47 protein-coding genes and 1 riboswitch (1 of these 48 running past the window's edge) are annotated in these 57,671 nt (G+C 45.6%); of the genes, 43 read left to right on the top strand and 4 right to left on the bottom strand.

The window, feature by feature from the left end; genetic code table 11:
- The 14 genes from ACTCCX_RS06405 to tnpA all read left to right on the top strand — a co-directional run.
- On the top strand, positions 1-374 hold the end of the coding sequence (locus ACTCCX_RS06405; protein ID WP_463275230.1) for a CTP synthase. The gene continues 1,237 nt to the left of window position 1, outside the view; the window shows 374 of its 1,611 coding nt (coding positions 1,238-1,611); its start codon lies off the left edge, out of view; it ends in the stop codon at positions 372-374.
- A gap of 175 nt (positions 375-549) precedes the next feature.
- On the top strand, positions 550-1,407 hold the full coding sequence (gene fba, locus ACTCCX_RS06400; RefSeq protein WP_086943769.1) for a class II fructose-1,6-bisphosphate aldolase: 858 nt from the start codon (positions 550-552) through the stop codon (positions 1,405-1,407).
- 443 nt (positions 1,408-1,850) lie between these two features.
- Entirely contained in the window at positions 1,851-3,122 is a 1,272-nt protein-coding gene (locus ACTCCX_RS06395) for a UDP-N-acetylglucosamine 1-carboxyvinyltransferase (protein ID WP_463275229.1), read from the top strand.
- Positions 3,123-3,254: 132 nt separating this feature from the next.
- Positions 3,255-4,514 carry a transcription termination factor Rho gene (gene rho / locus ACTCCX_RS06390; protein WP_463275228.1) on the top strand — a complete coding sequence of 420 codons (1,260 nt, stop codon included), beginning with the start codon at positions 3,255-3,257 and terminating at the stop codon, positions 4,512-4,514.
- 97 nt (positions 4,515-4,611) lie between these two features.
- The gene (gene traF, locus ACTCCX_RS06385; RefSeq protein ID WP_463275227.1) at positions 4,612-4,974 is read left to right on the top strand and encodes a conjugal transfer protein TraF; all 363 of its coding nucleotides are present in this window, start codon (positions 4,612-4,614) and stop codon (positions 4,972-4,974) included.
- Positions 4,975-5,162: 188 nt separating this feature from the next.
- The gene (locus ACTCCX_RS06380) at positions 5,163-5,426 is read left to right on the top strand and encodes a type B 50S ribosomal protein L31 (protein ID WP_068562339.1); all 264 of its coding nucleotides are present in this window, start codon (positions 5,163-5,165) and stop codon (positions 5,424-5,426) included.
- A gap of 450 nt (positions 5,427-5,876) precedes the next feature.
- Entirely contained in the window at positions 5,877-6,770 is an 894-nt protein-coding gene (locus ACTCCX_RS06375) for an ROK family protein (RefSeq protein ID WP_463275226.1), read from the top strand.
- Between the two features lie 69 nt (positions 6,771-6,839).
- Positions 6,840-8,279, top strand: a complete 1,440-nt coding sequence (locus ACTCCX_RS06370) for a glycoside hydrolase family 1 protein (RefSeq protein WP_463275225.1) — start codon at positions 6,840-6,842, stop codon at positions 8,277-8,279.
- 46 nt (positions 8,280-8,325) lie between these two features.
- Positions 8,326-8,628: a PTS sugar transporter subunit IIB gene (locus ACTCCX_RS06365; RefSeq protein ID WP_463275224.1), complete on the top strand. Its 303-nt coding sequence runs from the start codon at positions 8,326-8,328 to the stop codon at positions 8,626-8,628.
- Between the two features lie 18 nt (positions 8,629-8,646).
- Positions 8,647-10,005, top strand: coding sequence for a PTS sugar transporter subunit IIC (locus tag ACTCCX_RS06360; RefSeq protein ID WP_463275223.1), 1,359 nt, complete (start codon positions 8,647-8,649; stop codon positions 10,003-10,005).
- Positions 10,006-10,070: 65 nt separating this feature from the next.
- Entirely contained in the window at positions 10,071-10,421 is a 351-nt protein-coding gene (locus ACTCCX_RS06355) for a PTS lactose/cellobiose transporter subunit IIA (protein ID WP_463275222.1), read from the top strand.
- Between the two features lie 179 nt (positions 10,422-10,600).
- Positions 10,601-11,644 carry a LacI family DNA-binding transcriptional regulator gene (locus tag ACTCCX_RS06350; protein WP_463275221.1) on the top strand — a complete coding sequence of 348 codons (1,044 nt, stop codon included), beginning with the start codon at positions 10,601-10,603 and terminating at the stop codon, positions 11,642-11,644.
- A gap of 145 nt (positions 11,645-11,789) precedes the next feature.
- The gene (locus ACTCCX_RS06345; RefSeq protein ID WP_463275220.1) at positions 11,790-12,923 is read left to right on the top strand and encodes a YdeI/OmpD-associated family protein; all 1,134 of its coding nucleotides are present in this window, start codon (positions 11,790-11,792) and stop codon (positions 12,921-12,923) included.
- 178 nt (positions 12,924-13,101) lie between these two features.
- Positions 13,102-13,587 carry an IS200/IS605 family transposase gene (gene tnpA / locus ACTCCX_RS06340; protein WP_463275219.1) on the top strand — a complete coding sequence of 162 codons (486 nt, stop codon included), beginning with the start codon at positions 13,102-13,104 and terminating at the stop codon, positions 13,585-13,587.
- A gap of 428 nt (positions 13,588-14,015) precedes the next feature.
- On the opposite strand, the gene ACTCCX_RS06335 is transcribed toward tnpA, so the two are convergent.
- On the bottom strand, positions 14,016-14,795 hold the full coding sequence (locus tag ACTCCX_RS06335; RefSeq protein ID WP_463275218.1) for an SMI1/KNR4 family protein: 780 nt from the start codon (positions 14,793-14,795) through the stop codon (positions 14,016-14,018).
- Between the two features lie 182 nt (positions 14,796-14,977).
- On the opposite strand from ACTCCX_RS06335, the gene ACTCCX_RS06330 reads away from it, so the two are divergent.
- The 10 genes from ACTCCX_RS06330 (at position 14,978) to ACTCCX_RS06285 (ending at position 25,530) form a co-directional block, all read left to right on the top strand.
- Positions 14,978-15,535: a LemA family protein gene (locus tag ACTCCX_RS06330; RefSeq protein ID WP_463275217.1), complete on the top strand. Its 558-nt coding sequence runs from the start codon at positions 14,978-14,980 to the stop codon at positions 15,533-15,535.
- A 36-nt stretch (positions 15,536-15,571) separates the two neighbouring features.
- Positions 15,572-16,480 carry a zinc metalloprotease HtpX gene (gene htpX / locus ACTCCX_RS06325; RefSeq protein ID WP_463275216.1) on the top strand — a complete coding sequence of 303 codons (909 nt, stop codon included), beginning with the start codon at positions 15,572-15,574 and terminating at the stop codon, positions 16,478-16,480.
- 229 nt (positions 16,481-16,709) lie between these two features.
- Positions 16,710-17,459: a hypothetical protein gene (locus tag ACTCCX_RS06320; RefSeq protein WP_463275215.1), complete on the top strand. Its 750-nt coding sequence runs from the start codon at positions 16,710-16,712 to the stop codon at positions 17,457-17,459.
- Between the two features lie 178 nt (positions 17,460-17,637).
- Positions 17,638-18,723 (top strand): D-alanine--D-alanine ligase, encoded by a 1,086-nt coding sequence (locus tag ACTCCX_RS06315; RefSeq protein WP_463275214.1) that lies wholly within the window; start codon positions 17,638-17,640, stop codon positions 18,721-18,723.
- A gap of 137 nt (positions 18,724-18,860) precedes the next feature.
- A complete protein-coding gene (locus tag ACTCCX_RS06310) occupies positions 18,861-20,237 on the top strand; it encodes a UDP-N-acetylmuramoyl-tripeptide--D-alanyl-D-alanine ligase (protein WP_463275213.1) in 1,377 nt (458 codons plus the stop codon).
- Positions 20,238-20,641: 404 nt separating this feature from the next.
- Positions 20,642-22,207 carry a DEAD/DEAH box helicase gene (locus ACTCCX_RS06305; RefSeq protein ID WP_463275212.1) on the top strand — a complete coding sequence of 522 codons (1,566 nt, stop codon included), beginning with the start codon at positions 20,642-20,644 and terminating at the stop codon, positions 22,205-22,207.
- 126 nt (positions 22,208-22,333) lie between these two features.
- On the top strand, positions 22,334-22,684 hold the full coding sequence (acpS, locus tag ACTCCX_RS06300) for a holo-ACP synthase (RefSeq protein WP_463275211.1): 351 nt from the start codon (positions 22,334-22,336) through the stop codon (positions 22,682-22,684).
- Positions 22,685-22,698: 14 nt separating this feature from the next.
- A complete protein-coding gene (gene alr / locus ACTCCX_RS06295) occupies positions 22,699-23,820 on the top strand; it encodes an alanine racemase (protein ID WP_463275210.1) in 1,122 nt (373 codons plus the stop codon).
- Between the two features lie 378 nt (positions 23,821-24,198).
- A riboswitch (PreQ1 riboswitch) is annotated at positions 24,199-24,244 on the top strand.
- A gap of 6 nt (positions 24,245-24,250) precedes the next feature.
- Positions 24,251-24,739 carry a QueT transporter family protein gene (locus ACTCCX_RS06290; protein ID WP_463275209.1) on the top strand — a complete coding sequence of 163 codons (489 nt, stop codon included), beginning with the start codon at positions 24,251-24,253 and terminating at the stop codon, positions 24,737-24,739.
- A gap of 143 nt (positions 24,740-24,882) precedes the next feature.
- Positions 24,883-25,530 carry an MBL fold metallo-hydrolase gene (locus ACTCCX_RS06285; protein WP_463275208.1) on the top strand — a complete coding sequence of 216 codons (648 nt, stop codon included), beginning with the start codon at positions 24,883-24,885 and terminating at the stop codon, positions 25,528-25,530.
- A gap of 162 nt (positions 25,531-25,692) precedes the next feature.
- On the opposite strand, the gene cbpA is transcribed toward ACTCCX_RS06285, so the two are convergent.
- Entirely contained in the window at positions 25,693-26,334 is a 642-nt protein-coding gene (gene cbpA / locus ACTCCX_RS06280) for a cyclic di-AMP binding protein CbpA (protein ID WP_463275207.1), read from the bottom strand.
- A 385-nt stretch (positions 26,335-26,719) separates the two neighbouring features.
- Between cbpA and ACTCCX_RS06275 the strand changes: the two genes are divergently transcribed.
- From ACTCCX_RS06275 to ACTCCX_RS06220, 12 genes are all read left to right on the top strand, one after another.
- The gene (locus ACTCCX_RS06275) at positions 26,720-28,054 is read left to right on the top strand and encodes a hemolysin family protein (RefSeq protein WP_463275206.1); all 1,335 of its coding nucleotides are present in this window, start codon (positions 26,720-26,722) and stop codon (positions 28,052-28,054) included.
- Between the two features lie 70 nt (positions 28,055-28,124).
- Positions 28,125-28,853 carry an O-methyltransferase gene (locus tag ACTCCX_RS06270; protein ID WP_463275205.1) on the top strand — a complete coding sequence of 243 codons (729 nt, stop codon included), beginning with the start codon at positions 28,125-28,127 and terminating at the stop codon, positions 28,851-28,853.
- A gap of 496 nt (positions 28,854-29,349) precedes the next feature.
- On the top strand, positions 29,350-30,726 hold the full coding sequence (locus ACTCCX_RS06265) for a L,D-transpeptidase family protein (RefSeq protein WP_463275204.1): 1,377 nt from the start codon (positions 29,350-29,352) through the stop codon (positions 30,724-30,726).
- Between the two features lie 208 nt (positions 30,727-30,934).
- The gene (gene yycF, locus ACTCCX_RS06260; RefSeq protein WP_463275203.1) at positions 30,935-31,642 is read left to right on the top strand and encodes a response regulator YycF; all 708 of its coding nucleotides are present in this window, start codon (positions 30,935-30,937) and stop codon (positions 31,640-31,642) included.
- A gap of 6 nt (positions 31,643-31,648) precedes the next feature.
- A complete protein-coding gene (gene walK, locus ACTCCX_RS06255; protein ID WP_463275202.1) occupies positions 31,649-33,496 on the top strand; it encodes a cell wall metabolism sensor histidine kinase WalK in 1,848 nt (615 codons plus the stop codon).
- Positions 33,493-34,809, top strand: a complete 1,317-nt coding sequence (locus ACTCCX_RS06250; RefSeq protein ID WP_463275201.1) for a YycH family regulatory protein — start codon at positions 33,493-33,495, stop codon at positions 34,807-34,809. Before walK ends, ACTCCX_RS06250 begins: the two co-directional genes overlap by 4 nt.
- Positions 34,799-35,710, top strand: a complete 912-nt coding sequence (locus ACTCCX_RS06245) for a two-component system regulatory protein YycI (protein ID WP_463275200.1) — start codon at positions 34,799-34,801, stop codon at positions 35,708-35,710. The genes ACTCCX_RS06250 and ACTCCX_RS06245 overlap by 11 nt, the downstream gene beginning before the upstream one ends.
- A 476-nt stretch (positions 35,711-36,186) precedes the next feature.
- On the top strand, positions 36,187-38,052 hold the full coding sequence (locus tag ACTCCX_RS06240) for a DUF2207 domain-containing protein (protein ID WP_463275199.1): 1,866 nt from the start codon (positions 36,187-36,189) through the stop codon (positions 38,050-38,052).
- A 132-nt stretch (positions 38,053-38,184) separates the two neighbouring features.
- A complete protein-coding gene (locus tag ACTCCX_RS06235; protein ID WP_463275198.1) occupies positions 38,185-39,705 on the top strand; it encodes a pyruvate kinase in 1,521 nt (506 codons plus the stop codon).
- Positions 39,706-40,014: 309 nt separating this feature from the next.
- Complete coding sequence (locus ACTCCX_RS06230) at positions 40,015-41,016, top strand: RNA-guided endonuclease InsQ/TnpB family protein (protein ID WP_463275246.1); 1,002 nt, start codon at positions 40,015-40,017, stop codon at positions 41,014-41,016.
- A 182-nt stretch (positions 41,017-41,198) separates the two neighbouring features.
- Positions 41,199-41,987: an MBL fold metallo-hydrolase gene (locus ACTCCX_RS06225; protein WP_463275245.1), complete on the top strand. Its 789-nt coding sequence runs from the start codon at positions 41,199-41,201 to the stop codon at positions 41,985-41,987.
- 375 nt (positions 41,988-42,362) lie between these two features.
- Entirely contained in the window at positions 42,363-43,640 is a 1,278-nt protein-coding gene (locus tag ACTCCX_RS06220) for a S1C family serine protease (protein ID WP_463275244.1), read from the top strand.
- Positions 43,641-44,679: 1,039 nt separating this feature from the next.
- On the opposite strand, the gene ACTCCX_RS06215 is transcribed toward ACTCCX_RS06220, so the two are convergent.
- Positions 44,680-45,348: a potassium channel family protein gene (locus ACTCCX_RS06215; RefSeq protein WP_463275197.1), complete on the bottom strand. Its 669-nt coding sequence runs from the start codon at positions 45,346-45,348 to the stop codon at positions 44,680-44,682.
- Between the two features lie 24 nt (positions 45,349-45,372).
- Positions 45,373-46,752 (bottom strand): TrkH family potassium uptake protein, encoded by a 1,380-nt coding sequence (locus ACTCCX_RS06210; RefSeq protein ID WP_463275196.1) that lies wholly within the window; start codon positions 46,750-46,752, stop codon positions 45,373-45,375.
- A gap of 325 nt (positions 46,753-47,077) precedes the next feature.
- Between ACTCCX_RS06210 and rlmH the strand changes: the two genes are divergently transcribed.
- From rlmH to ACTCCX_RS06175, 7 genes are all read left to right on the top strand, one after another.
- Positions 47,078-47,557, top strand: a complete 480-nt coding sequence (gene rlmH, locus ACTCCX_RS06205) for a 23S rRNA (pseudouridine(1915)-N(3))-methyltransferase RlmH (protein ID WP_463275195.1) — start codon at positions 47,078-47,080, stop codon at positions 47,555-47,557.
- A 202-nt stretch (positions 47,558-47,759) separates the two neighbouring features.
- Positions 47,760-48,452 carry a hypothetical protein gene (locus ACTCCX_RS06200; protein WP_463275194.1) on the top strand — a complete coding sequence of 231 codons (693 nt, stop codon included), beginning with the start codon at positions 47,760-47,762 and terminating at the stop codon, positions 48,450-48,452.
- 395 nt (positions 48,453-48,847) lie between these two features.
- Entirely contained in the window at positions 48,848-49,213 is a 366-nt protein-coding gene (locus tag ACTCCX_RS06195) for a YkvA family protein (RefSeq protein WP_463275193.1), read from the top strand.
- 55 nt (positions 49,214-49,268) lie between these two features.
- Positions 49,269-50,021 (top strand): zinc ribbon domain-containing protein, encoded by a 753-nt coding sequence (locus ACTCCX_RS06190; RefSeq protein ID WP_463275192.1) that lies wholly within the window; start codon positions 49,269-49,271, stop codon positions 50,019-50,021.
- A gap of 1,470 nt (positions 50,022-51,491) precedes the next feature.
- Complete coding sequence (locus ACTCCX_RS06185) at positions 51,492-53,489, top strand: site-specific DNA-methyltransferase (RefSeq protein WP_463275191.1); 1,998 nt, start codon at positions 51,492-51,494, stop codon at positions 53,487-53,489.
- Positions 53,482-56,013: a DEAD/DEAH box helicase gene (locus tag ACTCCX_RS06180; RefSeq protein ID WP_463275190.1), complete on the top strand. Its 2,532-nt coding sequence runs from the start codon at positions 53,482-53,484 to the stop codon at positions 56,011-56,013. Before ACTCCX_RS06185 ends, ACTCCX_RS06180 begins: the two co-directional genes overlap by 8 nt.
- 548 nt (positions 56,014-56,561) lie before the next feature.
- On the top strand, positions 56,562-57,446 hold the full coding sequence (locus ACTCCX_RS06175; protein ID WP_463275189.1) for an AbaSI family restriction endonuclease: 885 nt from the start codon (positions 56,562-56,564) through the stop codon (positions 57,444-57,446).
- Positions 57,447-57,671 lie beyond the last annotated feature (225 nt).

Genomic DNA, 57,671 nt, shown 5'->3' with positions numbered 1-57,671 from the left:
ACAACATCATCGATCTGATGCCGGACCAAGAAAACATCGACGAAATGGGCGGTACGTTGCGCTTAGGCCTGTATCCGTGCGAATTGAAGGAAGGCACGTTGGCTAAGTCACTTTACCACAATGCCGATATGGTTCAAGAACGTCATCGCCATCGTTATGAATTCAATAATGCCTACCGCGAAGCCCTGGCTGAAAAAGGCATGGTCTTCTCAGGCGTATCCCCAGATCAGCGCCTGGTGGAGATTGTGGAATTGAAAAACCATCCTTTCTATATTGCTGCCCAGTTCCATCCGGAGTTCATCTCCCGTCCGAACAGACCGCAACCGATCTTTGACGGTTTTATTGCAGCATCCTTGGAAAAAGCCTCCAAATAAGAGCTCTTCGCAAAAAAAAGAATTATTTTGCGCTTTCATTTTGATGGATTTCTCTAATAAGGTAGTAAAAAATGACATTTTCTGATAAAATGAAAATGTTGTAAAGTGTTCACATTCTAATGTGTGAATTTTCTGCAAACAAAAGACACTAATGGATTCCAAGGAGGCAACAAGAATGAGTCGTTTAGTAAGTATGACAGATATGTTAAACAAAGCGTTAGAAGGAAAGTATGCCGTAGGACAATTCAACATCAACAACCTTGAGTGGACGCAAGCTGTATTGCAAGCTGCACAAGAAGAAAAATCTCCAGTAATTTTGGGTGTTTCTGAAGGCGCAGCAAAATACATGGGTGGACATTTAGTTGTTGCAGCTATGACTAATGCGTTATTGGAAACTATGGACATCACTGTTCCTGTAGCATTGCATCTTGATCACGGAACAAGCTTTGAAAGCTGCAAATCCGCTATCGATGCTGGTTACTCATCTGTAATGATCGACAAATCACACTACCCTATCGATGAAAACATTGCACAAACTAAATTAGTGGTTGAGTACGCACATTCTAAAGGCGCTTCTGTAGAAGCTGAAATCGGAACTGTCGGCGGTACTGAAGACGGAATCACTGGCGGAATCCAATACGCTGATCCAGCTGAATGCCTACGTTTGACTACTGAAACAGCTATCGATGCATTGGCTGCTGCATTAGGTTCTGTACACGGACCTTACTCTGGCGAACCTGTACTCGGTTTCGACGAAATGAAAGAAATCTCTGAATTGACTCACAAACCATTAGTATTGCACGGTGGTTCAGGAATCCCAGAACACCAAATCAAAAAAGCTATCGAGTTCGGACATTCAAAAATCAACGTGAACACTGAATGCCAACAAGTCTTTACAGCTGCTGTAAGAGAAAAATTAGCTACAGACGCTAACGTTTACGATCCTCGTAAAGTTATCGGACCTGGTAAAGAAGCGATCGTTGCAGTCGTTAAAGAAAGAATGCAAGTTTTCGGTTCAAGCAACAAAGCTTAATTTAATCAAACGATCTTCGAGGAGGTCTGGACCTAAGTTCCGGACCTCTTTTTTTGTTCGTATTTTTCCCCAAAAACCGCACGTGCATCGGCTCCTCATTTTCCATATATTTCTGAGTTTATGTTAATATAAGACCATAAGACCAAGTCAGTTATCTTCAATTGGATCGTTATGGAGGCATAATAGTCACCTTTTTGCGCTGTTCGGCCGTATCAAATTGAGAAATATAGCGGAAAGCGGACGTTTGCATAAAAAAACTAGTAATGGACCCTGTATTTTTGTTAAAATTGTATATGATCAACCGACAATCGAATGAAACTAAAAATAATGTTATCCAGGTATTGTGGCACTGTATTACCTGAGACAAGGAAAATGTGCAAGCGATTCCGTTTATTTCCGGGCGATTTGTCGTTCGGCAACTATATATGAAGTGAGGCTTTTTTATGAGAAAATTAGTTATAGAGGGGAATAAACCGTTGAACGGTGAAATCACGATCAGCGGAGCCAAAAACAGTACGGTTGCGCTGATTCCGGCTGCCATTTTGGCGGACTCCCCAGTCATCTTGGAAGGAATTCCTAACATTCAGGATGTGCACTCTCTGATTGATATCCTTGAGGATTTCAATGTCAAAGTGTCATTCGAAGAAGATGCGGGCATCGTCACAATCGATCCAACCAACATGATTTCCATTCCGATGCCTACCGGAAAAATCAAAAGTTTGCGGGCTTCATATTACTTCATGGGAGCTATCCTTTCGAAATTTGGTGAAGGCGTCATCGGGCTGCCAGGAGGCTGTTTCTTAGGTCCGAGACCGATCGATCAGCATATCAAAGGGTTCGAGGCATTGGGCGCGACGGTGCGCAATGAAATGGGCGCCATCTATCTGACTACGCCGGAAGAAGGCCTGAAAGGTGAACGCATCTATCTTGACGTAGTTTCAATCGGAGCGACAATCAACATCATCTTGGCGGCGGTCAAAGCGAAAGGCAAAACCATTATCGAGAATGTGGCTAAAGAGCCGGAAATCATTGATGTTTGTATCTTGCTGAACAACATGGGGGCAAAAATCCGCGGAGCCGGTACGGACATCATCCGTATCGAAGGCGTGGAAAACTTGCATGGCTGCAGACATACCGTGATACCTGACCGCATTGAAGCGGGGACTTATCTGGCAGCTGCTGCGGCAATCGGTGAACGTGTGTTGGTGAAAAATGTGATTGTCGAGCATATCGAAAGCCTCATCGCAAAAATGGAAGAGATGGGCGTGGACATGGAAATCGGTGAGGACAGCATTCTGGTCAAAAAATCCGACAACCTGAAGATGGTTCATATCAAGACCTTGCCTTATCCTGGTTTTGCGACGGACCTGCAGCAACCACTGACTCCGCTACTGTTGAAAGCGAGCGGTGACGGCACCATAATTGATACCATCTATCCGAAACGCGTCAACCATATCCCGGAACTCCGCAGGATGGGTGCACAGGCTAAGGTGGAAAGTGATTTGATTTTCATGCAAGGACCCAACAAATTGACTGGTGCGGAAGTGACAGCCAGCGATCTGCGTGCCGGAGCATGTCTGGTCATCGCCGGATTGATGGCGGAAGGCAAAACCACAATTTCGGGTATTGAGAATATCCTGCGCGGGTATGATCATATCGTCGAAAAGCTGACTGCTTTGGGCGCTGACATCAAAATGATCGAAGACGAAGAATAAATTTCTTCGCGCGATAAGATAATTAAGGAGCACCTTCAAAGCAGCAAACGTCTTTGAAGGTGTTTTATTCCTGTATGCTGCATTGCTAAAAACAAGCATCATAAAAATGATAAGAGAGGAAGGTGGAGCTGTTTGGAAGATATGCTTACCTTGCATGAGTTGGAAAGCAAGACGCTGAAAGAAATATACACCTATGCCAGAGAACTGAAGATCCCGTATTACAGCCAGATGAACAAAAAAGAACTATCTTTGGCGGTCATCCGTGCTCAAGAGGAAAAACAAGGCTTCTTCATGACCGAAGGCATTTTAGATATCGTCTCCCAAGAAGGGTTCGGATTTTTAAGGCCAATCAACTATTCACCGAGCCAAGAAGACATTTACATATCGACGTCGCAAATCAGACGCTTCGATCTGCGCAATGGAGACAAAGTAGCTGGAAAGGCCAGACCTCCGAAAGCATCCGAACGTTATTACGGACTGATGCAAGTCAGCACAGTGAACGGAAAACGGCCTGATCAAGCCAAAGAACGCTCGCATTTCCCGGGGCTGACACCCATTTACCCGAACCAACAGATGAAGTTGGAAAATAGCCGGACAAATGTGACCGCTCGCATGGTCGATTTGTTCTCGCCCATTGGTTTCGGCCAACGTGGGATGATCGTTGCCCCGCCAAAAGCAGGGAAAACGACCCTGCTGAAAGAGATTGCGAACGGCATCACCACCAATCATCCAGATGTCGAGCTGATCATGTTGCTCATTGATGAGCGGCCGGAAGAAGTGACGGATATCGAACGCAGTGTCAAAGGGGATGTCGTCTCTTCGACTTTCGATCAGCAGCCAGCAAACCATGTCCGAGTGACGGAACTTGTCCTGGAAAGAGCCATGCGCCTTGTCGAAGACAAGCGTGATGTGGTCATTCTGATGGACAGCCTGACGCGGTTGGCCCGTGCCTACAACTTGGTCATCCCGCCAAGCGGCCGGACATTAAGCGGCGGGATCGATCCTGCAGCCTTTTATCGCCCGAAACGCTTCTTTGGGGCAGCCCGGAATATTGAGGATGGCGGCAGTTTGACGATCATCGCAACCGCGCTTGTCGACACCGGCAGCCGGATGGATGAAGTCATCTATGAGGAATTCAAGGGGACCGGGAACATGGAACTTGTGCTTTCCCGTGAGTTGTCGGAACGCCGCATCTTCCCTGCCATCGACATCAAAAAATCGGGAACCCGCAGAGAAGACCTCCTGTTGGATGCAAAAACGCTCGAAAATATCTACAAAGTCCGTCGCGGTATGCGCGGAGATGCTTTGGAATACACCGAAAGCTTCCTGAAGCAGATGAATACGACCGAGAACAATGAAGCTTTGCTGAAGCGGATTGAACTGATGAAGTAGGATTTCCGTAGCGGCATCTGAGCAAATCATGAGCATTTTTTTCAGCTTCCCGGTATAGTGGGACTATCAAAACGCAAAAACTGGAGGTTTTTAAAAGATGTTCAATAAAGGAACTTACGAAGAACATACGCAAGAGTTCATAGAAATCACGGCGGAGCAGTTTGAAGAAAAACTGGCTGCCGGCGAAAAAGCGATCGTATATCTAGGGAAAGCGGTCTGTCCGTACTGCCGTAAATTTGTCCCTAAACTGGATAAGGTACGTAAACAAAAAAACCTGACCATCCATTATCTGGACAGCCTGAACACACAGTCAAACCCTGCGATCCAACGTCTTCGAGACAAAATGGGTGTCCGTACGGTGCCTGCCCTCGTAAGAATCGATGGACCGGGTCAATTCACAAATCTGAATGCCGACAGCAGTCTTTCGGAAGAAGAGATTGCGGGAATTTTGGTTAAATAATCAAAGATGCGTTTTTCTCACCGCTGCCTGTGTGGGGAAAACGTGTTTTTTTAAATTGGGCATTGCATTCTGGCTGTCTGCGTGGTATCATTTTAACGTTAAAAAGGATTACCCTGTGGTAGGCCTTTTATTACAAATAGACAACTCTGGCTTAGTAAATAATCCAGGGCAAAAGGAGCGAAAGAGACATGAAACAAGAAATCCATCCAAATTACCAACCAGTTGTATTCATGGATACAACTACAGGATTCAAATTTTTATCAGGTTCAACAAAAGGTTCAAGCGAAAAGGTTGAATGGGAAGATGGCAACACTTACCCAATGATCCGTGTAGAAATTTCTTCAGATTCACACCCATTCTATACTGGACGCCAAAAATTCACGCAAGCCGATGGCCGTGTGGACCGCTTCAACAAAAAATATGGTTTCAAAAACAACGAAGAACAAGCATAATCTTTTTGAAGAGAGCTTTGCAAAATGTTTCATGCACCTAAAATGATGGCCAGCTTCACGGGTTAGCCCTTCGGAAATTAGATAAATCTGACCCATTGCGCTCTACGATGCTCATTTGCATGGGACTCTTAGGGATTCATCCCATAGAGCCCCAGTATAAGGTGACCGCAGGGAACGTTGCGAGGCCAGATTTCCTAAATTTCTTTCAGGGCTGAACGAACCCGTTCAGCTTTTCTTATGCGAAAAAAATAAAAAAAGATGTTGAAATGTAATTGTTTTCAGTGTATGCTATATTCATAAACGCGCGTTCACGAAATGTCCATCACACATGAAGGATTAAAAGGAGCGTGTCGTTATTTTTTGGTCACTCATAAACGCGCGTTTACAAAGTGTGGTCAATTTTTTAAGAATAGGCAATCTTGCAAGGCCTTCATTTTAAGGAGAAGTGTTATGGAAACAAACAGCTTAGGAATAGATATAGGAGGGACGTTCATTAAGTATGCGTTAATGGATAAGCATTACCGCATAAAAGATAAATGGAAAATCGAAACGATCAAGCATGATACAGCAGCAGCGTTTTATGATTACATCTGTTCAAATATAAAATCACTTGATGAAGTAGAAAAAATTGGTATAAGCGCACCTGGTCTCATAGATGCAGATTCAAATGTCAAATCCTACGCTGCACCTAATGTAAGCGTTATGTACGGCACGAACATCAAACACGAGGTCAGCAAAAGGACAAACAAAAAAGTAGCCGCAATCAATGACGCAAAGGCAGCTGGATTATGTGAATTCGAATTAGGAAACGCCAAAGGTTATAAATCTTCAGCTTTTTTGATCATCGGGACAGGGACTGGTGGATGCATCTGCGACGAAAATGGAGTCATTTACGGAAAGGACGCCTTTGCCGGAGAATTTCATAACATGCCCTTTGTAAACGCTACTATAGGCGGTTTGGACAAGATGGGCGACTATGCCTCAATCACAGGTCTTATAAATGTATACAATGCCAAAGCCGCTGGGGATGATCAGGTTCAGTATGGGTATGAAGTAACCCAAAAATACTTAGATGGAGATAGGATAGCGGTGTCATCAGTGGAGGAATGGATAAGAAGTATAGTAGCTCAACTGATAGTGATCACTGTGTTCTACAATCCGGAAGTGATATGCATAGGTGGTGGAATATCAGAAGAGGATTGGTTCATCAAAAAAGTAAGCGAGCAGTACAAAGCAACATGCATTGCCTTTTTTGAAGCTGACTTTATCACTACCGAAATTGACAAGTGTAAGTACAACAATGATGCTAATTTGCTGGGTGCCGTCATCAAGGCTTCCTTTTGAGGCATAAAGCAGTTTTTTAAGCAAAATCGTCAGAAATCAAATTTTTAAGGAACAGGAGGAGAGGCTATAGTGATATACGAAAAATTGGATAAATTCCGCGATGATTTCCTATGGGGATCGGCATCAGCAGCATATCAAGTTGAGGGTGCATGGGATAAAGATGGAAAGGGTGAAAGTGTATGGGATGTGTACACGAAATTACCCGGCACAACTTTTAAAAATACAAATGGGGATATTGCGGTAGATCATTACAACAGATACAAAGAGGACGTTGCTTTGATGGCTGAGATGGGGTTGAAAGCATACAGATTTTCAATTGCATGGACCCGCATTTATCCTGATGGGAAGGGTGAAGTGAATGAGGAAGGCTTGAAATTCTACGAGAATTTGATTGATGAACTCATTGCAAACGGTATCAAGCCAGTCGTCACCTTGTATCACTGGGACTTGCCTCAACATCTGCAGAATCTGTATGGTGGCTGGGAATCAAGAGAAATCATTGAGGATTTTAACAGATATTGCGTAACCCTATTCAAACGTTTCGGAAGCAAAGTCAAGTATTGGGTTTCTTTGAACGAACAAAATATATTTATGACATTAGGTTATGTAACCGCTATGCACCCGCCAGCCGTAAAAGATCAGAAGAGAATGCTGCAGGCGAATCACATTGCAAACTTAGCCAACGCTACGGTAATCGAGTCATTCAAAACCTACGTTCCGGACGGCATGATCGGACCGAGTTTCGCATTTGGACCTGTCTATCCGTTCAGCTGCGATCCGAAAGATGTTTTGTCTGCAGAAAATGCGGAAGACCTCAATTGCAACTGGTGGCTGGATGTCTACTGCAAAGGGAAATACCCAGTGTTCGCCTTCAAATATTATGAAAGACTTGGGCTCGCGCCTGTTATCGAAGAAGGCGATCTCGAACTTTTGGAAAGAGTCAAACCTGACTTTATCGGCATCAACTATTATCAGACAAGCACTGTCGCGTTCAATCCGCTTGATGGAGTAGGACAATCGGAAGGGATCAACAACACAGGCAAAAAAGGGACTGCGCAAGAAAGCGGACTGCCCGGGGTCTACAAAAATGCGAAAAACCCGCATCTGGAAACGACCAACTGGGATTGGGCCATCGATCCTACTGGATTAAGGGTTGGATTAAGAAGATTAACCAGCAAGTATGATCTTCCGATACTCATTACAGAAAATGGTCTAGGGGAATTTGATAAGCTCGAAGAAAACGATGTTGTGGATGATGCGCACAGAATCGATTATCTCAGCGCACATGTCAAAGCTTGTAAAGAAGCGATTACGGATGGTGTCGACCTTCTGGGCTACTGCACTTGGTCATTCACGGATTTATTGAGTTGGCTGAACGGTTATCAGAAACGTTACGGATTCGTCTACATAGACAGGGACGAAACGGATCAAAAGGATTTAAGAAGAATCAAAAAGAACAGCTTCTATTGGTACAAAAATGTCATCACCACCAATGGGGAAGAGTTATAAGTTCCGTTCATAATCAATGAATATAAAAAATAAGGAGTGAGGAATCATGAAGAAAATTTTATTAGTATGTTCAGCAGGGATGTCCACAAGTTTGCTTGTGACAAAAATGAGAGAAGCGGCAAAACAAAAGGGAGTGGAAGTAGAGATAGATGCACTTCCGGTTGCGGAAGCCAGTACAGCTGTTGATCATGTCGACATTGTCCTTTTGGGGCCTCAAGTGCGTTTCCAGAAAGCAACTGTCGAAAAACTCGTCAAAGGCAGAATTCCAGTGGAAGTCATGGACATGCGTCTGTATGGAACTATGAACGGAAAAGCGATTTTAGAAGATGCTTTGCAAAAAATAAACTAGGAAAAGAGGATGAAAAAAATGAGTTTCATGGACAAATTCCAAAGTGTTATTGAAAGATTATTAGTGCCTCTAGCTACAAAATTGAATGCGCAAAGACATATTTGTGCTGTACGAGATGCCTTTATTTTATCATTCCCATTAACGATGGCAGGCTCTTTGATGGTGTTACTGAACAATGTATTTTTGTCAGCGGATGGATTCATGTTCAAAATCCTGCAATTCGATAAGTTGTTCCCTGGAATTGTAAAATTCCAAGCCGTCTTCGCTCCTGTCGTTAAGGGTTCCGCAGATATCTTCTCGATCCTGATTGTCTTTTTGATAGCCAGAAATCTTGCGAAACTGATGGATGGGGATGACCTGTTGACAGGTTTGACGGCAATCTCCGTTTATTTCATCATCTACCCTGATTATTTCAACAACGAAGGCATAAATTATATTACGACACAATATACAGGTGCCCAAGGTTTGTTCGTTGCAATTTTGGTAGGACTTTTGGTAGGGGAATTAATGTCCAGATTATCAAAATCAGATAAGTTGGAAATCAAAATGCCGGAACAAGTGCCACCGGCTGTTGCTAGATCGTTCAAAGTGCTGATACCGATCATCATCACGACAATCTTCTTCTCTGTCCTGAACTACTTTGTCAAAATGGCCGCACCGGGCGGATTGCACGAATTGATTTACAGCATCATCCAAACGCCGTTGACCAGAATGAGCCAAAGTCTCTTCTCTGTGCTTGTATTGGCATTGTTGTCCCAATCACTTTGGGCAATGGGAATCCATGGACCAAACACGATTGCAGCCATCAGAGATACTATGTTTTCTGAAGCTGGAAATGCGAATTTATTGTACTATGCTGATAAAGGGACTACATGGGGAGCGCCTTATCCAATAACATACAGTGGTTTGGCTACTGCTTTCTCTGAATATGGCGGTTCGGGTGCTACGTTGGGTCTGATTATTGCTATGCTGATTTTCTCGAAAAACAAGGAATCAAAGAGTATCGCGAAACTTTCTTTGGCACCAGGATTATTCAATATCAATGAAATGGTTATTTTTGGATTACCGATCGTTTTAAATCCGATTTATATCATTCCATTTATCATAGCGCCGTTGGTCAACATCATGATCGGCTATACCGCCGTTATGGTTCTTAAGATTATGCCGCCGGTAACGATTGCGGTACCTTGGACAACACCAGGACCATTGATGCCTTTCTTGGGTACAGGCGGAAATATCACCGCACTGATTGTTGGATTCATCTGTCTTGGCGTGAGCGTATTGATCTATTCTCCATTTGTGATTGCAGCCAATAAAGCGGCAGTCCTTGAAGAAGAAAGTGAATTTACAGCAGAAGAAGCAGTGGAATCAATCTAAAAAAAACGAATACTGCTGACATATTCTAAAAACAAGCATAAGGATTCAGAACAGGAGATTTACATATGGATGGAATGGAATTGATTGCGTTTAATATAATCAGTAATGTCGGGATGGCAAAATCGCTTGCAGTCGAAGCTTTGAGAGTTGCCCGGGAAGGCAATTACGATGAAGCGGAACGAAAAATGGCTGAAGCATCGGAATGTCTTGTGAACGGACATCACGCACATGCCTCTCTAATACAAAAAGAAGCTGCCGGTGAAAAAGTCGAATTCTCGCTGATCATCATGCATGCAGAAGATCAGATGATGGCGGCTGAGACCACGAAATTACTGGTTGAAGAAATGATCGAAATGTTCAAGCAGTTAAAGGGTACAGAAGGTAACACAGAAAAACAAGCAGCAGACTCACTATAATTTTTGTGTCCCTCAGACACGAATACTTTTTTCGATGGTGAGATAGCTCAAAGCATTCAGGGCATCCGGGGTATTATCATCCTGGGTGTCTTATTTTTTTCAAAAAGATTGAAAAAAGTAGTCAAATGATATAGTGTTGCATTATGAACGCGAGTTTACAAACGGAAGGGGATGAGTTTATGAATAGTAATGAAATTGCAAAACTTGCAGGGGTATCACGCAGTACTGTATCCAGAGTAATCAATAATTATTCAAATGTCCCGGAAGAAACGAGAGAAAAAGTCTTACGGGTAATCAAAGAATATGACTATGTACCGCATGCTTCGGCAAGGATGCTCGCGGGGAGCAAGAATAAAGTGATCGGACTCTTTATTGTGGATCTGATCAACGAAGAAGACGGACTAAAAAACAGAATCACGAAAAGTCCTTATTATTTGGAGTTTACTAGTTCCGTGATAGAAACGGCCAGTGAAATGGACTACTTGGTTCTTGTCCATATCATACATACAGTTGCAGGATATGAGAAAATCAAAGAGTCTTTCTACAATAAAACGATTTCTGGAGGGATTTTTATAGGCCAGAATGACGATGATGAATCAATTAAGACAATAATCGATAGAGGCTACAGAGTTGTCCTGGTCGACCAGTCGATCAGACCAGAAGATGCCACATACAATCAATGCACGATAGTCAATGCCGACAACTACGACGGAGCCTATCGTGCAACAAAATACCTCATTGATAAAAAACATGAACAAATAGCCCACATCACAGGTGGTACGGTCAAGTTTTCGTCCAAAGACAGAATCAGAGGATACAAAAAAGCTTTGGAAGATGCCGGAATAAAAGTGAACAAGAACTTGATCATAGATAGTGAGTTTGTCGAAAATGCCGGATATGAAGCGACCAAAAAATTATTCAAAAGCAAGAGCAAATTCTCGGCCATTTTCGCCAGTAATGACAAAATAGCCTTTGGTGCAATCAAAGCCATCCAGGAAGAGGGGTTAAAAATCCCGGAGGATATTTCTGTGATAGGTTTTGATGATATTGAGTCGTCCAAGTATGTGAATCCGCCGCTTACTTCGATAAAAATGGAGTTAGTAGAGATGGCGGATCTCGCAACAAAATCGATTGTTGCTTCTATCGAAAAGGATGCGAAACCTTCTGTGAATATAGTACCCGTCACATTAGTCGAACGGGAAAGCTGTGGCATGCTGAAATGAAGTGAAAGGAACTGCTTACCTCTGGAATTCTCATCAACCGTAATAGCTCATCTCGGTGAACTATGTGTCGTCAGGGCGTGGATTTTGCGGTGGATTGCAGGGTCTGCTATGATGGTTTCAACAAGACACAAGGGGGTAAGCGAAGATGGCGTACGAACCTAAAACCAAGCCCACGGAAGTGTCCGTGGAGAAGTTCATCGAGGAAATCCAGCAGCCGCAAAAGAAAGAGGATGCTTACGCGCTGTTGGCGTTGTTTGCGGAAGTGACCGGAGAAGAAGCCAAAATGTGGGGGCCTAGCATCATCGGATTCGGGAAATATCATTATCGGTATGCGAGCGGCCATGAAGGCGATGCCCCGCTGGCTGCTTTTTCGCCGCGCAAGACCGCGCTGACGTTCTACTTTATGTTGCCGGATGGAAAACGTGAGGAGTTACTTGCGAAGCTCGGCAAACACAAGACCGGAAAAGGCTGCGTGTACGTGAATAAACTTTCCGATATCGATACAGCTGTGCTGAAGGAGATGATCCGGGAAGACATCGCTCACGCGAACCATCTTTATGGCGAACAAGCCGCAGACAAACCAATTCCGGCAACAACGCCGATCACGAAACGGTTGGGATTCGGAAAATTCCAAAAGCGTGCCGTTCTGGGGAAAGAGCGCGCCACAGCTGACGATTTTGCGGATTTGGAAGCCTATGATACGGATCTGGATTCCGAAAAATACGATCTGATTTTTGCCTACGTGCTGACGCTGGAGGAACTGAAGGCACGCGTCTGGGATACGATCAACGCGGAGCGCCTGAATCCGGAAGGTTACCTTTATATCGCTTATCCGAAAATCGGGAACAAAACCTATGCCACATCCGTGCACCGCGATGCCATCTTCCCGAGTCTCGGGGTGGATGACGGCAACGGCTTTGTCGGCGACAGCACCCTGAAATTTGCGCGGATGGTCAAGTTGGATGATACATTCACGCTCGTCGGGATGAAAAATGATGTCAAAGGAAAAGGCAAACCGGCCAAAACAAGCAGCGGCAATGTGGCCGACTACGAGAAATTCATCCCGGATCTGAAAAAATATCTGGATACCGGGCATCCGGCTGCCGCAAAACTTTATGCGGAACTAACGCCAGGCTATCAGCGGGATTGGGCGCGCTACATTTACAGCGCCAAGCAAGCCGCTACGCAGGAGAAACGCAAAGCGGAAATGCTGGATATCCTCGGCAAAGGCCATAAGACGAAGAATCTGTACCAGCAGTGGCTGAAGGGACAAGGGTAAGCACGCACAAAAAAGGGGATTGCCGCAACGCGGCAATCCCTGTTTTTGTGGAAATGAAAACCATGGGCTAGGCCCATGGTTCCAGAGAGCTTCCAGCGGTGTATTAAAAAATCCTCGCTAAGTGCTAGAATATATTTGGTTCGCCAACCAATATTCATGACTTAGGAGGATTCTTTATATGTCTCAAGACAAAAATAGTTTAGCACATACCACATGGAATTGTAACTATCACATAGTTTTTGCGCCCAAATACCGGAGGCAAGCAATTTACGGAAAGATAAAACAAGATATAGGAGTCATACTAAGGCAGTTATGTGAAAGAAAGGGTGTGGAAATAATCGAAGCCACTGCTTGTGTGGATCATATCCACATGCTGGTAAGCATACCGCCCAAGATAAGCGTATCCTCGTTCGTAGGCTATCTAAAAGGGAAAAGCAGCCTTATGATATTTGATAGGCACTCCAACCTGAAATATCGATATGGCAACCGAAAATTTTGGTGCACGGGATATTATGTCGATACGGTGGGGAGAAACAAGAAGATAATTCAAGAATATATACGCAACCAAATTCAAGATGATATAGTGGCAGAACAATTAAGCCTATTAGAGTACACCGATCCATTTACAGGAGAAGAAGTGCGCAAGAGTAAAAAGAAAAAATAAAGAGCCAGACCTTTAGGTCTAGCCCGTGACAGTAGTACAATTGGCGAACCATTCAGAGCCCCTTTAGGGGTTGGTTAGTAACAAAGGCTTTCAGCCGTAGAGCAAACCACCCGTTCACACGGGTGGTTTTGATTGGCTGTTGTTATGAGGATTCTGTCTCCAGTGAACAGCTGTTTCACCGGAAGGGCATCGCTTCTCCTGTGAACGCAGGCTTCGCCGGAGTTCCGACTGATTTTTCGGTTTCTCCTCCGACGAGCCCTTCCCCATCGGAAGTGACGCCCTTTATGCGGCACCAGCTCCGACGAGCGAACCCTCACCGGAGCTGGCCACTGATTTTGTGGTCCCTACTCCGGCGAACGGCCCCCCACCACTACCCCCACCAATGCTGCCTCGGCTGCTCGCCGTTCTGTTCAGGCGCACTCGCGCTTTCAGTCATCCGCCAGCTCTTTTTCCAGCGTTCCGGCCAGCGCTTGGATTGCAGGGTCAGAATCGGCAAGGAAGCCCGCCAGTACTGCGTGGATGGTATCCGGAAGTTCGTTCCGGAAGTAGAGGATCTGCGTTTCCAGCGCTTCACAGGCGATGCTGCGGCACGCCGCATCCGGATGCTTGGAAAAATACACGATCCAATGGAGATACCACAATTTGTCCGGATCGTCCTCGAAGTGCAAAAACAACTCGGGTAATCCCGCGGCATCGGCCAGCAAAAAGGCGTGCGCGCCTTCTGTGTGCGTGAGCCGGATTTCCTCGAGTACGGCAATGGGCGCGGGAATCAAGAGACGCAAAAATTCAGCGAAATCGGCAGCAATCGTCTGCCAATTGTCCGTTTCGATATCGATGTGACGGATACCAGGCTCGCCGGACGGGGATAGCTTTGAATAATCGAAGGCAAAGAGTTGGCTGCCGTTGATGCTGAAAAGCACGAAATAATCCGGCAGACCCGCAGAGTGGGCAACTTCTTGCTGGGCATACAGGCTGTTGTTCGGCTCGTCATGCAGTCCGAGGATTGCGTGGACCGAAGCGTAGTCGATTCCGTCGGATGTCGGCTCCTGGGTAGGGATCCGCGAGCACAGCAGATAGCCGCCGTTTTGTTCCGCCAGCAAGTCAAGGTAGGCTTGAGGCAGGTCGGCTGCTGTGACATTTTTGTAAAACGGCTCGGTTTTGAAGAGGATTGGCAAATTCTTAAAAGTGTGTTGCGGGATGAAATACATAGGAACACCTCATCTGATTTTCTTTCTTTCATGATAGCACATAAGCCGACACTTTTCGGAAAAGAGAGGGTTGGTCTATTTTTTTACAAAACCGCGAGACTCTTCTATAATGGAAGGTGTAGACGGAAAATGGTCTAGGTCAGCCGCAGAGGCGGCGTAATAGAAAAGGAGCTGTGAACAATATGAATTGGGCAATAGGTATCATTGTAGTGGCAGCGATCATCGGGGTAGTCTGGATTTCGTTGTATAACAGTCTTGTGAAAAATAAATTGTGGGTAACAGAAGCTTGGAGCCAAATCGATGTCCAATTGAAACGCAGGAACGATCTGATCCCGAACATCGTGGAGGCCGTCAAAGGGTATGCGAAGCATGAGCAGGAAACGTTGACCAAAGTCATCAATCTGCGAAATATGATTTCCGATATGGGCACGGAGGATCCGTCCAAGAAGATGGAACTGTCCAATCAACTGTCTAGTCAATTGCGGACTGTTTTTGCTTTGGCGGAAGCGTATCCTGATCTGAAGGCGAACCAGAATTTTCTGGCTTTACAGGAAGAACTGTCCGCAACGGAAAATAAAATCGCTTATGCGCGCCAACTGTATAATTCCAGTGTGACACAATACAACATCAAACTGGGCACATTCCCAAGCAATATTGTGGCGGGAGTCCATGGTTTCCGTCCGGAAGTTGTTTTGGCAACACCGGAAGAAGAAAAAAATGTACCGAAAGTATCGTTCTGAGTGAATTTGATTTAGACGGAAAGTTGGTGAGTACCTTTGCTCCATCAACAAATTGAGCAGAATAAACGGCGTACTGTGCTGATCGTATTCTTATTCTTTCTCCTGTTTGCGGCGTTGGGTGCGGCAATCGGCTACCTGAATTGGGACAATGCCTTGTCCGGCCTTGCGCTTGCATTCATCATCGGAGTGGCCTATGTCGCCATAATGGTGGCGCAATCTACGCAAGTGGTCATGAGCCTGAACAATGCCAGGGAAATAACCGACAAGGCGCAATTCCCGATGCTCTGGAACATCGTGGAGGAAATGACGATCGTGACGCGGTTGCCGTTTCCCAGGATTTTCATCATCGAGGACGAAAGCCCGAATGCTTTTGCGGCCGGAAATTCGCCGGAAAAGGCGTCCGTAGCCGTGACGACGGGCTTGTTGAAGAAATTGAACCGGGAAGAATTGACTGGGGTTTTGGCGCATGAGTTCGCGCATATCCGCAACTATGACATCCGTTTAGCCACTGTCGCTTTGGCGATTGCGGGACTGATCGCTTTTTTGGCCCAATTCAGCACCCGGATGATGTTTTGGGGCGGCGGCGGCCGGCGACGCAAAAGCGATAACAGCGGAGGAGCGGGCATCATCTTGCTGATCCTGTCCTTGCTGATCCTGGTCCTGGCGCCTTTTGTGGCCACGATCATCCGACTGGCGCTTTCCCGCAACCGCGAGTATTTGGCTGATGCGAGTGCGATTGAGTTCACGCGCAATCCGGAAGGGCTGAAATCCGCTTTGATCAAAATAGCAACAAGCGAACCGATGGAAGCGGCAAATGCTGCCAGTGCTTCACTCTATATTGTGAATCCTTTCAAACGCATGAAAGAGGGCGAAACAGAAAACGATGGCCTGTTTTCGACTCACCCCTCAACGGCAAACCGAATCAAACGCCTGGAAGCTATGTAAATAGCTTCTTTTTTTTCGGACGTTTTATCCAAATTGCATAAATAAAGTTCGGTTTTTTAAGTGAAAACCCTTTCAATTTGTTGCTATTAAAAAAAATAGGAGAAAAAGACAAATTATCTTTGTAAAAGATACGGATTTGTAATAATATTAACATGGTACTGATACCTTAATCGGTTTTGCACGTAGTAGAATGATAATCAGGGATATTATGGAAAGGGGGGGATCATTCATGAGCGAAGATATGTTATATGTTCATTATGAAACAGTCAGCAATTATGTTTTGAGCAAAGGGATAGCGGTGAAAGATTACACAAAGTTAGTCCGGAAGCTTCCAGAAAATTTGTTGTTGGTGGACGGAAGAAAAAGTATTGGAACATATGATAATCATACCGGTTTTCAGGTGATCAAAGGCCAGGAAAACGTAAAAGCGTTCTTCCAAAAGGGGACGGACAATCAAGCCGCCATGGGTAAATGGATTGATTTTGTGAATGTGGATATGCTGCATCTCCTCACCCCAATCGAAGTATCCGAGATTCTTTACATCGCACATGCGCATGCGCACCTGCACTCACCGTTCTATTATAAATTACAAAATAACTACATCTACCTCACGTTGCCGAATGGCTTCATAAAAATGTACTATCGATACCTGGAACAATTCCATGAACTGTTCGCTGAAGCCATCACCGTCAAGTTGGAGGAAAAAGTGAATGAGAAGAAGCGCTTTTATCAGAAAAGCAAAGAAATTGCGCCATTCCCGATTGAACGTGTGAAGGAATTCATTCCGATCTTCAAAGAAGGAGCTGTGATCTCCTTCAGGCAGATGAGCATCGAAGAAAACACATACTGCATCCCATTGTTCATCGCAGAAGACCGTTACGCCAGCATCGGCGGCCGTTTCAACGAAAAAGATTCGGTAGGCACCATCTGTTATGACATGGATCGCAATGAATGGAAAATAAATATAGATTTCGAATAAAAGCCTAAGCCGAAACTTAGGCTTTTTGTGTATCACATCGGGACACAGTCCGGATGTTTTGTCCCCGGCTGCAGGGCTGCCAATCCACTTTTCGCAAAAAGCATTTTAGGTGAAAAATAAATGTGGTACAATGTTCCTTGAGTTAAAGCAGTTATCAAAAAATTCGGAGGATTTCTCGATGAAAATTTATTTGATTTATGGCGGAAAGAGCGCTGAGCACGATATTTCGATCCTGACAGCACATTCGATCATAAAAGCGATCTATTTCAACTATTATGAAGTTGTGCCCGTCTATATCACTAAGGCAGGCGCGTGGATTCAAGGGCAATCCCTTTCTGAACCAGTGGCATTCGCTGAGAACCTTTACTTGGAGCCGGGTTCCGAGAAGCGCTTTGCCGATTCGCAGGATGGGAAATCCTACGGCGAGCGTATTTCCCCTGCAGACATCCAATCTGAAGATGCTGTCATTTTCCCAGTGTTGCATGGGCCCAATGGTGAAGACGGTACGGTTCAGGGGCTGTTTGAAGTCCTGAATATGCCGTATGTCGGCTGCGGTGTCCTCGCCAGCGCCAGCGGAATGGACAAAATCGTCAGCAAGCATCTTTTCCAACAGGCAGGTTTGCCGCAAGTGCCTTACGTTGCCGTTACCCGCAATGACTGGAAAAATGACCGCGAGAAAATCTTCATCCAATGCGAAGGCAGCCTGATTTACCCGATGTACGTAAAACCGGCCAACATGGGCTCGAGCGTCGGCATTTCCAAGGCCACGAATGTTGAAGAGTTGACCGCAGCGATTGAAACAGCTTTCCGTTATGACCGTCGCGTGGTCGTCGAACAAGGCATCGAAGCCCGTGAAATCGAAATCGCGGTATTGGGGAATGACGATGTTCATACCTCCGTACCCGGTGAAATCGTTAAAACCAAAGATTTCTATGACTATGAAGAGAAGTACGGCAATGAAGAAGTATTGCTGCAGATCCCTGCTCAGTTACCGGAAGAAATCACCGCTAAGTTGCAGGATTATGCAACAACCGCTTTCCGAGCACTCGACGGCAGCGGGTTGAGCCGTTGCGATTTCTTTGTGACCAAAAACAACGAAATCTACATCAACGAAGTCAACACTTTGCCTGGGTTCACTTCACGCAGCATGTATCCGTTGCTTTGGGAAGAAACGGGATTGAAATACAGTGACTTAGTGGAAGAGTTGATCCAGTTGGCCTTGAAGCGCCACAAAGAAAAATTATCCTATCAATTTGTAGAATGATGAACGAAAGGCCGTGATTTTCCTGATCGCCAGCAGCACTGAAAGCATGGACTGCTTGCTGTGAATCGAGGGAAAGGACGGTCTTTTTTTACAGCAGCCGAGAGAGCTGCCTAAAAAAAGGAAATGAGGAACTCCAAATGAAACCAATACGTATCATCGATGTTGTGAAAGCTGTCGGAGCGATTGACTACACGTCAGCCAACCGCTTCGCTGAAATAACTTCTGTTGTCTTCGACTCCCGTAAAGCAGCGCCCGACAGTTTGTTTGTGCCCTTGCAAGGGGAAACGGATGGCCATGATTATGTCCAATCGGCAATCAAAAACGGCGCAACCGCAACTTTATGGAGCCGTGAAGCGGGGGAAGCACCTGAAGATATTGCCGTCATTCTGGTGGATGACACGCTGGAGGCTTTGCAAAAACTGGCGGAAGCCTACCTGAACATGATCCAACCAAAAGTGGTCGCGATCACCGGCAGTAACGGAAAAACCACAACCAAGGATATGACGGCGGCTGTCCTGTCCGCCCGTTTCCGCGTCCACAAGACGGAAGGCAACTACAATAATGAAATCGGCATGCCGATGACCATTTTGGAGATGCCGGAAGACACCCAAGTGCTGGTGCTTGAAATGGGCATGAGCAATTTCGGCGAAATCAGCTTGCTGAGCCGCTTGGCAAGACCGGATGTCGCCATCATCACCCTGATTGGGGACAGCCATCTGGAGTTCCTCGGAAGCCGCCGCGGCATCGCCAAAGCCAAGTTGGAAATTTTGGAGGGGCTGAAGCCTGAAGGAACGTTCATTTATCCTGGTGACGAGCCGTTGATTGCCGAAGAATTGCCTCAGGAAAACACCTTCCGCCTGCTGACTTTCGGCACGGAACAAACGGATGCGGTCAATGCCTATGACATCGTTCCTGGCAAAACCAGAACAACTTTCCATGTGAATCTGGATCCGAACGTCGATCTGGAAATCCCTGTATTGGGCGTGTACAATGTCCGGAATGCATTGGCTGCGTTGGCAGCTGCACAGGTACTGGGCATGACGATCGCTGAGATGAAGGAAGCACTGGCGACCTTCCAGCTGACCGCCAACCGCACACAGTGGTTGGATGGCGTAAATGGCTCCCAGTTGTTGAACGACGCTTACAATGCCAGTCCGACTTCGATGACGGCTGTACTGCGTTCATTCGCGAATCTTCCGCGTGAGGGCAAGAAAATTGCCGTGCTCGGGGATATCCGTGAATTGGGCGAACGTTCTGCCGAAATGCACGCTGCTTTGGCAACCGAAATTTCCCCTGCAACTTTCGATCAAGTCTATCTTTACGGTACAGAAATGACCGCCCTTTATGAAAACTTAAAGTCTGCCTTTCCGGAAGGGACACTATATCATTATGTTGGAGAGAAGGCGCCGTTGATCGATAAGTTGAAGGCTGAGCTGCAAGAAGCCGATCAAGTGCTGATCAAATCCAGCTTCGGCACTGATTTGTTGGCGGTTGTGGCAGCGTTGCGTGTATAATAGGAAACGTAAGGGGCCAGCATGGTATGTGTCGTCGCAAAAGCAATGGCAACCCTTTTTCAGTCAATCGGAGTGTGGATGTCAAATGTCGGTAAATTGTAGGTTTACTTGTCATTTTCATTAGAAATATCCTTACAGCAAGGTTTTTTTGTAAGAAATTTCATTATTTTAAGGGAAAATGATTTGTAAAACTCTTCGGAACGTGTTATTATTGCTGATGGTAAGAATAGAGAAATAAGAGGGTTTTTTCTGCGAAGTGCAGAATGTTTGATTTATCAAGCTTTCTATTCAAGGGATTAAGTAAAAAAGGTTTATCTTTTATTTATAAGATTATGAACCGCATGAGATATGTGGGTAAAAGAAAAGACTCTCTAAATTTTAGTTTCTCAAAATTAGGAGGAAACATGAAATTTTCAGAATTAGGGTTAAACGCGGAGTTATTGAAGTCGATTGAGCAAATGGGATTTGAGGAAGCAACACCGATCCAAGAACAAACCATTCCTTTGGCATTGCAAGGGTTGGACGTTATTGGGCAAGCACAAACAGGTACTGGTAAAACAGCTGCTTTCGGATTGCCTATGCTGCAAAAAATCGATAACAACAACAAAGTTATTCAAGGTATCGTTATTGCACCTACACGTGAGTTGGCTATCCAAACGCAAGAAGAATTATACCGTTTGAGCCGCGACAAAAAAGTATCCGTGCAGGTTGTCTATGGTGGAGCTGACATCAACCGTCAAATCCGTGCTTTGAAAAACAAACCGCAAATTATTGTCGGAACACCAGGTCGTCTTTTGGACCACATCAAACGCAAAACAATCCGTCTGGATCACATCGAAACATTAGTTCTGGATGAAGCAGATGAAATGCTGAACATGGGCTTCTTGGAAGACATCGAAGCAATCTTGAGCGAAACACCGGCTGAACGTCAAACATTGTTGTTCTCAGCTACAATGCCTGACTCAATCAAAAAAATCGGTGTCAAATTCATGCACGCTCCAGAGCATGTCAAAATCAAAGCGTCACACACTGCAGCTAACTTAATCGATCAGTATTTCGTTAAATGTAAAGACTTTGAAAAATTCGATACAATGACTCGTTTGTTCGATGTGCAAAATCCTGAATTGGCTATCGTATTCGGCCGTACAAAACGTCGTGTTGACGAATTGTCAAAAGGTTTGGAATTACGCGGTTACCGTGCGGAAGGCATCCACGGCGACTTGACGCAACAAAAACGTATGAGCGTATTGAACGCATTCAAAACAGGCAATTTGGATATCTTGGTAGCGACTGACGTTGCTGCTCGTGGATTGGATATTTCAGGTGTTACACACGTATACAACTACGATATCCCGCAAGATCCAGAGAGCTATGTTCACCGTATCGGCCGTACTGGTCGTGCCGGTAAAGAAGGTATGTCAGTGACTTTCGTTACACCAAACGAAATGGACTACTTGCGTACAATCGAAAACCTGACTAAAAAACCGATCACTCCATTACAACCACCGAGTGATGAAGAAGCTTTCCGTGGCCAAGTGAAAACAGCTATGGATGAAGTGGAAACATTGGTTAAAGAAACAGAAACAGACAAATACAAACGTGCAGCTGTTCGCTTGCTTGAAGAACACACTGCGGAAGATTTGGTGGCAGCATTCTTGAAGAGTCTTTCTAAAGATGCTACTGATGTTCCTGTTAAAATCACACCAGAACGTCCATTGCCTTCAAGAAAAGGTAAAGGCGGCGGTGGTTACAAAGGTAAAGGTGGCGGCGGCTACAAAGGTAACCGTAGTTCATCAGACAGACGTGGCGGCGGAGAACGCGGCGGAGATCGCAGTGGCAGCAGAAGTCGTTCAAACGACAGCAAACCACGCTCCGGCGGCAAACGCTATGATGAAAAACGTGGCGGCGGCAACACCGGCGCACCTAAAAAAAGCAGCCATAGCTTCACTATCCGCAACAGCAACGACTAATTCGTGATCAAAAACCTCTTCTCCAATTGGCCTGCGCCAGGAGAAGAGGTTTTTCTTATTTCGTTGGAAAGTGGGTTCGTTTTTGGTAAAATGAGAACAATGCATGCAGAAGAGGCGGTGAGTGGAATGATTTATGGAATAGGATTGGACGTAACCGAGCTGGACCGCATCACGAAAGCCTATGTGCGGCGTGCGAATTTTGCTGAACGGATTCTGACCGAAGCGGAAATGAAACTGTTCTTGTCTCTGAACGGTTCTCGCCAAATGGAATTTCTGGCAGGCCGCTTTGCCGCAAAAGAAGCCTTTTCGAAGGCTTATGGCACAGGCATCGGCAAGCTGTCCTTTCTGGATATCGAAATTTTGCCCGGAGAGAACCGGAAGCCTGAAATAACCAAATCCCCGTTCGAAGGGAAAGGATTCATTTCCATCACCCATTCGGGGAATATCATCGCCGCGCAAGTGGTATTAGAAAAGTAAAGGGGTCTTACAACATGGTAGTAGGGAAGCACCGTCCGACAACAGAAACCATCGATTTGGAAGCTATTTCGTGGAACATCCAACAAATCAGGAAGGGGCTGTCGCCCGGAAAGAAATTTTTCGCGGTCGTCAAAGCGGATGCCTATGGATTGGGAGCCGTTCCGGTCGCGAAAAAGGCGAAGGAAGCCGGCGTGGACGGTTTTTGTGTCGCGCTCTTGGATGAGGCGATGGAGCTGCGTGAGAATGGGCTGTCCGATGATTTCATCATGGTTGTGGGCCCAACGGAAGCAGAAGATGCTGCGCTCATCGCCGATAACGGAATCAGCGTGGCCGTCACGGCAACGGAATGGCTGGAAGCGGCCTTGCCGCATCTGCAGGAACGGAAAACGCAACTGCCGATCCGTGTCCATTTGGCGATCGACACCGGTATGGGCCGCATCGGGCTGCGTACGGTCGAGGAGGTCAAAGTCTTCGAAGCGCGGCTAGCGGAACTGGATGGCTTTGTTTTTGAAGGCATCTTTACGCACTTCGCAACGGCCGATGGCGAGGATCCGACCTTGGTCGAGCGGCAACGCATTTTGTTTGAAGAGATTCTGGCCGGATTGGCGCAAAGGCCGCCGATTGTGCATCTGGCCAATTCCGCGATTTCGCTTTGGCATGAAGCGTTCCGGACGGATGCGGTCCGCGTCGGAATCGCGATGTACGGCTACAACCCTTCCGATACCGTGCTGGAGCTGCCGTATGAACTGAAGCCGTCCGTACAGTTGGATACCCAGATCAGCTACGTCAAACAGATGCATGAAGGCGACACGATCGCATACGGCGCCCGCTATCGGGCTTTTGAGGGCGAATGGATCGCTACGCTTCCGATCGGCTATGCCGACGGATGGAGACGGGATCTTCGCCATCAGACGGTCATCGTCGACGGACAGCGCTGCCCGATCCGGGGAGTCATCTGCATGGACCAGTGCATGATCAGTCTGCCGAAAGAATATCCTGTCGGGACGAAAGTGACGCTCTTGGGGGAAAACGGCGGGCTCGTCAACAATCCTTCCGAGATGGCGGTGGAAATAGATACGATCGGGTATGAAATCCTGACGGGAATCAACGCCCGCGTGCCACGGATCTACAAATAGAAGAATAGCAAAATCGGGAAAGCTGTCGGGTACCTGTGTACAAGGTCTGACAGCTTTTCTTATTGTTTTCAGGAATGAAACGAATGTGGGCGAGGAGCTGCCGGCAGCTCCAACTCCGGCCAAGAGCAAGTTCGCCGGAGGAGGGCCGCCGAATGGTCTCCCAGCTCCGTTCAAGGCTGTCTCACCGGAGGAGAGCTGTCAAATTGGATCCCAACTCCGTTCAAGGGTGTTTTACCGGAGAAGGACACTCGTGCGGGCTCCTCTTCTCCGGTTGGCGCTATCTCCAGTAATGAAAACAGTAATGAAAATCCGATGAAAATACAGCATTTGTCGTTTTCAAAAGCAAACAGATATGGTAAACTGTTTGAGCTCTTGGAGGAGCGCGTGGTTCGTCGACCATCCCACGAAAAAAAACTAGGAGGTTTTCAGGTTGAGTACAAGAAAAATGGTTATCAATACAATTATCGCAGCACTTTATGTTGCCATGACAGGGATTTTTGCTTTTATGTCATTCGGTGCCGTCCAATTCCGTGTTTCAGAAATGCTGAATCATCTGGTCGGTTACCACAAGGATTACAAATACGGAGTTTTGGCGGGAGTCTTCATCGCCAATCTGATTTTTTCAACATTAGGGGCTTGGGACTTGGTGTTCGGATTCGGTCAGACATTGATTTCTTTCCTTATTCTCGAGAAACTTTTCAAACCCAACGATTCTGAAATGAAGCGCATGATGATGACCGCGTTCGTCTTCACGGTGACGATGGTTCTTGTCGCTATCGAGCTCTATATCGTGCTTGGTCTGCCGTTCTGGTTCAGTTTTGTGACGGCGGCATTTGGTGAAGCTGTCGTGTTGGTTGTGTCCGCACCGCTCATGAAGTACATGAACAAACTTATCGGTTTTGCCGAGAAAATGGCTTGATCGATTCAAAATGAAGATGAGAAAAACTGGAGAACGGGGGCTTTTGCTGGATGAACAGCGGAGGCTCCAGTTTTTTTGCTAGGATATTTCTCATCGTTCTCTTATAATAGAGAGGTAATCCAAAATGAGGGGGGAATCAGTATATGGAAATGTACGCAATTACAGTCGGTCCTATCCAGGAAAACTGTTATTTTTTGATCGGAGACCATGAAAATGACACGATCATCTTTGATCCAGGTGAGCAAGCGGAGGACATCATCGCAGCCATCGAAGAGAATGAGTTGCATCCGATCGCGATCGTGCTGACGCATGCGCATTATGATCACATCGGAGCCCTCGAAACGATCCGGGAAAAATATGACGTTCCCGTCTATCAAAATCCAATCGAACGGGAATGGCTGTTGGATCCGGAACTGAATGGATCAGCACGCAATCCTAACGTTCCGGATGTACGACTGGCGAGGGAAGCGGATGTCTTCTTCGAGGAGATGGGATCTTATGAAATCGGTGAATTCCGTTTTGAGATGCAACATATTCCCGGACATTCGCCAGGAAGCACCGTCTTCATTTTCCGCGAGAACGGGTTCGCGATCGTTGGGGATGTCATCTTCAAAGGAAGCGTCGGCCGCAGCGATTTGCCGGGCGGCAGCCATGAAACTTTGATTGAAGGAATCCAGAAATATATCGTACCTCTTCCGGGGGAAACGGTCCTGTTCCCGGGACACGGCGATCCTACGACAGTAAGAGAAGAAATCTATTCGAATCCCTATCTGAACGGCGCTACCCGCTGATCCGGGTTCGCGCGAAAAAAGTCGGACAAGCACAAGGCTTCGTCCGACTTTTTTATTATGAGGTTTTAGATCGGGTAGGCGTCTGGAGCCGGAGCGGAATTCCCGATGAAGGCTTCCTCACCGGGAATTCCGCTCCGGACACTTAATGTGACGGGGTGTACTTCAGAAATCCACTTGTAGGTTTTCAATCTCCGTCACGCGGAAATCTTTGCGTTCCAGCGCTTTTACGATGGCGTCCAGAATTTGTTTTGGCGTGCCGGCGGGTAAGGTGACCAATATTCTGCGCAGAGCGTCCTCGCGGTTGATGTCCAGGGAAATGCAGCTGGCGATGGAGGAATAGCGGTTGATGATCTTTGTGATGTGGTACAGATCGCCTTTTTGGCCGGGCGCGATCACGGTCAGCACATAGCTTCCGACATCGATGCTCCATGACTGGGCCAGCATGTTCAACAAAGCATTGTGGGTCAGGATGCCGTAAAAGGTCATGTCTTTATTCAAAACGGAAATATAGGGCAGTTCTTTGATGGTAAAAAATACCTTAAAGAACGAACTGTCTATCGAAATGAATTTTGTGGCATTCTTCAGCAGATGCGTGACGGGCAGATTCATGTCGCCGCCGTTTGCTTTATGCCGATAGATATGCATTTTGTAGATATTTCCACGGAAAATGGTTTCTGTTTCGTCCAGAATCGGAACACAACGAAAACCGGAATCTTCGAGGATATCCAGCGCATCCCGAAGCGTGGCTGACTCTTTGACGATGGTCAACTCCCGTTTGGGGATGGCAAGTGAGCGGATAAGCATATAGTTTAAATCCTCCTAAAAACAAGGTTGTCTAATGTGATAATAACATTAAAACGAAAAAAAGCAACGGTTATAAACACATAGTTGGAAATTCTTAAACATTTGACAAATCAAGCAGTAAAGCCCTTTCAAGGGAATGTTAGATTTATCTGAACATTAGATTAGGATGAGAACACTTGTCGGCGCAAGTAAGCTCAAGCAAGAAGATCAGGACGCCTCCAGCAGGTGGTCCATGAAAAATTTCTTGATTTTTCGAGTGGAGTTCACTATATTAAGTAGTATATAATTGAACGCAATCTATATTTTTTTATGCAACTGACCAGTGCCTTGTTTCAGGACATGCCCCAGTTGCGTGAGTGACCATAAAAAAGGAGAAAAAAATCATATGAACCCAGACCCCGAAGGCCAGTCGTTACTTTCAAAAATAGCATTGATTCTAACCCTGACTTTACTGAATGCTTACTTTGCCTCAGCAGAATTGGCATTTGTTTCCATCAACCGTTCCAAAATCGAGAAGTTGGCCAAAGACGGTGACAAGAAATCCCAGAAGGTTTTGCGTCTCTTGGAGAATCCGGATGATTTCTTGGCCACTATCCAAGTTGCCATCACATTTGCCGGATTCTTCAGTAGTGCGTCAGCTTCATCCAATTTCGTCGGTTATATCGAACCATTGTTGGGAAGCATCGCAGGCGGTAAAACGATAGCGATGGTCATCATCACCGTTATCCTTTCCTACATCACGCTCGTGTTTGGTGAACTGTATCCGAAACAGATTGCCTTGCAGATGCCCGAAACCATCGCACGCCACACCGCTGGCCCGATCGTTGTCGTCAAGACCCTCTTCAAGCCTTTCGTTTGGCTTTTGTCATTTTCGACAGGCATCCTGAAGAAGCTGACACCGATCGAATTCACGAATGAAGAAGAGAAGCTCACCCGTGATGAAATGAAGGCCATTCTAGCGCAGAGCCGGGGCGAAGGGGTCATCGACCCATCCGAGTTCACGATGATGCAGGGTGTGCTTTCGTTGGACACGAAGCTTGCCCGCGAATTGATGGTGCCGCGGACCGACACGTTGATGATGGATTTGGATGATGACTTGGAATACAATATCGCGCTGGTTCTGAACAGCCAATATTCACGGATTCCGGTTTACGAGGAAGATAAGGACAATGTCATCGGCGTTCTGCATATGAAGAATGTTTTGAAGGCTTCGAAGGAAGTCGGTTTCGAGCGGATAGATTTCCGTGAGTTGGTCAATACGCCTTTGTTTGTCCCTTCCACTATTTATATCGATGATCTTTTGGTCGAGTTCCGCAAAACCCACACGCATATGGCCATCATCAAAGATGAATACGGCGGCGTGGAAGGGATCATCACCCTTGAGGACCTTCTGGAGGAAATCGTCGGGGACATCGAGGATGAATACGATGAAATTTACCGCCTTTCGAAAAAAATCGATGATAATCATTATGTCGTCAATGGGCGCATGCCGCTGGACAAGTTCAATCAATTGTTCAAGACGGCGATCGCTTCCGAAGAAGTGGATACGATCGCCGGATACATGATCGAGGAGCTCGGCTATTTTCCGAAAGATGATGAGCAAGCCACGATCCAGGCTGAAGAGTACCTGCTGACGACTACGCAGGTCGAAAGCGGCCGGATCCGCGGCATCCGTGTCACGAGAGAGCCCGTGCCGGAAGTTATTGTCGAAGATGAATAAGCGCAAGGCTGGGATCCATTCCCAGCCTTGTTGCCATTAAGAACAGAGTACGCGATAAGGAGAAAAAAGTATGGCATTGAACGAAATGATGGACAGACCCGTCGTAAAGAAAGAACTGGTCGCTTTTATGCGCGACAGACTGAAACGTTTCCCGGGAGAATTGGGGGAACTGGAAAAGCGCGCGAATGAAAAAGGCGTGCCGATCATCCCGCACGAAACAGCGGTTTTCCTGAATATGCTGCTTGGCCAGATCAAACCCAAACAGATACTGGAAATCGGTGCGGCAATCGGTTTCTCCGGCAGTCTGATGGCCCAGCACGTAGGAGCGGATGGCCATGTCACGACAATCGACCGCTTTGAGGTCATGATCAATCATGCAAAAGCTAATTTTGAAAAACTCGGCATCACGGACAAAGTGACGCTGCTGGAAGGCGATGCGGCTGAAGTCCTGCCTACCTTGTCAGGACCGTACGATTTCATCTTTATGGACAGTGCAAAAGCCAAATATTATGAATTTCTGCCACACTGCATCCGGCTTCTGAAGAAAGAGGGCATGCTGGTCATCGACGATGTCTTCCAGGGAGGCACCATTTTGGATGACGAAAAGGATGTACCCAAGCGTGTCCGCAAAATCCATCGCCGCCTGAACAAGCTGATGGACACTGTGCTGGACCACCCGGCATTGGAGACTTCGCTCGTGCCGCTTGGCGATGGCCTGCTGCTGATCGTCAAAAAAGAAGACTTTGATTTCGGCTATATTTTGGATGAAATAGAAGCGGAAAAACAGCAACACGCGTAATATCAGGGCTGCCTCGTGAAGAGGGAGCCCTTTTTGAGTGCGCCTGGCTCCGGGGTGCCGGAGCCGGGTTGACTGCAAAAATCGCGCTCTGCTCCGGCGAAGCAGCCGCCTATCGGAGGTGGCCGGTAACAATCGGCTGCAACTTCGGGGAAGCCGGCCTTATCGGAGAACGCAAGCAGAATGAATGCCGAACGCCGGCGAAGCCTGCGTTCACCGGAGCAGAGCGACGCGATTACCTGACCCGAGATGCGCCGCAGCGCTGATCTGCGCCGCCGGCAATGGGGAAAACGGAAATGAAAATGGAGCATGGCCGTTTGCATTTCTTACGTATTGGTATTATGATAAGGTTCCAAGGGAAGCGGACCTATTATAAAAAAAATTAAGCTAAAACAGCTTGCTTTTCGAAGAAAACATGGTAAAGTAATAAAAAGTAAGCTTCGATTATTTGTAACAAAAACGTAATCTGATTGTAATGAAACGAGAAGGTGGTCTGAAAGTGAAAAAGAAACCCATCATCATTGGTGCTACAGCGATTTTATTGGTCGTGGCCGGATACTTTGGTGCAGGTAGCTATTATAAGGATAAATTCTTACCGAATACGATGCTGGATGGCATTGACATATCGAATGATACCGTAGCCCAAGCAAAAGCAGAGACAACAGCAGCAATCGCACAAACACAGATCCAAATCGTCGAAAATGGAGAGACTATCTATGCTTTCACACCCGCTGACCTGGGTGTTTCCATCGATAACACCGAAAAATTGGAAACGATGAAGGCGGAACAAAATGGTTGGGATTGGCCAATCCTTCTTTTCCAAGAAAAACAGGAAGAAACCGATCTTAGCGGAATATCCGTTGATGAAACGTCTTTAGGGAATATTTTGGCGGCGATGCCGTTGGAAAACGACAGTCGTACAGCTCCCGTGAACGCAACAATCGTCAAAGGAACGGAAGGCTATGAAATTTCTCCGGAAACGGCAGGAAACAAGGTCGATCTGGAATTGCTGAAGACGACGATGTTGGAAGCAGTCATTGCCGGAGAAACCGAAATCGATCTGGCGCAAGCCTATCAACAACCGACATTAACGGCAGACGATCCAACTTTGGCGGAAACTTTGCAGAAATTGGACGATTTGACTGATACCGTCATCCAATATACAATCTCCGGACAGACCGAGACCGTGCCGCAAACGGCCATCATTGACTGGTTGGGCGTAGACGAGAACGGCGAAGTGTCCGTCAATCGCGAGGGTGTTACAGCCTATCTGCAGGGGCTCAGCGATACATACAGCACCTATTCCCGTACGCGGGATTTCTTGGCAACGGACGGCGAAACAGTCCAGGTTCCAGCCGGCACGTATGGATGGACATTGGCTGTCGCAGATGAAACGGACAACCTGATCGAATATGTTTTGGCGGGTGAGGATGTGACGGTAACACCGAATTATAACGGCACCGGTTATCATGCGGACGGTGCGGACATCGGCACTACCTATGTCGAAGTAGATCTTTCAAGCCAACATATGTGGTATTACCAAGATGGCGTCGTTGTGCTCGAAACGGATATCGTTTCTGGCCATCCCCTGACGCCGACTCCGACAGGGGTCTTCTATATCTGGAACAAAGAAGAGGATGCCGTTCTGAAAGGCTACAATCCGAAGACCGAAAAAGATTATGAATCGCCTGTCGAATACTGGATGCCCGTCGATTGGACGGGGATCGGCATCCATGATTCATCTTGGCAGCCTGCTTATGGCGGTGACTATTGGCTTACTGCCGGCTCGAATGGTTGTGTCAATACGCCACCAGGTGTCATGGCTGAATTGTTTGGGATGATCGGTATCGGAGTTCCGGTCGTCATCCACAGCTGATGTATCAATGAACAAATGCCACAACGTCCAATAGGGGATGAGCCATCAGTCAGGGAACGATTGATGGTTCGTCCTTTTTTGTACAGTTGTCGGGATCTTGCCGCGGGGTAATTCAGGAACGCTTTGCACTTAACCGGTTGCAATTGTATAATAAAGAGTAGACGTTCCGAAAGGGACAGGGAGTTTCATGAAACAAGGAGGTTTGAAGATGAAAAAGGTACTAGTGGTAGACGATGAGAAACCGATTTCAGATATAATCAAGTTTAATCTGGCCAAAGAAGGTTATGATGTCTTCACCGCATTTGATGGTGAGGAGGCCTTGGCGCAATTTGCGGAAGTGGGCCCGGATATCATCCTGCTGGATCTGATGCTGCCGAAAATGGACGGTTTGGAAGTCTGCCGGGAAATCCGCAAGACGAGCGACGTGCCGATCATCATGTTGACGGCAAAGGACTCTGAGATCGACAAAGTGCTTGGGCTTGAATTGGGTGCGGATGACTATGTCACGAAACCATTTTCGAACCGGGAATTGGTCGCGCGCGTAAAAGCGAATTTGAGGAGACAAGCGGCTCCGGTAGCGGCACCTCCCGAAGAGGATGATACGAATGAAATCAAAATCGGATCCTTGGTCATACACGAAGATGCGTATATCGTGTCGAAGCGCGGGACAGAAATCGAGCTGACCCACCGCGAGTTCGAATTATTACATTATTTGGCGAAGCATATCGGCCAAGTGATGACACGGGAGCATCTGCTGCAGACTGTCTGGGGCTACGATTATTTCGGCGATGTCCGCACTGTCGACGTGACGGTCCGGAGACTGCGCGAAAAAATCGAAGATACACCGAGCCATCCGACTTGGTTGATCACACGAAGAGGAGTAGGCTACTTCTTGAAGAATCCGGATCAGGAGTAACAGTATATGAACAAAAAGATACGTTTGGTCCATTCCATCCATTTCAAGATACCGATGCTGTTCATTCTCCTACTCTTGGTATCCTTGCAACTGATCGGGGCTTACTTTATCCGTGAACTGGAAACGAAAATGATCAGCAACTTCGACAGCCAGATGAGCCTGAATGCGGGCTTTCTGGAGAAAACGCTGCAGCCGATCCTGATGGCCGATGACACGGAAAAGCTTGAGCAGTCGGTACAGACCATCCTCAGCGATTTTACGGGTGCCAACATCCTGGAAACGCAAGTCATGGATGAGCAGGGGTATATTCTCGGAATCAATGATCAAACGCTGCAAGCCTTGATCGGAACGAAGTCGACGGATCGGGATGTCCAACAAGCCATTCTTCTGGATGCATCCTCTTCCTATCAATATGTGAAGGAAGACACGAACAGCCGCGTACTGAAGAACATCAGTCCAATCTATTCGACGGACAATACAGGTACACTTATCGGCGTGTTGGTGATGGAATCGAATATCGAATCGGTCTATTCGCAGATGAGCCAGACGGTCAGCATCTTTCTGAATGCTTCGGTCGTGGCGATCATCATTACGATTGTGCTGGCTGTGATCATCTCCCGCGGCATCACGCGTCCGATCTCCGAAATGCGCCGACAGACGGCGAACATTGCCGATGGGGATTATTCCGGCAAGGTGACCGTCTATGGAGCGGACGAATTAGGCGAATTGGCTGAGACGATCAATGATCTGTCCTACAAAGTCAAGGACGCCCAGGAAACGACGGAGTCGGAGCGCCAAAGGTTGGACAGTGTCCTGCGCCACATGACGGATGGCGTATTGGCCACCGACCGCCGCGGCAAGATCATCATCATCAACAGCCGGGCGATGGATCTGCTCTCGATTTCACAGGACAAAGCAATCGGGCAATCGATCATGAAGGTGCTGAAACTGGGTGAGAAATTCACTTTCCGCCAGCTGTTGGAGACGCAGGATGAGTTGATCCTTAACATCCCTACAGACGATCAGGATACGATTCTGCGCGGGGAATTTTCTGTCATCCAGCGGGAATCCGGCTTCATCAGCGGATTGGTGTGCGTGCTTTCGGATATTACGGAGCAGGAAAAAGTCGAACAGGAGCGCCGCAGCTTCGTTTCCAACGTGTCCCATGAACTGCGGACACCGTTGACGAGCGTGAAAAGTTACACGGAGTCACTAATCGACGGTGCTTGGGAAGATAAAGACATCGCCCCGGAATTCCTGAAGGTCATCTCAACGGAGACAGATCGGATGATCCGGATGATCACCGATTTGCTGAACTTATCCCGGATGGATCAAGGGAAGCAGGATCTGAATCTTGAGTTTGTCAGCATCAACGAATTGATTGCACACACCATCGATCGCTTTGAAATGGTGTTGAAATCAGAACAGTACCGCAACAAAAAATATAAGATCGAACGGGACTTTACGCAGCGTACGCTGTGGGTCGAAATCGATCAGGATAAATTCATCCAGGTCATCGACAACATCATGAACAATGCCATCAAATATTCTCCGGACGGCGGGAAAATCACCTGCAGACTGATGGAGACGCACAACAGTGTCGTCATCAGCATAACCGATGAAGGGTTGGGCATTCCGCGCAAGGATATTAGCCATGTCTTTGACCGGTTCTACCGGGTCGATAAGGCCCGCGCACGTTCGATGGGCGGCACCGGGCTTGGCTTGGCCATCTCCAAAGAGGTCGTCCAATTGCACGGCGGCAAAATCTGGGTGACCAGCGTGGAAAATAAAGGATCGACTTTCTTTATTTCCTTGCCGTACATTCCGATGGATGAGGAGGACGAATGGGGATGAAACATAAAGAATCACCGATGCTGAGCGCGCTGCTGTATACTTTGGTCGCAATCAGCCTGTTCCTTACGGTCAGAATCCTTTCCACTCCGAGTACGGTCGGGTTAGGCCAGAGTTCGACAACGTCCGTCTCCGCCAATCTGACCAACACGAAGAAGATAGAGGATGTCTTTGCGCCGATAAGGATGATCATCCATACGGATAAGCGCATTTACTTGACGCAATCACCTGAAATCATGCAGAGCGTTAATGATCTGTTGAGTGAAAGCGTGTTTGGCGGAATCGAGGGAGTCTCCACCTACTCGCAGGCAGAGTATGATGCGCTCATCCTTTCGCCGACGCAACTGGAGATCCGCTTTGCTGAGGAGGTTCCGCTGGAGCTGCTTTCGCGTTATTTCACGAATCTCCAGGAGAACTATTACGATGAGGGCATCGATCGGATCATCCTCAACTCAAAAGAAGAAGATCCCGTCTATCTGTTGAATGATGAGACGAAGCAAGTATTCGCAGCAACGCGGCCAGATAACCTGCTGCAGCCTTTGGCGGAGCTTTACGAGGGGCAAAAGGAAGCCTATATGGAAGTGGAATCGTATGAGTCCGAATCAGCCATCTCTTATCTTCCGTCTGAGGCCATCACAATGCAAAAGTTGGTCTATCTGGTTGAAAAGCCTTCGAACAGCTATTTCATCGATCTGCTTTTTGATGATACAACCGACCTGAAGGATAATGGGAGCGATGCATTCGTGAGCTACAGCGACAATATCTCCGAATTAAGCATTGATAAGGAAACCGGGCAGTTGAGCTATTACCGCAACATCCTCGATGCTGAAGAGGTGCCTGATTACCGGCTCATCCGCGACAGTTTCCATGAAATCAAGATGTTGGATAATTGGACGAATCCTTTTTACTTCTACGGGTTCGACAAGGGGACCGACAACGTCTATTACCGCAGATACGTGAACGGCTATCCGATCTTCGGGGAAGTCGATTACGGTCTGACGCAGATTCATATGTCCGGATCATCCTTGACGGAACTGCAATTCCTGACGCAAGTCATACAGACGCCGCTGACGGATCGTCGGGAGGACATCACGCTGTTGAGCGGGAAGGATCTTTTGGCCGCATTGGATGCAGGTGGCTACAGCAATCAAGAAATTCAGATGATTGCCTTGGGCTATGACTGGACCTTCAGTGAAGAATCCAACCGTCTCGTCAATCTGACGCCTAAATGGTTCATCCAGATCGATGGCGCATGGAAGGCGCTGGATCAATGGATCGGCGGAACGGAAACGGAGGCGGATGATAGTGGACTTTAGACGCATCAAAATCATTTTTATCCTCACTTTTGCAGCTTTGAACATCTACCTGCTCAGTGTGTTGTTGGAAAAAAATGCGACGACATTGAGCTTCGGAAGCGAAAGCAGCACGCTGAACATCGAAGAGGCAATGAAGGCCGACAACATCAGCTTTCCGACTTTGTCGACCGATCAGGAGAAGATCCCTTTGCTGAAGACGGACAAAGGCCTCACATTGGAGTCCGATCAGTCAAAATTGGTGAGTCAGACGACTGTATTTGAAGATGGTGTGCTGTTCAGCACCTTGTCCGAGCCGATCCCGCTTGAGGTTGATGCGGAAAATTTGGTGGTTGTCGACAGAACGCCGATCACGGATTTTATCCTGCAAGGCAATGTACTCTATGGAGCTGAATATACTTTCCTTACTTATTTGCCGCTCAGGAGACAACTGGTTTATGCGCAAGTCGCAAACAATATCCCGATCGGCGACAGTACAGGCAGCATCACGTTCAACCTGGATCCCGATTATGAGGTCATTTCCTATGAACAGACTTTTGCGGGTGCAGCAGAAGTGCAAGGCAACAGCCGGACTGTGATTTCACAGAAGCGTGCGGTCGAAGCTCTGTACCTCAACAACCAGATTCCGGCGAATGCCACCGTACGGACAGTGCAATTGACGTATTACCGCACATTGAGCTTGTCGGATATGGACATCTACAGCCCGATGTGGTACATCGAACTCGAAATCGAAAATGCGCCTTTGGAAATAAGGCGTGTGGACGCGTTGACCGGCAGCATCATCACGACGCCTACGGTCACGCTTCCGTCAGCCGAAGCGCAAGTCAAGGCGAAGACAGCCTCCAACAGCGCCTTGCTGCTGAAGGAAGCGGACTCTTCAGAGACAGACAACGCGCTGGACTGAAACGGCAAGTGCTTTTTAAAACAACACGAACAAAAGGAAGAATCTCGAAATGAGGCAATGGCATTAACTTAAACAACTTGACGACTGAAAAAAAGCGGGGGTGCAGTATGCATACCCGCTTTTTTTTGATTGCGAGGCCAAATTGTTGAATGTTCCTTGCCTATTCGATAATTTCGGTCCGATATGATGCCAAATTGTTGAATGCTTCTAGACATTCGATAATCTCGGCATAACCGGAAATCAAATTATCGAATCTACCGCTTATATTCGACAGTTTTGACCACTGGGCTGATCATTTCATCTGGACTCTGATCGCCAATCCCCTCTGATTTCAGCTCGCGTCTTATTTGTCAATGCCCTTAAGTTAATGACAATGAAAAATGAGGTTCTTCCTTTTGTTGTGCAGACATGTTTGTTAAAATGGGGGTATCAGAAGCATCAAGCTTGATGGATGGTATCGGAAGGGGAAGGTAACGATGAAACGGATAGGCTCGATTGCGCTGTTCATGTTCTTTTTTTTGATCGGATTTGGACAGAAGGAAGTAAAGGCCCGTTCCTATGAGATTACGAATTACGATGTGCTGGTCGAAATACAGCGGGATGGCAGCGCTTTTTTCACAGAGAGCATCACTTACGATTTCGAAGGGGAGTTCAATGGGGTACTTTATGATTTGGATATTTCGGAGGTGGCGGATCCGACCGATGTGAAGGTTTCGATGCAAGGCTATCTTTCGGAAAATACGTTCCCCTTTGCTTTGAGCGACACGGAGGAAGCGGGGACGTTCAAACTGGACAACACTGGTGATTTCCTGAAATTCACCGTATATAACAGGATGACTGATGAAATCCAGACGGTCATCTACCAATACCGCATTCCCGAAATCGTGACGAATTATAATGATATCGCTGAATTCAATCGCAAGGTCATCGGGTCCGCCTGGGAGGATCCGTTGAACGATGTGGACGTCACCATCCTGTTGCCGGAAGCGACTGGCGAAGAGGAATTGCGCGCTTGGGGCCACGGCGGCGATGAGAACAGTACCGTGACCCTGGAAGACAATCAAAAAGCCTTGCTTTACGTTCCGCAGAATCCGGCCAATCAGTTCGTGGAGGCGCATGTGATTTTCCCGACCCGCATTACGGCAGACAATCCGAACGTAGTGAACGAGGATAAATTCGATGAAATCTTGGCGCAGGAAGCCGCCTTGGCCGAAGAAGAAGAACGCAATGCGCTGCTTTTTGGCATCCTCAGTGCTGTTTTTGCTGTGATCGCGCCGATTTTGCCGATTCTGGTGTTCCTCTGGGTAAGGAGAGCAAGAAAAAAAGAGATTCCGCAGGAAATCCATCTGCCGGACCATATCTATGAATTGCCTGAGGACATGACGCCGGCCGTCATGAACGGTGCTGTCTTCAGCGGCAATGTGCAGGCTGCCGACATTTCAGCGACTATTCTGGATCTGGTGCGAAAAGGCTATCTGACGATTTCACCCGTGCAGATTCCCCAAAAAGGGATCTTCGGGCGGGAAAAAGCGCCGGAAGACTCCTTCTTGCTGACGCAGATCAAGGACACAAAAAATGCTCCGCTCCTGAGCCACGAAAAACAACTTTTGGAGTGGTTCATCAGCGATGTCGGGAACGGGGAAAGCGTCACACTCGATGATATCGAGAACATCGCCGACAATTCGACGGAAGCGAAACGCTTCAATGAGAATCGGGTCAAATGGCAAGAACGCGTAATGGACGTCGCCACGCCGAAACGCAAGAATTACCGTTCAAAGGACAATAAAAAAGGGATTGCCTTCGCAACTTTGGCTTTTGCCGCAAACATATTCCTTTTGTTTGGGGTTTTGTTCTCCGGCATCATGAGCGGAAACTTTATCGCTTGGGCGATCATCCTCGCCGTCTTGGGTGCTGTTCTCAGTTTCATCCAACTGATGGCAGTGGCAATCAAGCCAATCATGACGGCGGAAGGGGAACGGACGAAACAGGAATGGACCGGCTTCCGCAACATGTTGAAAGACGTGGGTGCTTTTCCGATGCGCGAAGTCGGATCAATCGCTTTGTGGGATCATTTCTTGGTCTATGCCGTTTCGCTTGGAGTGGCCGACAAGGTCATGAAGCAGATGCAGGTCGAGTTCCCTGTGAACGAAATCCAAGCCTCCGCTTTTGGCAGCTATTATTACATGAACAATGCCATCTTCCTGTCTTCGCTGAACAACAGCATCAACACAGGCGTAACCAAATCGATGCCGACTTCCTCCAACAGTAGCGGCTTCGGTGGCGGTTTCAGCGGCGGTTCATCCGGTGGTTCGGGTGGCGGTTCCGGCGGCGGTGCTTTCTGACGAATGACGTCGATACTTTCGAAAACATCCTATTCTCAAGCAGAGCAGGGTGTTTTTGTTTCAACTACGAAGCTATTTTTCGGCAGACAGTCCTTCATTTGATGAATGATGAAAGGTAGGGGTGTGAATAAAGTGAAAGAGAAAGAACGGAACGAATTGCAGTCATTGCATGAGGAGATGCGTGCGCTCCGTCAAGCGGTCTATGAAGAAGGCAATGCCCTTTATGCGGAATGGGAGCCGGGTATTTCCCGGACGTCCTTCCGGTTGAGCGGCAAGAATCTTGCCTACTATCTGGCGTTGCGCCGCAGGGATATCCGCCCGCTGCAGGGCCAGCTATCGAAATGGGGGTTATCCTCGCTGGGAAGGACAGAATCGAAAGTCCTTCAACAGCTGGATGCAATCGTACGCAATTTGGCGTTGATGTCAGGGGAAATCAAGCAGCTGGATGACTATCCTAAGACGACCGAGAAATTCCCGGGCCGGAAAAAATTGGCGACCGAGGCGACCGTCTTGTTGGGTGACCCACCGAAGCACCGGACTACCCGGATCATGGTCACCCTTCCGGAACAGGCCGCAGCGGATAAAGACTTCCTCGTCCGCCTGCTCGAGCGCGGCATGGATATCGCCCGGATCAACTGCGCCCATGATGACAGCGCCGTCTGGCTGAAGATGATCGAGAATCTTAAGGATGCCCAAAAAACTGCCGGCAAGAGTTGCCGCATCTATTTTGATATCGCAGGTCCGAAGATCCGGGTGGATGCCGTCAGCAGTGAAAAGGAGAAGCCTCGCCTCAAAGTTGGGGACTTGTTCTTCCTGACGGCGGATGCTTCCTTCAAAGATCTGAAGCACTATCCAGCCATTGTGTTCAGCGAAAGCCTGAATCTCTTTGATGAGCTGAAGCTAGACAGTCCGGTCATTTTGGATGATGGCGTCCTGGAAGGGCGTGTGGTGGAGCAGAAAGCGCAAGGCGTCGTTGTGCAGGTAGGGAAAGCAGCCAAGGCAAAAGGGATCCGGGTGAAACCGCAAAAAGGACTCAATTTCCCGGAATCCACTTTTAAGATGCCAATCCTGACCGAAAAGGATCAGGAAGACCTGCTGGTGGCCGAAAAAGAGGCCGATATTCTGGGCTTCTCCTTTGTCCGCGGTAGCAAGGACATCGTTGCTATCCAAAAAACTTTGGCGGAGCATGTCGGCAGTGCAGCAGCTGCCGCTATCCCGCTTGTGATCAAAATCGAAACGGTGGAAGCTGTGAACCATCTGCCGGAACTGATCGTCGCGGCTGCCAGCAAAAACCCCTTGGCGATCATGATTGCCCGCGGAGACCTGGCTGCCGAGGCCGGTTTCCTGAGGCTGTCGGAACTGCAGGAGGAAATACTCTGGATCTGCGAGGCTGCGCACATTCCGGTCATTTGGAGCACGCAGGTACTCGAGAACATGGTGAAAAACGGTGTGCCGACGCGGGCGGAGATGTCCGATGCGACGATGGCCGGGCAAGCGGAATGCATCATGCTGAACAAAGGGGCCTTCGTGGAAGAGGGAATCACCTTGCTGGATGCGATCCTCGTACAGAGCCAGCAGAACCGATCGAAGAAGACCGCCAAACTGCGCGCGCTCAAAATCGCCAAGAAAGCCTGGCGCAAAACCAAGAAATAAGCAGCTTTCGAAGAGACCTCCCCATGCAGCGCCGGAAGATTAACTTTTCTTAACACTGAGAAAAATTACTGGCATTTTCCAAAAAATAAGTTAAACTTATGGATGTATTGGAGACTTTTAACAGTCAATAAAAATCTCCTCAAATGCACTCAAATCTTTTGTATTTAATTTCATTTACTCTAATACTTTATGTATAAAAAGGAATGATCCGAGATGATGCTGACAAAGAAGGTCCGCTTGATTCTGATTGACGAAACTTCCCAACTCTACCAAGCGGCTGGCGTTGCTCGCTGGGCCTAAAACTACACAATCCGAATGCAGGAAATGAACCACCGCTTCGGTGGAACGTTCATCAGCGACAATGAGTTGCGCAAGCACATTACCAAGATGAAGAAGCGCAAGAAATATGCCTGGCTGAATGACGTTTCCAACAATGTCGTTAAACAGGCGGTCCAGGATGCCTTCAAAGCCTACAAAGCCTTTTTCAAAGGGCAAGCCAAACATCCACGGTTCAAGACTAAGCGCCGCTCCACACCGAGTTTCTACAATGACTGCGTTAAGCTGAAAGTGAAAGGCAACCGCGTTCTGTTGGAAAAAATCGGTTGGGTGAAAACCAACGAACCGTTGCCCGAGGATTGCAAATACTACAATCCGCGCATCAAGTTCGATGGCAAATATTGCTACCTGACGGTCGGCTTCGAGGTGAATCCAATAAAAGTCGAATTGGATGATCGGATTGTCGGGGTGGATGTCGGCATCAAGGAGTTGGCGGTCACCTCGGATGGCATTTTTTACAACAATATAAACAAAACAGCCTCCGTGAGGAAAGCGGAGAAACGCCTCAAGAGATTACAGCGGCGTGCAAGTAAAAAATACAAGAAAGGAATGCCTAAATCTAACCATCTCCTAAAACTAGAAGGTGAAATCCGAAAGCAACACAGACGCTTAGCCAACATCCGAACCAATCATGTCCATCAAGCAACAGCAGAGATCGTGAAATCCAAACCCTCTTGCATTGTGATGGAAACGCTGAACATCCGCGGCATGATGAAGAACAAGTGTTTAGCTAAGGCAATCGCAAATCAGAAACTCTATTTCTTCAAACAATGCCTGCGATACAAGTGCGAACTGCACGGCATTGCTTTTGTGGAAGCGGACCAGTGGTTCCCGAGTTCCAAGTTGTGCAACAACTGCGGAACGCTCAAAAAAGACTTGAAACGCAGCGACAGGGTCTACCACTGCACCTGCGGCCATCATTGCGATAGGGATCTGAACGCAAGCTACAATCTGAGGGATTACCAAGCAGTCTAACGGTAACTCGGGTATGTACGATTCGTTGCATCGGAATTTACGCCCTCGGAGTGCTGCAACAAACGAAAGTAGTCCGTCAGGACCAAATCGGGCACGAAGAACAGGGAAGCAAACATAAACTAGATTTAGTTAGATTTATGGCAACGGGGCTAAGTTTGATTGAGACAATAGAAAAAGAAGGCATGCGCGTCAGCTATCTGGCGAGCGGCAGTTCCGGCAACTGCACCTATATCGAGACACCGAAACGGAAAATATTGGTGGACTGCGGGCTGAGCGGGAAAAAAATCGCCGGACTGATGGCAAAAATCGATCGGGATATCGCTGAGGTGGATTCGATCCTCGTCACGCATGAACACCGCGATCACGTGCACGGCCTGGGCGTCCTGGCGCGCAAGTACCACATGGATCTTTATGCCAACGAAGCGACCTGGAAAGCGATGGACCACATCATCGGCAACGTCAAGACCGAGCAGAAGCACATTTTCGAGATGGGCCAGGTGCTGACTTTGGGCGATGTTGATATCCAAAGCTACGGTGTTTCCCATGATGCCGCAGAGCCGCAGTTCTACTCCTTCCATCATGAAGGCAAACAGATGGTCATGTTGACCGATACCGGCTATGTCAGCGATCGTTTGCGCGGTCTCTTGCGGGATGCGGATGCGTACCTCATCGAAAGCAATCATGATCTTGAATTACTGCGCATGGGCGGATACCCATGGTCACTGAAACAGCGTATTTTGGGGGATGAGGGCCATCTTTCCAATGAGGATGGAGCTGCCGCCATCGCCGAAATGTTGGGCGACCGGACCAAGCGCATCTACCTTGGCCATTTGAGCCGGGACAACAACATCAAGACTTTGGCGCACCATACGGCCGAAAGTATCCTGATGCAAAAAGGCCTGGGCGTCAACGAAGATTTTTTTGTATATGATACCGATCCGGACGAGCCTACCGAACTTTTCAGAGTTTAGGCATTTGGCGGGATTGCAAGCACAGGGGTGGATCGAGTGATTCCGCTCCTTTTTGCGTACGCGGATATGATACAATTAATGTACTGAGGATTCATTTTCCGAAATACCTCTCACTATCTTCATAATTTATTCAAAATAAGGTACTATACTGATCTTGTAGAACGATAAGGAGGAATCATAATGGACAGGGACGAAGAAAACAAAAACAATCCGCTTGATCAAGAAGCATACAATGAAACGGAAACTGAATCGACTGCCGCCGATGCTCCAGCTGCTGATCACAGGCAGGAAGACTTATCCGAAGAAATCGAAGTAGAGGCAGAATACACAGAAATTGAAGAAGAACCGGTCGTGGAGCCAACCACAAGAACAACCATGAACAAAGAGGAACGCGCGCGCGTATACAACAGCGTCAGCGACACGGAAGAATCATCGAAACGCCCAAAAGACCGTAAAAATTCACCAATCAAGAACGGCATTGTCGGTGGGTTAATCGGTGGCGGGATGGTCGCCCTGATCGGCGCTGGCTTGCTGTTCGGTACAGGAATCCTCGGCAACGGATCGGGAACAGACGACAACGGAAACCCATCCGTCAATGAAACCGTGACGGATATCGCCGTCAATGTGACGACCGACACGACTGCAGCTGTCGAAAAAGTACAAGATGCAGTGGTCTCCATCATCAATATGCAGGCAGGCAGCCAAAATATGTTCGGCTTTGATCTGCCGCAGAACTCCTCGGATACGACCAACGATACGCTGGAGACATCAAGCGAGGGCAGCGGCGTCATCTATAAGATTGAAGACGACCTCGCCTATATCGTGACGAACAACCACGTCATCGACGGTGCGGACGAGCTGGAGATCCTGATGAAGGACGGCACGAAAGAAGTAGCGACTGTCGTCGGCAGCGATGTCTGGACCGATTTGGCCGTCTTGACGATACCGGCAACGAATGTTACTGCTGTGGCTTCCTTCGGTGATTCGGACGCTGTCAATGTCGGCGAACCGGCCATCGCAATCGGCTCTCCGCTTGGTACCGAGTTCGCAACTTCGGTCACCCAAGGCATCATCTCAGCCAAAAACCGTTCCGTATCCACAGATGTGGATGGGGACAGCATCGTCGACTGGGATGTGACGGCGCTGCAGACGGATGCGGCAATCAACCCAGGCAATTCCGGCGGCGCTCTCATCAATATCGCCGGCCAAGTCATCGGCATCAACTCAATGAAGATATCCGATTCGAATGTTGAGGGGATGGGCTTCGCGATCCCAAGCAACGATGTCCTGACCATCATCAACGAATTGGAACAGAACGGCGAAATCATCCGTCCGATCTTGGGCGTATCCATGTTGGATCTGTCCCAAATTTCAGCGTCCCAACAAAGCTCTGTACTCAGTCTGCCTGAGGATGTGACGGCAGGCGTCGTCATCGCCGAAGTCCAAGCCTTGTCGGCAGCCGAACTGGGCGGATTGGAACAATACGACGTCATCACGGAAATGAACGGCGAAGCCGTAACGAGCATCGTTGATCTGCGCAAAATCCTGTATGCACTGGAAGTAGGAAGCGATGTGGAAATCGCCTATTACCGTGAAGGCACACTGCAGTCAACAACGGTAACCCTGACTGAAGGACAGACTTCAGCCGAATAAGTTGGAAAGATGAATGAAAGGTTGAACAGGGGCTGTCTCGAAATGAGGCAGCCCCTTATTTGCTTTTTCGGTGGTGGAATTCCCCGCCAAATTGGCTTTTGCGGGGAATCTCATGTTCCCCGCGGACGTTTTACCCCGTCAAATGGGTTTTGACGGGGAATCTCGTGTTGCCCTTGGACATTTTACCCCGCTAAATGGGTTTTGGCGGGGAATCTATGAGCATAAAAATCAATTACCAGATAAAAAGAGAATTATTACAACCAGAAAACCCTGTTCTGGTTCTGATACAGCCCCTATTTTGCGTTTTATACTAAGGTGGATGATGCGGGAAGAGGCAGAAATCCACACGAATGTGGATAATTTCTGTGGAAAAAAAGTTTTTGTGTGCAAAACACGTAAATGGTTATGGGAACACTGCTTTCTGAAAATGGGAGTTATCCACAGAAAATGGATTAACCTGTGGATTAAAAAAGCGTCATGTGAAAAATAGTTATAAAACGTTGTAATAAAGCGGGTTAAATGGAAAAAGATTGCTCAACCTGCCATGTGCATAACTATGTGTGCAGGCGGATAATTCATTTCAGAGATAATCAAGATGATGTGCCCCCAAAAAAGACTACCACTAGATAACGGGGGAACATGTGTACATGTGTATAACTTTTGTGGATAAGGTGTGATTTGAGTGTGTGAAGTGGGTATAACCGAAGCTGTTATCGGACAACCCGGCCGCATTCTGTGTGCAGGTTGTCGGATAACCGGAAAGAATCGGACAACCCGGCCGCATTCTGTGTGCAGGTTGTCGGATAACCGCAAAGAATCGGACAACCCGGCCGCATTCGGTGTAGAGGTTGTCGGATAACCGGAAAGAATCGGACAACCCGGCCGCATTCGGTGTAGAGGTTGTCGGATAACCGGAAAGAATCGGACAACCCGGCCGCATTCGGTGTGTAAGTTGTCGGATAACCGGAAAGAATCCGACAACCAGAGCGCGCATATGCACAAAGAAAGGGCTGTCCCTTTCGAGACAGCCCCCAGTTAATCAAGATAATTGGTTCAAATAATCAAAACGTTCGAATACATCAGACTCGGTGATACCCACAAGCACGATATCCTTGTCCACAACATAATCTGCCGAGAACGACACATCCAGGCGTTCGCCACGGTGTTTGCGCAATCCGATGATGTTTATATCGTATTTGTTGCGCAAGTCTAATTGACCCAATGTTTTACCGACCCATTTTATAGGCGGATAGAATTCAATGATGGAAGTCTGATCATCCAGATTCACCACATCTTCAATGTTGGTGCGCAGGATATTTTTCGCGAGGCGCATGCCGGTTTCTTTCTCAGGCAGGATAACAGTGTCTGCGCCGATCGCTTCCAGAACTTCACGGTAATTCTTGTTTTTTGCTTTGGCGATGATATGCTTGATGCCGAGTTTCTTGCAGTTCATGACAGCCAACACGCTGGCTTCCAACACCGTACCGGTAGCGATCACGACCACATCACAGTCTGAAAGACCGATCGATTCAAGCAAAGCCAGATCGGTTACGTCGCCTATGATCCCTTTTGTGATGAATGGTTCCAGACGATTAACGTTCTCAGGATCCTTGTCGACAGCGATAACATCCGAATCGAATTCGCTCAACGTTTTTGCGATTGTCGAGCCGAAAATACCTAGTCCCAAAATACCAACCAATTTACTCATATTTAGATACGCTCCTCTTTGCTATTATCCGATCAGGATAGTTCCTTTAGAAAACTCTACATCTTGTACTTTTTGCGTGCGTCTGACGAGACTGTCCAACATGGTTATCGGACCGATACGCCCTGCAAACATCAGCACCATAATAACGGCTTGGCTCAACTCTCCCAGAGTTGGAGTAAGGTTGGCGCTGACGCCCACCGTCGCAATCGCAGACACCGCTTCAAACAGAATGTAAATAAAATCCACTTCAGGGTTCAAGATGCTCAATACGCTTGTTCCGAGAATCAAGGTTCCCAGTAGTGTCATAAAGATGACGAACGCCTGACGGACTTGTGGGCGACTGATTGTATGGTTTGCGATATTCACATTGCTTTGTCCGCGCAACTCGTTGTAGAGCGTGAGGAAGATGATTGCGAATGTCGTAGTTTTCAGACCGCCCGCAGTACCGCCTGGCGAACCACCGACAAACATGGTCAACACAAACCAGAAAAGTGTGAAGGGGTAAACGGTTGTATAGTCGATCGTCGCGAATCCTGCAGTACGCATGGTGACGGTCTGAAAATAACCGGCTAAGAGCTTCTGCTGAAAGGTGAATGTTCCGATCGAATTCGGATTGTTGTATTCAACCGCAACAAAGAAGACAAGACCAACAAGGATGAGCACAAGCGATACGCTGACAGCAAGGCGGCTATGCAACGACAGGCCACGGAAAAAGACTTTCAAGCTTGGTCTGCATTTTTTGGCAAAATAGCATTTTACGCTTTTCGATACGTCGAACCAGACCGAAAAGCCGATACCGCCCAAAATGACAAGCGAAGTGATGACATAGTTCACCAATGGGTCATGGACATAATCCACGAGGCTGACATTTCCCATTGGATCGAATCCGGCATTACAAAATGCTGAAATCGCCAAGAACAGGGAAGTAAAAAGACCAAGCGGCCAACCCATTTCCGGCACAAAGCGGATCGAAAGCAAAACGAAACCGGTCAATTCGATGACAGCGGTATATTTCAGGATATCCGAAAGGTATTCCCTGAATCCACGCGCATCACCACGGTTGATCCCTTCCTGTACGGCCAAACGGTTCCGAAGACCAATCCTGCCTTTCAGGCGCGTAATGACGGAAGCGATCAGGGTCATCAATCCCAATCCACCGATCTGCATTAAGGCCATCCCGACGACCTGTCCGAAGATAGTGTACGAGTCGTATACAGATTCGGTGAACAGGCCGGTCACACTAACCATCGATATAGCAGTGAATAGGTTGTCGAAATAGGTTGCATTCGAAGTGGGTAGCTGACTGATCGGCAGCGTAAGTAAAATCGATCCGGTAAAGATGACAAAGGCAAAGCTCGTTGCGATCTTTTGTGAAGCAGTCCAACTCGAAAATTTCTTTAACACAATGGGTCAAATTCTCCTCTCAAATAGCATGCGAATAGGATTTGTTACTTCATTATAATGCTATTGCATGATTAAGCAACTCAAAAGCATAAGGATATCTTAAATCATTTGCAGAAAAAAGCAACTGGTTTTCATGCCTTTTTCAGACGAAAATTGCACTTTTCTTCATATTATAATAAGACTGTACAATCAGTTTGGTTAATAATAAGATAAACAGGAAATCCTAGCTATATTTTCGTCAACAAGCCTTCAAATAAAAAGACGGTTGCGAAATAGCACTTGTTCCCATAGGATAGTAGTTGAGAACAAAAAGGAGCGAAAAGCAATGAACATAAAAATCATCACGGTCGGAAAACTGAAGGAAAAATATCTGAAGGAGGGCATCGCCGAATACACGAAGCGGCTCGGCAGCTACTGTAAGCTGCAGATCATCGAAGTCGCCGACGAAAAAGCGCCCGAAAACCTGAGCGATAAAGAGATGGAAATCATCAAGGACAAGGAAGGCGAAAAAATCCTCGCCAAAATCCCGGAACAGAGCTACGTCTTCGCGATGGCGATCCAGGGCAAACAGTACGATTCGGTGGAATTCGCCAACGAAATCGACAAACTCGGCACCTCCGGCAAAAGCGACATCGTCTTCATCATCGGCGGCTCGCTCGGCCTCAGCCAAGCCGTCCTGTCCCGCGCCAACCAACACATCTCCTTCGGCAAACTGACCTACCCGCACCAACTCATGCGCCTCGTGCTCGTCGAACAGATCTACAGAGCATTCCGGATTATCCATGGGCATGCATATCATAAATGAGGTCATTTTTTTGAGGAGAATGGCGGTGTGACGGCATTCCTGAGCTGGGTACTAAAATGACTGAAAAAAGAGAATAGAACCGAAAAAGCGGAAAGCCTATGATGACGGGCTTTCCGCTTTTTTTTACCTTCCGGATCATCTAAGGCTGTAACAATTGAAATAACACAAAATAAAAGTAAATTAAATGAAATAAAGATAAAGATTGAATGCCGATGATATCATTGAGATAATTAGAGCAAATCAATATGAGGCGGTGGATGTTATCGATAAACGAAAGAAAGAAGACGTTTATGTATCATGGGAGTCTGTCAGAGATCAAAATCCAAGCGAATATATCGAAAAAGGCTATTTAGACGCAGATGAGGATGTACGCTTACGAACCGTAGCAGAGTGCTGCAACTGCTTTGGTGCGGGGTACAAAGGATTCCAAGGTAGCGGAGCAAAGCATAAATTTGAGGAAGATACGGACGTTAAGAGATTGAAGTTTTATCCTAATGGGGAATGGGACAACCGATTAACGCCAGATGGGAATCGGTTCACAGAATTCCACATTAATTCTGCGGAAAATGACAAATACGCCTGGAGTAGATTAACGAAGCTGAATCAAAAGATTACGCTATTTTCCCATGAGAAGACATCTTCAGCGAAATATGAAGCCATTTTTAAAGGATTGTACCGTGTCAATACAGAAGAGACCTTAAAGAACAAGAAAGTCACCTATGACCGCATTTCAAAAATAATGCCGACATACTATCCAAAGACAGTCTTATCACCTAAAGTAATTGCAGAAGCATACGATAAGACAGGATACATGGTTGCTCATTTTTATGATACTGCGGTGTTGGATGCATTTCAGCAGAAATATGCAGCGGATCACATCTACTGTCTGAAATAGTATCCAGACTTTTTCTGATACACAATATGTCGAAAAAAGAATAGAATCGATTGAGCGGGAAGTTTACAGTGACGGGATTTCCATTTCATTTTTGCTTTCCGGAGCATCTAAAGCTGAAGTGTTTGCTGAATAAATAGAATCCCCATAAGGGGAGGATAAGTATCTAAAATCGGCTATCTCGGGAAGTAAGGTTCACTGAAGTGAAGAGAAGTTGAACACAAACACCTGATAGGATAAAATTTTCACAAAAATTCTATGATAATGGCTATTAAATATTTATGGATATTATTATTTCATAGGCCTATAATAAAACTAGATAAACACAGCGCTTACATTTTGTTGCAGTGGAATTTTTCTAATATCCTAATCAGTAGGTATATAAGGAGCTGATAAAAATGAGCAAGTATGAAAAAAAACAAAAAATTCAAGGGAATAAGAAAAATTATCGACAATATGGATATATGGGAAAGACACTCTGGAGTAAAGCGAAAAAGACTTTAGGAAAAGTACCATTTGTTCCGGATGCTATTGCGATGTATTTTTGCTCTATGGATGTTAGTACACCGTTATCAGCGCGTATTTCTGCATTTTCAGCTTTGGCGTATTTTATCTTTCCTGTAGATGTGCTTCCGGATTTTATTCCTGTTGCAGGTTATGTTGATGATGGAGCCGCGATAGTAGCTGTAGTAAAAATAATTTCTCCGTATATTACAGATGAACATAGACGCAAGGCCGAGGATTTTCTGGCTAGTCGAAGTTAAATTGAAAAAATATGAATGAAAAAGTAAGCTTTGATATAAAGAGAGGATGAGCTATATGGGAAAATATTGTATTAGTTGCGGTACAGAACTTCCAACTGCTGCGAAATTTTGTAATCAATGCGGAAAATCTCAAATTGAAGAACTAAATATTAATAAATCTCAAGAAGTACAATCACGAAAAAATGGTCATGATTCAAAATCCCATAAAGATATTTTGCTAACAAAGTTAAATGATGCTCTTTCGTACTTTAGCAAGAAAAAAGATCTTTATGATAGATATGAGTCATTACAAGGTAGCAAAAAATATATGACCAATGGAGAGGCGGCCCTTTGGTATGTATTTGGTATTCTTATAGCTTGTATCATTTGGATATTTATACCAGGAGATGGATTTATTTGGACTTTTTTAAGTTTTATAGATTTTGTGTATGTTGGACTTGTTTATCCTTATAACAGAAATCAAAAGAAGTTCGTAGAACGAACCAGACTTAATAACAAAATTGAAAACGATCTAGTTCAAATAGAAGAAGAATTACAACTCTATTATGATGCATATTCAAATAAAATAGTATCTTTTGAATATGCACATCCTACAATTATAAAAGAGTTAATCCAAAACATTTCTAGCAATAGAGCTGATAATTTGAAAGAAGCAATCAATTGTTTGCTCGAAGATGTCCATAAAGAACAAATGTTGTCAAAACAAATTGAGATAGCTCAAAATTCAAAAGAGGCAGCCATAGCTGCAAAAACAGCGGCTATATTTACGGCTGGAACATTTCTTAACACCCGAAATAAGAGAATGTAGTTTTTCCAAACCAGAGATGTGCTATACATCTTATAACCCAACTTTCGCATCACGAATTAGGCAATAAGACTTGGTGTAGAAGAAATAGAGCATTGATAATATTCAAGTACGATTTCTTAAAATATTCTCATTTGAAAAATATACAATATCTATGAAGTATCAGCCAAATAAAAAGGCCAAGATTTCATCCGAAAACTGATTCACGCAACTGAAACAGAGTCATCACCTAACGAAGGTGATGGCTCTTTTGTTTTGTCAGGAGAAATCTGCTTAGTGTTGTAAATGTTGGAACAGTCGATAATCCCGTGAGTTGCTGAATGGACAGGCTTTCCAGGATAGCCTGTTGAGGGACTTTTTCGTGCCATTTCTAGACCTAAGCAGGTCGCACCTAAATCCGTGTCAGGAAATCCATTCCCTTCAACCTCTCACGGATGATTGAAGCCCGTAGCTTCCCATCCCACCCCAAGGGGCGGGAAGCAAACGGACAGTAAAAAAATAGTAAAATAAGTAATTACAATCAAAAATCCTATAATAATCCCGTTTTTCCGTAAAAAATAATAGATGGACTACCAGAAGCCAAATCAGCACCAGTGAAAACAAATACTAAGGCATCTCTAACTGCTAGAAACTGCGGAATTGCGGGGCAAGCCATGGCAACAAAGGAAAAGTCATGGGGATTCGAAAGGGAATGCATGAGGGAACGTGTCAGTAATATTGGGTACAGTACAATCCAATCAGACAACACAAAAGGGATTGTGTAACAGGAGAAACAGCTAATCAAAATGATGTCCAAGGGATTGATGTAGGTGATAAGCAGAAGCCGCCTAAACATCATTTTGATTTTTTTTTTGCCCGTTTCCTCGTCCAAAAAAATGTCGGATGCCCGTTGTTGAAAAAATATCGGGATATTGAGATAATGGAAAGAAAAGAAAATCGAAACATTTTGCGTACCGCTAGGAATGATTGGATGGCCTATCAGAGTGAAGCAGCACTAGAAAACAAGCTAATCAAGCAATTGGTCTCCAAGGGGTATCAATGGGTACCGGAAGTATAGATGGGGTTTTCGTTGGAGGGGCCGCTGTTTCATCTGATACGGGGGCCGTATTACAAATACAGATAAAAATTCGCATGGTATATGGTTCGGTTCATGAGTTGATAGGTCTTTTGATTTGTAATAAAGGTTTAAGAACAATCGATTTCTGGAAAGACTAGTCTAGAATCAGGGGGACTATGCTATAATTATTTTATGTATATAAAAGGGGCGATTTCAGTAGCTGGAACAATTAATAGCAAATCGTATATAGAGTAAAAAGATAGTAATATATAATAAGAGCGTATAAAGTTATCAACAATATAAATGTATCACTGCGACATTAGTTCTTATAAAGTTGTATGGAGAAAAAAACAGAAAGAATCGTTAAATATAAACAATTTAAAAGACATATATTGAAAACAAAAGAAAGGTGACTAATGATTAAACAAAGACTAGAGCTAACTTGGTATAACAAAGACAAGGCTTTACTCCCTACTGAGAATGGGAAATATGGATATACATGGGTAGAACCGTCTGACCCAAGATATTGTGAAACTCACACCTTAATGTTTGATGAATATGTAGAAGGATTCCAAAGTCCGAAGCTAGACGAAAACGAATATTCTGAGAGAGCGGATTTAGAACCTCAAAGTGATAATCTATTGATTCATGGGGAGTCTGGGGATGTACTTGAAGCGTTGACAAGAGTACCTGAATTAGCTGGAAAATATGTTGGACAAGTAAAATTAATTTACTTGGATCCGCCCTTTAATACCTCGAAAACGTTTGAATCATACGAAGATAATCTAGAACACTCCATTTGGTTAACAATGATGAGAGATAGATTGATTAATCTAAAAAAATTACTCTCAAAAAGTGGGTCAATTTGGGTTCATTTGGACCGTAGTGAAGTGCATCGTATGCGAGTATTAATGGACGAAGTATTTGGATCCAATAATTTTATTTCACAAATAGCTTGGGAAAAAACATTCAAACCAAGAAATGATGCGGAGTTTATTTCGGGGCGACATGACATAATTATTGTTTATAAATCTCATGGCCCGTTCACTATTAATAGATTAGGACGTACGGAAAGCATGAATAGCGGTTATTCAAATCCTGATGATGATGTGAATGGTAGATGGACTAGTGCTCCCGCAACAGCAACCGGATCAAGAACTCATCAGGGTATGGTGTATGCAATACAACATCCAATTACAGGAGAGTACATATATCCTTCAGATGGGCAACATTGGAGGTTTGGACAAGATAATTTGTTGGAAATTATGAAGGGATGGAATCCAAATTATCAGTTAGAAGATATTAACGATGTGGAAAAACGTGCGGAATTATGCAATGTTTCAATCGAAAAAATTCGTAAGGGTGTTTTAGCTCTTATAATTCCAGATTTCGATCCAGAAATTGGTTTAAGTGTGTATGAAAAAGGAAACTGGCCTATGGTGTATATAACAAGCAATGGATATGGGGGATTCAGGAAGAAAACATATTTATCTGAAATGGAAGACCGAACGGTAGAAGATATGTGGTTTCAAAAGGAAGTCGGCTCGAACGATGAAGCAAAATCGGAAATAAAAAAACTATTCCCAGGAACAACACCATTTTCTACGCCAAAGCCAGAGCGTCTTCTGGAGCGCATCATTCATATTGCTTCAAATCCAGGTGATATTGTTCTCGACAGTTTTGCAGGATCTGGAACCTCAGCTGCGGTAGCACAGAAAATGGGCAGAAAATGGATAACTTGTGAGTTGTTGGAAACTAACTTTAACACGTTCACTAAACCCAGATTAGAAATGGTGGTAAAAAATCAGGATCCAGGTGGCATTACACATAGAGAAGAAAGAACTTTGAAAGATAATGCAATCTTACCAGATGGTTTTACTACGGACGAGTTATTTAGAAGCACACAATTATTAAACAAGTTAAGCAGAGAAGAAGATTTAACAGAAGATCAAAGACAAGCAATCGGAGAAATAAAAAGAATGATTGCAACTGGACCATCTAAAGCCATAAACTGGCGCGGTGGTGGTGGTTTCCAGGTGGCGCATATATCACCATCTTGTTTTGATTATGATTCTGAATTAGATCGTGTCATTCTAACAGAGCAAGCGACAGGACAGGTGTTAATTGAGTCCGTTGCTGCAAATTTTGGATATAGGTTACTTGATAGATATCAGAATTCTTTATTTGATGCAAAAAAGGGACGCTCCTATTTGAAAGTATATGAGGGAATCGCCGATACTGATTTAGTAGATTCTTTAGTTGCTGCTTTAGGAGAAGACAAATCTTTAGTCTTAGCAACAACAGGCCTTGTAGACGGTGTACGTGAATATTTAAGAAAGATTCGCAAAGGTTCTCGAATTATTCATCTTCCGGATGGAATCTTTAGATATTCAAAGGAGGGACGAGATGAATAAAAGACTTAATATAAATTACGATTCAAACTTAATAGAGCAAATTAGTTCAGACTTTGATTTAAGAAATCCAAATAAAAACGGGTTACGTCAGTTGATTTCTACTTTAGAAGGGGATTACGCCCCAGAGGTAACGCAGGTCTTAAAACTCGCTACAGGTGTTGGTAAAACATATTTAATGGCGGCATTTATTGAATATCTTCGCTGCCAGGGCGTTAGTAATGTCTTGGTCGTTACTCCAGGCAAAGTAATACAAGCAAAAACAGTTCAAAACTTTGCGCCGGGTTCTAATAAATATATTGAGGGATCTCCTGCTCCTCCAGATATTGTGACACCAGATAACTACACGGAATGGGTGGCGAGGTTAAACGGTAGCACCATGTTTTCTTTTGGTCAGGAAAATCCTATACTTCTTTTTATTTTTAATATTCAACAATTGATAGCTCCTACGAACCAAGATGGTGAAACACACGGTGCCACACAGGATGCTATTCGTAGAAGGACCAGAAAATTTGATGAAAATGCAGGAGTGTTATTCGATTATTTAAGAGATTTTGATAATTTAGTTGTAATTGCGGATGAATCCCATTTATATAGTGAAAGTGCTGTTGCTTTTAACTCCGCCTTAAAAGAATTAGAACCTGCGGCAACTATCGGTTTAACTGCTTCAACCATGACAGATGACCATGTCATATTCACTTATCCTTTATATCAAGCAATTAAGGATAAATACGTGAAAGCGCCTGTTCTTGCTTTTAGAAAAGATGGTTATGATACAAGTCGAGAATCTGAAGAGCAACAATTAAAAGATGCTTTACAACTAAGGGAGATTAAACAAAGATACTACGATGAATATAGTCAGCAGCATAATCTAAATCATGTGAATGCTGTCGCCTTTATTGTTTGTCAAGATACGGATCATGCGACGCAAGTAACTGAGTTACTTCGTTCTCCCCGTTTTTTTAACAAAGGACTAGCAGTTTTACAAGTGGATTCAAAACATGATGATGAAGTTACTAATCGTTTGCTTGATAATTTAGATAAACCAGATTCTCCTGTCCGTGCTGTGGTAAGTGTCAATAAATTGAAGGAAGGCTGGGATGTGAAAAATATCGCAGTTATTGTTACCTTGCGTGCCATGGCATCAGAAGTATTAACAGAGCAAACCATGGGCAGAGGATTACGCTTACCATTTGGTAAATATACAGGCGTTTTACAAATTGATCAATTGGATATTATTGCTCATCAATCTTTTGAGGAGCTCTTGTCCGCTGAAAATGTACTTCAACAGTTTGGTTTAGAAGAGGGTGTCAATGAGAGACAAAAGGATCTCATTGATCGTACAATAGAATCTCTAGGAGAAGATGTATTGAATACGGAATCAGACTCGAAAGTAGATGATGGGAGTACTTCTTCAGAAGATACTTCCAAAGACGATTCAGATACCTCAAGTGTAGATTCTTCAGAAGAAGCCCCTTCTGTAACTATTCGTCCTATACCTGATTCAGGTTTTGATGCAAGTAATTATGAAAATATAACCATAAAAAGAAATTCTCAGTTTGTGCAGGTAGAGTACGTTTTTCCGGTTACTAGAATTACTGAAGTGCAGCCAGATATTTCTATAGCTGATATTGATAAACATGAAATTGAGCGCGCTGCAAAGCGTGTTACGTCAACTGGAGACATTTTAATTAGAAAAGAAATCGTTGCATCTTTAGGAAAAGGTATTGTGTTTCAAGATACTGAAAGTGCTGAGATTGCAAGTAAACCAATAATGGAGGCGGATGTGAAATCAGTCCTTACTAGACTGATTATGAATGGTCAAATTATTCCAGTTACCGAGGAAAACAAGATACTTATAAGAGACTATTTGGTGAAAACATTCATCGAAACAGTAGATTTTGATGAATGGACTGTTAAATCTTTGGCATCCGCCGAAATTGAACTCAAGAAATTAGTAAGAGATTTTGCAAATGAAGTTCTTCGAGGAAAAAAAGAAAAAACGGAAATCATTCCTACAAAAATGCCCGGTAAAGCTGTTCTTGATGTTCCATTGGGGAAAAAAATCCATGAGCCAATAACATCTAGTTCAGAATTTGTTCGTGGAAGATTTTATGAAGGATGGTTTAAATCCTTATTTGAAGCAGAATCATTTGATTCATATTCAGGTGAATATTTGTTGGCTAAATTATTAAATACTTCACCAAATATAGAGTGGTGGCACAGACTTCATTCTCAGGATAATGGATTTATTTACTATAACGCTAAGGATCGCTATTTCCCTGATTTCGTTGCTAAGGATAAAGATGGAGTCTTTTGGATTATTGAAGGTAAAAATGAGTCTGGGAAAAACGATAGCATAGTTCAAGCGAAAAAAAAGGCAGCAGAGTCAGTTGTTATTCGTTTACTAGGTCAGCCTGATTTTAAAGGGCAGAAATGGGGTTATCTGATTGCGTATGAAAATGATGTCCAAACTTCCGATTCTTGGGACGATTTGAAGATTAAATCACAGCCTATTGTTCTGTAATAACAACTCATTAAACTTACAAAAAATTTTACTGAAAAATTTTGAATAAAATGACTTCATATTAGATATTCGTGAATCAGGTTGTGCAAATGTAGAAGAACAATTAAACGACTGATGAGGAAATATAAATACTCAGATAACTATAACTAAGCTATCCAGATTGCCTTTAAAATGGGAGAATTCTAGGATTGCATACAGATGGCGAATAAATAACACTTTGACCCCATATCCATAATGAAGGATGTGGGGTTAAATGTCTATCCTACCCGCAACATCACTAATGCTTTAAAAAACCGCAGTTGAATATGATACGCACATGCATATCATAAATGAAAGAGTCTGATGATTCGCGTTCAGAAGGTGAGCACTAAGAGGACAATCCCTAAACGGTGCGGTCTTGGTCGTGTGGGATTGGCATTTTAGGAACTTGAACGGTACAATGCGACGCCATTTTTGTAGCTTAGCGATATGATGCTATTCCTTAGGAAGAAGTCACAGAGACGTTAAGTGGAAAGCTATCATGATGGGCTAGTGTAAAGGGGGATTATATGAACAAAGTTGAATATCTAATCAAAACTTTTTCCCGAACAAAGCGGAAAGATTATGAAAATTACATCCTGAATGCTATTTGGCAAAAGATAGATTGTTTGGATCTACGGCCTGTAACACAGCAATATGTGAAAGGTCATGACAACGAATACTACCTGATCGACTTATATTTCCCCCAGTTGAACGTCGGTGTAGAAGTAGATGAGGCTTTTCATAAGAATAATGTTGAATCAGATCTGAAACGTGAACTGACCATCGAAGAGAAACTTTCCTCCATTCGTGAGGAGAGTCTTTTCGAATTGAAGCGTGTGGATGCTACACTACCCTTAAAAGAATTATCAGAGAGGATAGCAATAATTTCAGCGGAGGTAAAAGAAAAAGTGGCAGAAAAAAAGATCACACACTGGGATACTGATGTATCGGTCAAAGACCAAGTAATGGAAAAAGGATACCTATCGGTTGATGATTTTTACCGTTTCCGTGTGATTACTGACGTAGCAAACCAGTTGTTTTTCAAAAATTATAAAGGATACCAGCAAGCGAGCATCAAAATCACTATTGATGACCGGCCAGCACATGTTTGGTTTCCGACTATTTCGACAGAAGACAAAAAAGAGCATAGTCAATGGCTGAATTACTTGAATGAAGATTGGAGCGTCATCAAAGAGGAGAACATCCGCGAAGACGGGAAGATAGTGATAAATGAAGTCGGCGAATTGAGAGCCGTGTTCGCCAGAATGAAAGATAGTTTTGGGAAGTTCAGTTACAGATTTATCGGGAATTTCGAATTGAAGACGATTTCTGAAGACAGAAAGTCTTGTGAATATCACAAAGTCAGTGATCGACTGTACATTGATTATGAAAACGAAAAGCTGTCGATGTAAGCATTTATTTAGGGGGGGACACAGAAAATCGGAAAAAGATTTTGATACCCTGATGCTCGAATAATTGAGAGGTGGAATAAGATGCATAATCAATTCGATCCCAATAACAAAATCATTCAACTACTTGGTAGTGCCAAAAATTCTATGGAAACTGCCCCAAATAACGAGGTGATGTGAAAAACCAAGCCCTGCTATTCAAAGTTAGGTGAAACAAACGCTCTTGAC

It is taken from the genome of Trichococcus sp. (assembly GCF_055118575.1).
The sequence above is the reverse complement of the archived record's forward strand: the minus strand, read 5'-3'. Positions and strand labels throughout refer to the sequence as shown.

What these genes read in the sequence shown, in the direction of transcription:
- fba (WP_086943769.1), top strand. Translation starts at nt 550, where the DNA reads ATGAGTCGTTTAGTAAGTATGACAGATATGTTAAACAAAGCGTTAGAA.
- ACTCCX_RS06395 (WP_463275229.1), top strand. Translation starts at nt 1,851, where the DNA reads ATGAGAAAATTAGTTATAGAGGGGAATAAACCGTTGAACGGTGAAATC.
- traF (WP_463275227.1), top strand. Translation starts at nt 4,612, where the DNA reads ATGTTCAATAAAGGAACTTACGAAGAACATACGCAAGAGTTCATAGAA.
- ACTCCX_RS06380 (WP_068562339.1), top strand. Translation starts at nt 5,163, where the DNA reads ATGAAACAAGAAATCCATCCAAATTACCAACCAGTTGTATTCATGGAT.
- ACTCCX_RS06375 (WP_463275226.1), top strand. Translation starts at nt 5,877, where the DNA reads ATGGAAACAAACAGCTTAGGAATAGATATAGGAGGGACGTTCATTAAG.
- ACTCCX_RS06365 (WP_463275224.1), top strand. Translation starts at nt 8,326, where the DNA reads ATGAAGAAAATTTTATTAGTATGTTCAGCAGGGATGTCCACAAGTTTG.
- ACTCCX_RS06360 (WP_463275223.1), top strand. Translation starts at nt 8,647, where the DNA reads ATGAGTTTCATGGACAAATTCCAAAGTGTTATTGAAAGATTATTAGTG.
- ACTCCX_RS06355 (WP_463275222.1), top strand. Translation starts at nt 10,071, where the DNA reads ATGGATGGAATGGAATTGATTGCGTTTAATATAATCAGTAATGTCGGG.
- ACTCCX_RS06350 (WP_463275221.1), top strand. Translation starts at nt 10,601, where the DNA reads ATGAATAGTAATGAAATTGCAAAACTTGCAGGGGTATCACGCAGTACT.
- ACTCCX_RS06345 (WP_463275220.1), top strand. Translation starts at nt 11,790, where the DNA reads ATGGCGTACGAACCTAAAACCAAGCCCACGGAAGTGTCCGTGGAGAAG.
- tnpA (WP_463275219.1), top strand. Translation starts at nt 13,102, where the DNA reads ATGTCTCAAGACAAAAATAGTTTAGCACATACCACATGGAATTGTAAC.
- ACTCCX_RS06335 (WP_463275218.1), bottom strand. Translation starts at nt 14,795, where the DNA reads ATGTATTTCATCCCGCAACACACTTTTAAGAATTTGCCAATCCTCTTC.
- ACTCCX_RS06330 (WP_463275217.1), top strand. Translation starts at nt 14,978, where the DNA reads ATGAATTGGGCAATAGGTATCATTGTAGTGGCAGCGATCATCGGGGTA.
- ACTCCX_RS06320 (WP_463275215.1), top strand. Translation starts at nt 16,710, where the DNA reads ATGAGCGAAGATATGTTATATGTTCATTATGAAACAGTCAGCAATTAT.
- ACTCCX_RS06315 (WP_463275214.1), top strand. Translation starts at nt 17,638, where the DNA reads ATGAAAATTTATTTGATTTATGGCGGAAAGAGCGCTGAGCACGATATT.
- ACTCCX_RS06310 (WP_463275213.1), top strand. Translation starts at nt 18,861, where the DNA reads ATGAAACCAATACGTATCATCGATGTTGTGAAAGCTGTCGGAGCGATT.
- ACTCCX_RS06305 (WP_463275212.1), top strand. Translation starts at nt 20,642, where the DNA reads ATGAAATTTTCAGAATTAGGGTTAAACGCGGAGTTATTGAAGTCGATT.
- acpS (WP_463275211.1), top strand. Translation starts at nt 22,334, where the DNA reads ATGATTTATGGAATAGGATTGGACGTAACCGAGCTGGACCGCATCACG.
- alr (WP_463275210.1), top strand. Translation starts at nt 22,699, where the DNA reads ATGGTAGTAGGGAAGCACCGTCCGACAACAGAAACCATCGATTTGGAA.
- ACTCCX_RS06285 (WP_463275208.1), top strand. Translation starts at nt 24,883, where the DNA reads ATGGAAATGTACGCAATTACAGTCGGTCCTATCCAGGAAAACTGTTAT.
- cbpA (WP_463275207.1), bottom strand. Translation starts at nt 26,334, where the DNA reads ATGCTTATCCGCTCACTTGCCATCCCCAAACGGGAGTTGACCATCGTC.
- ACTCCX_RS06275 (WP_463275206.1), top strand. Translation starts at nt 26,720, where the DNA reads ATGAACCCAGACCCCGAAGGCCAGTCGTTACTTTCAAAAATAGCATTG.
- ACTCCX_RS06270 (WP_463275205.1), top strand. Translation starts at nt 28,125, where the DNA reads ATGGCATTGAACGAAATGATGGACAGACCCGTCGTAAAGAAAGAACTG.
- yycF (WP_463275203.1), top strand. Translation starts at nt 30,935, where the DNA reads ATGAAAAAGGTACTAGTGGTAGACGATGAGAAACCGATTTCAGATATA.
- walK (WP_463275202.1), top strand. Translation starts at nt 31,649, where the DNA reads ATGAACAAAAAGATACGTTTGGTCCATTCCATCCATTTCAAGATACCG.
- ACTCCX_RS06250 (WP_463275201.1), top strand. Translation starts at nt 33,493, where the DNA reads ATGAAACATAAAGAATCACCGATGCTGAGCGCGCTGCTGTATACTTTG.
- ACTCCX_RS06240 (WP_463275199.1), top strand. Translation starts at nt 36,187, where the DNA reads ATGAAACGGATAGGCTCGATTGCGCTGTTCATGTTCTTTTTTTTGATC.
- ACTCCX_RS06225 (WP_463275245.1), top strand. Translation starts at nt 41,199, where the DNA reads ATGCGCGTCAGCTATCTGGCGAGCGGCAGTTCCGGCAACTGCACCTAT.
- ACTCCX_RS06220 (WP_463275244.1), top strand. Translation starts at nt 42,363, where the DNA reads ATGAACAAAGAGGAACGCGCGCGCGTATACAACAGCGTCAGCGACACG.
- ACTCCX_RS06215 (WP_463275197.1), bottom strand. Translation starts at nt 45,348, where the DNA reads ATGAGTAAATTGGTTGGTATTTTGGGACTAGGTATTTTCGGCTCGACA.
- rlmH (WP_463275195.1), top strand. Translation starts at nt 47,078, where the DNA reads ATGAACATAAAAATCATCACGGTCGGAAAACTGAAGGAAAAATATCTG.
- ACTCCX_RS06195 (WP_463275193.1), top strand. Translation starts at nt 48,848, where the DNA reads ATGAGCAAGTATGAAAAAAAACAAAAAATTCAAGGGAATAAGAAAAAT.
- ACTCCX_RS06190 (WP_463275192.1), top strand. Translation starts at nt 49,269, where the DNA reads ATGGGAAAATATTGTATTAGTTGCGGTACAGAACTTCCAACTGCTGCG.
- ACTCCX_RS06185 (WP_463275191.1), top strand. Translation starts at nt 51,492, where the DNA reads ATGATTAAACAAAGACTAGAGCTAACTTGGTATAACAAAGACAAGGCT.
- ACTCCX_RS06180 (WP_463275190.1), top strand. Translation starts at nt 53,482, where the DNA reads ATGAATAAAAGACTTAATATAAATTACGATTCAAACTTAATAGAGCAA.
- ACTCCX_RS06175 (WP_463275189.1), top strand. Translation starts at nt 56,562, where the DNA reads ATGAACAAAGTTGAATATCTAATCAAAACTTTTTCCCGAACAAAGCGG.